General features: G+C 63.5%; 42 protein-coding genes (1 of these 42 cut by a window edge). 37 read left to right on the forward strand and 5 right to left on the reverse strand.

Annotated features, from left to right (window positions below):
• The 19 genes from FEZ63_RS01370 to FEZ63_RS01460 all read left to right on the forward strand — a co-directional run.
• Positions 1-147, forward strand: the final stretch of a protein-coding gene (locus FEZ63_RS01370) for an NADH-quinone oxidoreductase subunit C (protein WP_150941841.1). It extends 456 nt beyond the left edge of the window; only the last 147 of its 603 coding nucleotides appear in the window; its start codon lies off the left edge, out of view; it ends in the stop codon at positions 145-147.
• 20 nt (positions 148-167) lie between these two features.
• Positions 168-1,358 carry an NADH-quinone oxidoreductase subunit D gene (locus FEZ63_RS01375; RefSeq protein ID WP_150941842.1) on the forward strand — a complete coding sequence of 397 codons (1,191 nt, stop codon included), beginning with the start codon at positions 168-170 and terminating at the stop codon, positions 1,356-1,358.
• 96 nt (positions 1,359-1,454) lie between these two features.
• The gene (nuoE, locus tag FEZ63_RS01380; protein ID WP_150941843.1) at positions 1,455-2,519 is read left to right on the forward strand and encodes an NADH-quinone oxidoreductase subunit NuoE; all 1,065 of its coding nucleotides are present in this window, start codon (positions 1,455-1,457) and stop codon (positions 2,517-2,519) included.
• Between the two features lie 13 nt (positions 2,520-2,532).
• Complete coding sequence (nuoF, locus tag FEZ63_RS01385; RefSeq protein WP_150941844.1) at positions 2,533-3,834, forward strand: NADH-quinone oxidoreductase subunit NuoF; 1,302 nt, start codon at positions 2,533-2,535, stop codon at positions 3,832-3,834.
• Positions 3,835-3,843: 9 nt separating this feature from the next.
• A complete protein-coding gene (gene nuoG, locus FEZ63_RS01390) occupies positions 3,844-5,922 on the forward strand; it encodes an NADH-quinone oxidoreductase subunit NuoG (RefSeq protein WP_150941845.1) in 2,079 nt (692 codons plus the stop codon).
• A gap of 13 nt (positions 5,923-5,935) precedes the next feature.
• Positions 5,936-6,961, forward strand: a complete 1,026-nt coding sequence (gene nuoH, locus FEZ63_RS01395; protein ID WP_150941846.1) for an NADH-quinone oxidoreductase subunit NuoH — start codon at positions 5,936-5,938, stop codon at positions 6,959-6,961.
• 11 nt (positions 6,962-6,972) lie between these two features.
• Positions 6,973-7,461: an NADH-quinone oxidoreductase subunit NuoI gene (gene nuoI / locus FEZ63_RS01400; protein WP_150941847.1), complete on the forward strand. Its 489-nt coding sequence runs from the start codon at positions 6,973-6,975 to the stop codon at positions 7,459-7,461.
• Positions 7,462-7,610: 149 nt separating this feature from the next.
• A complete protein-coding gene (locus FEZ63_RS01405; RefSeq protein WP_150941848.1) occupies positions 7,611-8,222 on the forward strand; it encodes an NADH-quinone oxidoreductase subunit J in 612 nt (203 codons plus the stop codon).
• A gap of 10 nt (positions 8,223-8,232) precedes the next feature.
• Positions 8,233-8,541 carry an NADH-quinone oxidoreductase subunit NuoK gene (gene nuoK, locus FEZ63_RS01410; protein WP_150941849.1) on the forward strand — a complete coding sequence of 103 codons (309 nt, stop codon included), beginning with the start codon at positions 8,233-8,235 and terminating at the stop codon, positions 8,539-8,541.
• A gap of 64 nt (positions 8,542-8,605) precedes the next feature.
• On the forward strand, positions 8,606-10,633 hold the full coding sequence (gene nuoL, locus FEZ63_RS01415; RefSeq protein WP_150941850.1) for an NADH-quinone oxidoreductase subunit L: 2,028 nt from the start codon (positions 8,606-8,608) through the stop codon (positions 10,631-10,633).
• Positions 10,633-12,144: an NADH-quinone oxidoreductase subunit M gene (locus FEZ63_RS01420; protein ID WP_150941851.1), complete on the forward strand. Its 1,512-nt coding sequence runs from the start codon at positions 10,633-10,635 to the stop codon at positions 12,142-12,144. Before nuoL ends, FEZ63_RS01420 begins: the two co-directional genes overlap by 1 nt.
• A gap of 7 nt (positions 12,145-12,151) precedes the next feature.
• Positions 12,152-13,591, forward strand: coding sequence for an NADH-quinone oxidoreductase subunit NuoN (gene nuoN, locus FEZ63_RS01425; protein WP_150941852.1), 1,440 nt, complete (start codon positions 12,152-12,154; stop codon positions 13,589-13,591).
• Between the two features lies 1 nt (position 13,592).
• On the forward strand, positions 13,593-14,417 hold the full coding sequence (locus tag FEZ63_RS01430; protein ID WP_150941853.1) for a biotin--[acetyl-CoA-carboxylase] ligase: 825 nt from the start codon (positions 13,593-13,595) through the stop codon (positions 14,415-14,417).
• A gap of 3 nt (positions 14,418-14,420) precedes the next feature.
• Positions 14,421-16,094, forward strand: coding sequence for a ribonuclease J (locus tag FEZ63_RS01435; RefSeq protein ID WP_150941854.1), 1,674 nt, complete (start codon positions 14,421-14,423; stop codon positions 16,092-16,094).
• Positions 16,095-16,124: 30 nt separating this feature from the next.
• A complete protein-coding gene (gene mce / locus FEZ63_RS01440) occupies positions 16,125-16,529 on the forward strand; it encodes a methylmalonyl-CoA epimerase (protein WP_150941855.1) in 405 nt (134 codons plus the stop codon).
• 9 nt (positions 16,530-16,538) lie between these two features.
• Positions 16,539-16,874: a DUF1467 family protein gene (locus FEZ63_RS01445; protein ID WP_150941856.1), complete on the forward strand. Its 336-nt coding sequence runs from the start codon at positions 16,539-16,541 to the stop codon at positions 16,872-16,874.
• 622 nt (positions 16,875-17,496) lie between these two features.
• Positions 17,497-18,825: a proline--tRNA ligase gene (gene proS / locus FEZ63_RS01450; protein ID WP_150941857.1), complete on the forward strand. Its 1,329-nt coding sequence runs from the start codon at positions 17,497-17,499 to the stop codon at positions 18,823-18,825.
• A gap of 244 nt (positions 18,826-19,069) precedes the next feature.
• The gene (locus FEZ63_RS01455) at positions 19,070-20,293 is read left to right on the forward strand and encodes a lipoprotein-releasing ABC transporter permease subunit (RefSeq protein WP_150941892.1); all 1,224 of its coding nucleotides are present in this window, start codon (positions 19,070-19,072) and stop codon (positions 20,291-20,293) included.
• Between the two features lie 3 nt (positions 20,294-20,296).
• Complete coding sequence (locus FEZ63_RS01460; protein ID WP_150941893.1) at positions 20,297-20,992, forward strand: ABC transporter ATP-binding protein; 696 nt, start codon at positions 20,297-20,299, stop codon at positions 20,990-20,992.
• 362 nt (positions 20,993-21,354) lie between these two features.
• Here FEZ63_RS01460 and FEZ63_RS01465 read toward each other — a convergent pair whose 3' ends face one another.
• On the reverse strand, positions 21,355-21,708 hold the full coding sequence (locus FEZ63_RS01465) for a VOC family protein (RefSeq protein WP_150941858.1): 354 nt from the start codon (positions 21,706-21,708) through the stop codon (positions 21,355-21,357).
• Positions 21,709-22,174: 466 nt separating this feature from the next.
• Here FEZ63_RS01465 and dnaE point away from each other — a divergent pair, with 466 nt between their 5' ends.
• The 15 genes from dnaE (at position 22,175) to lpxB (ending at position 41,152) form a co-directional block, all read left to right on the forward strand.
• A complete protein-coding gene (dnaE, locus tag FEZ63_RS01470) occupies positions 22,175-25,648 on the forward strand; it encodes a DNA polymerase III subunit alpha (RefSeq protein ID WP_150941859.1) in 3,474 nt (1,157 codons plus the stop codon).
• Positions 25,649-26,036: 388 nt separating this feature from the next.
• Positions 26,037-27,050: a 30S ribosomal protein S2 gene (locus tag FEZ63_RS01475; protein ID WP_150941860.1), complete on the forward strand. Its 1,014-nt coding sequence runs from the start codon at positions 26,037-26,039 to the stop codon at positions 27,048-27,050.
• Positions 27,051-27,323: 273 nt separating this feature from the next.
• The gene (tsf, locus tag FEZ63_RS01480; protein WP_150941861.1) at positions 27,324-28,253 is read left to right on the forward strand and encodes a translation elongation factor Ts; all 930 of its coding nucleotides are present in this window, start codon (positions 27,324-27,326) and stop codon (positions 28,251-28,253) included.
• A gap of 251 nt (positions 28,254-28,504) precedes the next feature.
• Positions 28,505-29,224: a UMP kinase gene (gene pyrH, locus FEZ63_RS01485; protein WP_150941862.1), complete on the forward strand. Its 720-nt coding sequence runs from the start codon at positions 28,505-28,507 to the stop codon at positions 29,222-29,224.
• Between the two features lie 60 nt (positions 29,225-29,284).
• Positions 29,285-29,845 (forward strand): ribosome recycling factor, encoded by a 561-nt coding sequence (frr, locus tag FEZ63_RS01490; protein ID WP_150941863.1) that lies wholly within the window; start codon positions 29,285-29,287, stop codon positions 29,843-29,845.
• Between the two features lie 139 nt (positions 29,846-29,984).
• Positions 29,985-30,752, forward strand: coding sequence for an isoprenyl transferase (locus FEZ63_RS01495; protein WP_150941864.1), 768 nt, complete (start codon positions 29,985-29,987; stop codon positions 30,750-30,752).
• Between the two features lie 23 nt (positions 30,753-30,775).
• Positions 30,776-31,603 carry a phosphatidate cytidylyltransferase gene (locus FEZ63_RS01500; RefSeq protein WP_244622585.1) on the forward strand — a complete coding sequence of 276 codons (828 nt, stop codon included), beginning with the start codon at positions 30,776-30,778 and terminating at the stop codon, positions 31,601-31,603.
• Positions 31,604-31,610: 7 nt separating this feature from the next.
• Positions 31,611-32,771 carry a 1-deoxy-D-xylulose-5-phosphate reductoisomerase gene (gene dxr, locus FEZ63_RS01505; protein ID WP_150941866.1) on the forward strand — a complete coding sequence of 387 codons (1,161 nt, stop codon included), beginning with the start codon at positions 31,611-31,613 and terminating at the stop codon, positions 32,769-32,771.
• Between the two features lie 41 nt (positions 32,772-32,812).
• Positions 32,813-33,976 (forward strand): RIP metalloprotease RseP, encoded by a 1,164-nt coding sequence (gene rseP, locus FEZ63_RS01510; protein ID WP_150941867.1) that lies wholly within the window; start codon positions 32,813-32,815, stop codon positions 33,974-33,976.
• 164 nt (positions 33,977-34,140) lie between these two features.
• Positions 34,141-36,552, forward strand: a complete 2,412-nt coding sequence (bamA, locus tag FEZ63_RS01515) for an outer membrane protein assembly factor BamA (protein ID WP_150941868.1) — start codon at positions 34,141-34,143, stop codon at positions 36,550-36,552.
• 131 nt (positions 36,553-36,683) lie between these two features.
• Positions 36,684-37,763 (forward strand): UDP-3-O-(3-hydroxymyristoyl)glucosamine N-acyltransferase, encoded by a 1,080-nt coding sequence (lpxD, locus tag FEZ63_RS01520; protein ID WP_150941869.1) that lies wholly within the window; start codon positions 36,684-36,686, stop codon positions 37,761-37,763.
• Positions 37,764-37,793: 30 nt separating this feature from the next.
• A complete protein-coding gene (gene fabZ / locus FEZ63_RS01525; RefSeq protein ID WP_150941870.1) occupies positions 37,794-38,258 on the forward strand; it encodes a 3-hydroxyacyl-ACP dehydratase FabZ in 465 nt (154 codons plus the stop codon).
• Complete coding sequence (lpxA, locus tag FEZ63_RS01530; RefSeq protein WP_150941871.1) at positions 38,258-39,064, forward strand: acyl-ACP--UDP-N-acetylglucosamine O-acyltransferase; 807 nt, start codon at positions 38,258-38,260, stop codon at positions 39,062-39,064. The genes fabZ and lpxA overlap by 1 nt, the downstream gene beginning before the upstream one ends.
• Positions 39,064-39,960 carry an LpxI family protein gene (locus FEZ63_RS01535; protein WP_150941872.1) on the forward strand — a complete coding sequence of 299 codons (897 nt, stop codon included), beginning with the start codon at positions 39,064-39,066 and terminating at the stop codon, positions 39,958-39,960. Before lpxA ends, FEZ63_RS01535 begins: the two co-directional genes overlap by 1 nt.
• Positions 39,950-41,152 (forward strand): lipid-A-disaccharide synthase, encoded by a 1,203-nt coding sequence (gene lpxB / locus FEZ63_RS01540; RefSeq protein ID WP_150941873.1) that lies wholly within the window; start codon positions 39,950-39,952, stop codon positions 41,150-41,152. The genes FEZ63_RS01535 and lpxB overlap by 11 nt, the downstream gene beginning before the upstream one ends.
• Positions 41,153-41,250: 98 nt before the next feature.
• On the opposite strand, the gene FEZ63_RS01545 is transcribed toward lpxB, so the two are convergent.
• The 3 genes from FEZ63_RS01545 to gltX form a co-directional block, all read right to left on the reverse strand.
• The gene (locus tag FEZ63_RS01545; RefSeq protein WP_150941874.1) at positions 41,251-41,538 is read right to left on the reverse strand and encodes a GIY-YIG nuclease family protein; all 288 of its coding nucleotides are present in this window, start codon (positions 41,536-41,538) and stop codon (positions 41,251-41,253) included.
• 189 nt (positions 41,539-41,727) lie between these two features.
• Entirely contained in the window at positions 41,728-43,020 is a 1,293-nt protein-coding gene (gene gltA, locus FEZ63_RS01550) for a citrate synthase (protein WP_150941875.1), read from the reverse strand.
• Between the two features lie 175 nt (positions 43,021-43,195).
• The gene (gltX, locus tag FEZ63_RS01555) at positions 43,196-44,623 is read right to left on the reverse strand and encodes a glutamate--tRNA ligase (RefSeq protein WP_150941876.1); all 1,428 of its coding nucleotides are present in this window, start codon (positions 44,621-44,623) and stop codon (positions 43,196-43,198) included.
• A 127-nt stretch (positions 44,624-44,750) separates the two neighbouring features.
• Here gltX and FEZ63_RS01560 point away from each other — a divergent pair, with 127 nt between their 5' ends.
• Complete coding sequence (locus FEZ63_RS01560; protein ID WP_201274056.1) at positions 44,751-47,063, forward strand: ComEC/Rec2 family competence protein; 2,313 nt, start codon at positions 44,751-44,753, stop codon at positions 47,061-47,063.
• Here FEZ63_RS01560 and lexA read toward each other — a convergent pair.
• Positions 47,041-47,745 (reverse strand): transcriptional repressor LexA, encoded by a 705-nt coding sequence (lexA, locus tag FEZ63_RS01565; protein ID WP_150941877.1) that lies wholly within the window; start codon positions 47,743-47,745, stop codon positions 47,041-47,043. The two genes, FEZ63_RS01560 and lexA, sit on opposite strands and share 23 nt — an antisense overlap.
• 365 nt (positions 47,746-48,110) lie before the next feature.
• On the opposite strand from lexA, the gene FEZ63_RS01570 reads away from it, so the two are divergent.
• Entirely contained in the window at positions 48,111-50,585 is a 2,475-nt protein-coding gene (locus FEZ63_RS01570; RefSeq protein WP_150941878.1) for a hypothetical protein, read from the forward strand.
• A gap of 99 nt (positions 50,586-50,684) precedes the next feature.
• On the forward strand, positions 50,685-51,528 hold an 844-nt coding region (locus tag FEZ63_RS01575), incomplete at its 3' end, for a cadherin repeat domain-containing protein (protein ID WP_150941879.1).

Raw genomic sequence — 51,528 nt, forward strand, 5'->3', positions numbered from 1 at the left:
TACGTCGAGGTTCGCTACGACGAGGCAGAGGGCCGGGTGGTTTACGAGCCCGTCAGGCTCAATCAGGAATTCCGCAATTTCGACTTCCTGTCGCCATGGGAGGGCACGGATTACGTGCTGCCGGGCGACGAGAAGGCGAAGGCGTGAGAGAGCGGAGAGGGTAGCCCATGGGCGAGCATAGTATCCGCAACTTCTCGATCAATTTCGGGCCGCAGCATCCGGCGGCGCACGGTGTGTTGCGCCTTGTGCTGGAACTCGACGGCGAGGTGGTCGAGCGCGTCGATCCGCATATCGGCCTGCTGCATCGCGGCACCGAGAAGCTGATCGAGTACAAGACCTACACGCAGGCGACGCCCTATTTCGACCGGCTCGATTATGTCGCGCCGATGAACCAGGAGCACGCGTTCTGCCTCGCGGTCGAGAAGCTTCTCGGTCTCGCTGTTCCGCGCCGCGCGCAGTTGATCCGGGTGCTGTATTCGGAAATCGGCCGCCTCCTGTCGCATCTGCTCAACGTGACGACGCAGGCGATGGACGTCGGTGCCTTGACGCCTCCTTTGTGGGGGTTCGAGGAGCGCGAGAAGCTGATGATCTTCTACGAGCGCGCCTCGGGCTCGCGCATGCACGCCAACTACATCCGGCCGGGCGGCGTCGCCATGGATCTGCCGCCGGAACTGATCGACGACATCGAAGCCTTCTGCGATCCGTTCCTTAGGGTGCTCGACGATCTCGACACCCTCGTCATCGGCAACCGCATCTTCAAGCAGCGCAACGTCGATATCGGCGTGGTGCCGCTGGAGGATTGCTGGAAATGGGGCTTCTCGGGCGTGATGGTTCGCGGCTCGGGCGCGGCATGGGATCTGCGCAAGGCGCAGCCTTACGAATGCTACGAGGAAATGGATTTCGACATTCCAGTGGGCAAGAACTGCGATAACTACGATCGTCAGGTGATCCGCATGGAAGAGATGCGCCAGAGCGTGCGCATCATGAAACAATGCGTGGCGAAATTGCGCGAGCCTGCCGGGCAGGGGCCTGTGACGACGCTCGACGGCAAGATCGCACCGCCGTCACGGAAAGATATGAAGCGCTCGATGGAAGCGCTGATCCATCATTTCAAGCTCTTCACGGAAGGCTTCCACGTGCCGGCGGGCGAGGTCTATGCGGCCGTCGAGGCGCCGAAAGGCGAGTTCGGCGTCTACCTTGTCGCCGACGGCACCAACAAGCCGTATCGGTGCAAGATTCGTCCGCCGGGTTTCGCCCATCTGCAGGCAATGGACTTCATGTGCCGCGGGCACATGCTGGCCGACGTCGCGGGTATTCTCGGCTCGCTCGACATCGTGTTCGGCGAGGTCGATCGGTGAGGTTTTCGGCCCCGTCCACGGTTTCGTGGCGCGGCGTCAAGTCAAAGTCGTGGATGGCCGGGTCACGCCCGGCCATGACGGTTGAGAGAGGTTAGAATGGCCGTTCGTAGGCTCGCGCCCGAGGAAATACAGCCCAAGAGCTTTGCGTTCTCGCCCGAGAACGAGGTTTTTGCGCAGGAACAGATCGCGAAATATCCGCCCGGACGCCAGGCGTCCGCGGTGATTCCGTTGTTGTGGCGGGCGCAGGAACAGACCGGCGGCTGGCTGCCGCGCAAGGCGATTGAAGCGGTTGCAGTGCGCCTCGACATGCCGGATATCCGCGTGCTGGAGGTCGCGACCTTCTATACGATGTTCAACCTCGACCCGGTCGGCAAATATTTCATCCAGTTCTGCGGCACGACGCCGTGCGCCTTGCGCGGCGCGGGGGACATCAAGAAGGTTCTTGAACGCCGCGTTGGCGAGCAGAGCCACGTCTCGGCCGATGGCAATTTCTCCTGGCTCGAAGTCGAGTGCCTGGGTGCGTGCTGCAATGCGCCGATGGTTCAGATCAACCACGATTACTACGAAGACCTGACGCCGGAGAATTTCGAGAAATTGCTCGACGATCTGGCCGCTGGCCGTCCGGTGAAAGCCGGCCCGCAGAGCAGCCGTCGCTCGTCCGAGCCGGCCGATGCGGTAAAGACCCTCACCGATCCGTCGCTCTATGACGGCTCGATGGTGGGCGCGTGGCGCAAGCGCTTCGAGGAAGAGGCCGTGAAGGCTGTCGATACGGGCGAGGCTGCTGCCGCGACCGCAACGGCGGCGGCAAATCCCAAGCCAGGCAAACCCGATGCCGGCCGCGCCATCGACACCGAAAAGGCCGACACCCCGGCGAAGCGCGTGAAAGAAGGCGAAAAGCCGGTCACCAATAGCGAGCGCAAGGAAGCCGCCGACACGTCGAAGACGACCGTCGCTGAGCAGAAGCCCAAAGGCGATGTGCCGGCGGCCCAGAGCGGCAAGTCGTATGTGGCAACGCCGTCGAAACCCGAAGCCGGGCGCGCCGCCGCCGAGGCGCCGACGACGCCCATCGCCGGAACGCCGCCTTCGGAGACGACGACCCGCCGCGACGGCAGCGAAAGCAAACCCGATGTGGTCCCCGATCCCACCAAGAAATCGTCCTGAAGGAGTGATGTAAATGCTTCAGGATAAAGATCGCATCTTCACCAATCTCTACGGCCTCCATTCGCCGGACCTCGCGGCTGCGAAAATGCGCGGTAACTGGGACGGCACCAAGTTCCTGCTCGAGAAGGGCCGCGACTGGATCATCGACGAGATGAAGAAGTCGGGCCTGCGCGGCCGTGGCGGCGCTGGCTTCCCGACCGGCATGAAGTGGTCCTTCATGCCCAAGCAATCGGATGGTCGTCCGAGCTATCTCGTGGTCAATGCGGACGAGTCGGAGCCCGGCACCTGCAAGGATCGCGAGATCATGCGGCACGATCCGCACCTCCTGATCGAGGGCTGCCTGATCGCCTCCTTCGCCATGAACGCGAACGCGGCCTACATCTACATTCGCGGCGAATACATCGCCGAGCGCTACGCGTTGCAGAGGGCGATCGACGAAGCCTACGAGGCGCGCCTGATCGGCCAGGACAATATCCACGGCTTTCCGTTCGACCTCTACCTGCATCACGGCGCCGGCGCCTATATCTGCGGCGAGGAAACGGCGCTGCTCGAGAGCCTCGAAGGCAAGAAGGGCATGCCGCGCCTGAAGCCGCCATTCCCCGCCAATATGGGCCTCTATGGCTGCCCGACGACGGTCAACAACGTCGAGTCGATTGCGGTTGCGGGCACGATCCTGCGGCGCGGCGCCTCGTGGTTCTCCTCGATCGGCCGCCCGAACAACGTCGGCACCAAGCTGTTCTGCGTCTCCGGCCATGTGGAAAAGCCCTGCAACGTCGAAGAGGCGATGGGCCTCACCTTCCGCGAGCTCATCGACACCCATTGCGGCGGCATTCGCGGCGGCTGGGACAACCTGCTGGCGGTCATTCCCGGCGGCTCATCGGTGCCATGTGTTCCGGCGCACGAAATCATGGATGCCTACATGGATTTCGACACCCTGCGGAACCTGAAATCGGGTCTCGGCACGGCGGCCGTGATCGTCATGGACAAGTCCACCGACATCGTGCGCGCCATCACGCGCATCTCGTATTTCTACAAGCATGAGAGCTGCGGCCAGTGCACGCCTTGCCGCGAAGGCACCGGCTGGATGTGGCGCGTGCTGACGCGCATGTCCGAGGGCCGCGCGCAAAAGCGCGAGATCGACATGCTGCTCGAGGTGTCGACCCAGATCGAGGGCCATACCATCTGCGCGCTCGGCGACGCGGCGGCATGGCCGGTGCAGGGTCTCATCCGGCACTTCCGGCACGAGATCGAAAAACGGATCGACGACTACGCGGCGAACCCGCATTCCGAGCCGGCCATGTTGGCGGCGGAGTAGAGAAGCGAGATGGCAAAAATCATCGTTGACGGCGTCGAAGTCGACGTCCCGCCGGAATACACGCTGCTTCAGGCGGCGGAAGCCGCCGGCGCGGAAATTCCGCGTTTCTGCTTCCACGAACGGCTGTCGATCGCCGGCAATTGTCGCATGTGCCTGGTCGAGGTAAAGGGCGCGCCGAAGCCCGTGGCGTCCTGCGCCTGGGGCGTGCGCGACTGCCGCCCGGGGCCGAACGGCGAACCGCCGGAAATTCTCACCAAATCGAAGACGGTCAAGAAGGCGCGCGAGGGGGTGATGGAGTTTCTCCTCATCAACCACCCGCTCGATTGCCCGATCTGCGACCAGGGCGGCCAGTGCGACCTGCAGGATCAGGCGATGGCCTACGGCGTCGATACCAGCCGCTATCACGAGAACAAGCGCGCGGTGCCCGACAAATATCTCGGGCCGCTGATCAAGACGTCCATGAACCGGTGCATCCACTGCACCCGTTGCGTGCGCTTCACCACGGAAGTGGCGGGCGTCGAGGATCTCGGCGCGATCTGGCGCGGCGAGGACATGGAGATCACGAGCTATCTCGAAAAGGCTCTCGGCTCCGAGCTGCAATCGAACGCCGCCGACCTTTGCCCTGTGGGCGCACTGACCCACAAGCCGGAAGCGTTCCACTATCGTCCGTGGGAACTCAGCAAGACCGATTCCGTCGACGTGATGGATGCGGTCGGCTCGTCGATCCGCGTCGATTCCCGTGGCCGCGAGGTCATGCGCATCCTGCCGCGCGTGAACGAGGCGGTGAACGAGGAATGGATCACCGACAAGGCCCGTCACATCGTCGACGGCCTGCGTCTCCAGCGCCTCGACCGGCCGTTCGTGCGCATCGATGGCCGCCTTCGCGCCGCCACGTGGCAGCAGGCTTTCGCCGTCATCGCCGAGCGCGTGAAGGGCACCGAGCGCAAGCGCATCGGCGCCATTGCGGGCGATCTGGCCTCCGTGGAGGAACTTTTCGCGCTCAAGACCCTGATGCACGGCCTCGGCGTCGCCAATATCGACGCCCGTCAGGATGGCAGCCTGCTGTCGCCGGCTCATGGCCGCGGCTCGTATCTCTTCAACTCGACCATCGCGGGCATCGAAGACGCCGACGCCGTCCTGATCGTGGGCGCGAACCCGCGCATCGAGGCGTCGCTGGTCAACGTGCGCATCCGCAAGCGCTGGCGCATGGCGCCGCCGCCGATTGCGCTCATCGGTGAGCGGGTCGATCTCACCTATCCGTACGATTACATCGGCGCCGGGCCTGAGACGCTGGCCGATGTGGCGGCCGGTCGTCACAGCTTCTTCGAGAAGCTCAAGGCCGCCAAGAACCCACTCATCATCGTCGGACCGGGAGCATTCGCCGGTGAAAGCGGGCTCGCCGTTCTATCGCTCGCGGCGCAGCTCGCCGACAGCATCGGCGCTGTCCGTGAGGGCTGGAACGGCTTCTCGGTCCTGCACAATGCCGCCTCGCGCGTCGGCGCGCTCGATCTCGGCTTCGTGCCGGGCGAGGGCGGCCTGACCGCGCGCCAGATGGCGGATGGTGCGGTCGACGTGCTGTTCAACCTGGGCGCGGACGAGATCGACATCGCACCGGGCACCTTCGTGGTCTATCAGGGCACGCATGGCGATCGTGGCGCTCATCGCGCCGACGTCATCCTGCCGGGCGCGACCTACACCGAAAAGTCCGGCACCTACGTCAACCTGGAAGGCCGGGTGCAGATGGCGAACCGCGCCGCCTTTGCGCCGGGCGATGCGCGCGAGGATTGGGCGATCCTGCGTGCCCTGTCGGACGTGCTCGGCCACCGGCTGCCATTCGACTCGCTCAATGCGCTGCGCACGAAGCTCTATGCGGAGCATCCGCATTTCGCCGAGCTCGACAGCATCGCGACGAGCGACGTGGCGGCGGGCGTCAAGGCGCTGGCAGCCATCGGCGGCAATCCGGGACGCGAGCCGTTCGTCAGCCCGGTCAAGGATTTCTACCTGACGAACCCGATCGCCCGTTCGTCCGGGATCATGGCCGAGTGCTCAGCGCTGGCCCGCGATCTGCGGCTCGAAGCGGCCGAATAAGAGGATCGGAAACATGGAACTCGGAGATATTCTCCTCAACATCGCGATCATGCTGGGCAAGAGCCTGCTGCTGCTCGTCGCGCTGCTCATCTTCATCGCCTACGCGCTGCTGGCGGATCGCAAGATCTGGGCGGCGGTGCAGCTTCGCCGCGGTCCGAACGTCGTCGGGCCGTGGGGCCTGTTCCAGTCCTTTGCCGACCTGCTCAAGTTCGTGTTGAAGGAGCCGGTGATTCCGGCGCCCGCCAACAAGGGCATGTTCCTGCTGGCGCCGCTTCTGTTCTGCGTTCTGTCGCTCGCCGCCTGGGCGGTCATCCCGCTCAATGCCGGATGGGCGATCGCCGACATCAATGTGGGCATCCTCTACATCTTCGCGATCTCGTCGCTTGGCGTCTACGGCGTCATCATGGGCGGTTGGGCCTCGAACTCGAAATATCCGTTCCTCGGCGCGCTGCGCTCGGCGGCGCAGATGGTGTCTTACGAAGTCTCCATCGGCTTCGTCATCGTCACGGTGCTCATGTGCGCCGGCACCCTGAACCTCTCGGGCATCGTCGAAGCGCAGGATACCCGCCTCGGGCTTCTGGGGTGGTACTGGTTGCCGCTGTTTCCGATGTTCGTAGTCTTCTTCGTCTCCGCCATGGCCGAGACCAACCGCCCGCCCTTCGATCTGCCGGAGGCGGAATCGGAGCTGGTGGCCGGTTACATGGTCGAATATTCGTCGACCCCGTACCTGCTGTTCATGCTCGGCGAATACGTGGCCATCATGACCATGTGCTCGATCGGCGCCATCCTGTTCCTCGGCGGCTGGCTGTCCCCGATCCCGTTTGCGCCCTTCACCTGGGTGCCGGGGGTGATCTGGTTCATCCTCAAGGCGAGCTTCCTGTTCTTCCTGATGGCGATGGCGAAAGCCATGGTGCCGCGCTACCGTTACGACCAGCTCATGCGCCTCGGCTGGAAAGTTTTCCTGCCGATCTCGCTTGCCATGGTGGTGATCGTCGCCGGCGTGCTGATGGCAACCGGCCTCGCGCCGGGCATGCAATAAAGGGGATCGAAATGAAACTCGATCAGGTTGCAAGATCGCTGCTGCTGACGGAATTCCTGTCCGGCTTCGTGCTGGCCATGAAGTATTTCTTCAAGCCGAAGGCCACCATCAATTACCCATTCGAGCTAGGCCATCGCAGCCCACGCTTCCGGGGCGAGCATGCCCTGCGCCGCTATCCCAACGGGGAGGAGCGCTGCATCGCCTGCAAGCTGTGCGAGGCGATCTGCCCGGCGCAGGCCATCACCATCGAGGCCGGCCCGCGCCGCAATGACGGCACAAGGCGCACCACGCGCTACGATATCGACATGGTGAAGTGCATCTATTGCGGTCTTTGCCAGGAGGCTTGCCCGGTCGACGCCATCGTGGAAGGCCCGAATCTCGAATTCTCGGTCGAAACCCGCGAGGAGCTCTACTACGACAAGGCAAAGCTGCTTGATAACGGCGACCGCTGGGAGCGCGAGATCGCGCAGAACATCGCCAAGAACGCGCCTTATCGGTAGAGGCGAATGGAGAATGGCGAATGGAGCAGTGTGGGAGTTGGTCATGAATGACATGCCGATTGGTCACCCTCGCGACCTGACCATTCGCCACTCGCCATTCGCCATTCGCTAAACTAAACAACGCCGTTGTCCCGGCACAGGAATTTCGTATGACGGTTACCGCCGCCTTCTTTTATCTCTTCGCGACCATCGCGGTCGCCTCCGGGTTCATGGTGATCGCTTCGCGCAATCCCGTGCAATCGGTGCTGTTCCTCATCCTTGCCTTCGTCAACGCGGCGGGGCTGTTCCTGATGATGGGCGCGGAGTTCCTGGCGATGATCCTGGTCATCGTCTACGTGGGCGCGGTCGCGGTGCTGTTCCTCTTCGTCACCATGATGCTGGACGTGGATTTCGCCGAATTGCGGCAGGGCTTCCTGCAATATCTGCCCTTCGGGGCGCTGATCGGCGTAGTGTTCTTCCTCGAACTCACCCTCGTCATCGGCGCCTATATCATCGATCCCGGCCTGGTGCGGTCTCCTGCGGTACCGATTCCGTCGCCCGATGTGATGACCAATACCGAGGCGCTCGGACAGGTGCTCTATACGCGTTACTTCTATTTCTTCCAGGCGGCAGGCCTCATCCTGCTGGTCGCCATGATCGGCGCCATCGTGCTGACCCTGCGTGAGCGTAAGGGCATCCGCCGCCAGAACATCTCGGTCCAGAACGCCCGGACCGCGCAGGACGTGCAGGTGCGGAAGGTTCCCTTCCGCCAGGGCATATAGGAGACACGTGATGGTCATCGGCCTCAGCCACTATCTCACCGTCGCCGCCCTGCTGTTCACGCTCGGTGTGTTCGGCATCTTCCTGAACCGCAAGAACGTCATCGTCATCCTGATGTCGGTCGAGTTGATCCTGCTCGCCGTGAACATCAACATGGTGGCTTTCTCGACCCATCTGAACGACATCGTCGGCCAGGTCTTCGCACTGCTGATTCTCACGGTCGCGGCGGCGGAGGCCGCCATCGGCCTTGCCATCCTGGTGGTGTTCTACCGCAACCGCGGTTCCATCGCGGTTGAAGACGTCAACATGATGAGGGGCTAGAGCATGATGCCGATGTCGTCATCCTCCAGTTCGTCGTGATCTAGGGCCGAGAAGAAACGCGAAAATGTATCACGCAATCGTCTTCCTGCCGCTCGTCGGCTTCCTCATCGCAGGCTTGTTCGGGCGTATTCTCGGACCGCGCCCGAGCGAGATCATCACGACGGCGTTCCTGTTCATCGCAGCCGCTTTGTCGTGGATCGCGTTCTTCGACGTCGGGTTCGGCTCCGGCGCGACGCGGATTCAGGTCGCGCAGTGGATGTCGGTCGGCGATTTCGTCGCCGATTGGGCGTTCCGCATCGACACGCTGACGGTCGTCATGCTGATCGTGGTCAACACGGTCTCGGCCCTCGTCCACCTCTACTCCATCGGCTACATGAGCGAGGACCCGCACCGGTCGCGCTTCTTCGCGTATCTGTCGCTCTTCACCTTTGCCATGCTGGCGTTGGTGACCGCCGACAACCTGCTGCAGATGTTCTTCGGCTGGGAGGGCGTCGGTCTCGCGTCCTACCTGCTCATCGGCTTCTGGTACCAGAAGGAATCCGCGAACGCGGCCGCCATCAAGGCCTTCGTCGTCAATCGCGTCGGCGATTTCGGCTTTCTGCTCGGCATCTTCACGCTGTTTGTCCTGTTCGACAGCGTCGCCTTCGAGCAGATTTTCCCGCGCGTGGCGGAATTCGCCGATCAGCGCTTCGTCTTCCTCGGCTATGAATGGCACGCGCTGACCATCGCGGCCCTGCTGCTGTTCATGGGCGCCATGGGCAAGTCGGCGCAATTCCTGCTCCACACCTGGCTGCCGGATGCGATGGAGGGCCCGACGCCCGTCTCCGCCCTCATTCACGCCGCCACCATGGTGACGGCGGGCGTGTTCATGGTCGCGCGCATGTCGCCGGTTTTCGAATATGCCCCGACCGCGCTGACGGTCGTGACGGTCATCGGCGCCATCACGGCCTTCTTTGCCGCGACCGTCGGCCTGGTGCAGAACGACATCAAGCGGGTGATCGCCTATTCGACCTGTTCGCAGCTCGGCTACATGTTCGTGGCTTTGGGCGTCGGTGCCTACGGCGTCGGCGTATTCCACCTCTTCACGCACGCTTTCTTCAAGGCCCTGCTGTTCCTCGGCGCAGGCTCCGTCATCCACGCGATGCACCACGAGCAGGATATGCGGAACATGGGAGCGTTGCGCAAATACATCCCGTTCACCACGGCGATGATGGCGATCGGCACGCTCGCGCTCACCGGTTTCCCGTTCACCGCCGGCTATTATTCCAAGGACGCGGTCATCGAGGCGGCCTATGCGGCGCATAATTCGGCCGGCACCTTCGCGTTCGTCGCAACGGTCGTCGCCGCATTCATGACGTCGTTCTATTCGTGGCGCCTGTTCTTCATGACCTTCGAGGGCAAGTCTCACTGGTCGGAGGCGCATCACAACGGCAGCACCCATGAGGGTGTCGAGCACGACGATCACAGCCACGACGTCGAGCCTGCCTCGCACGCGCAGCACGATCATGGCCATCATGCGGAGCACAAGCCGCACGAGAGCCCGCTCGTCATGCTGCTGCCGCTCGCGGTGCTGGCGCTTGGCGCGCTGATTGCCGGCCTCCTGTTCCACGGCGCTTTTATCGGCGAGGGCGCGGCGGACTTCTGGAAGGGCGCCATCTACACGCGGCCGGACAATCACATCCTCGAGGAAATGCACCATCTGCCGGGCTGGGTGCCGCTGCTCCCGACCGCCATGATGATCCTGGGCTTCCTGCTCGCGGTGTACATGTACATCATCGACGCCAAGAAGCCGGCGCAGCTTGCGGCCGACAATCCGGTTCTCTACCGCTTCCTCCTGAACAAGTGGTATTTCGACGAGCTCTACGACGCGATCTTCGTGCGTCCTGCCATCGGCCTCGGCCGCTTCCTGTGGCGCATGGGCGATGGGCGCATCATCGACGGCCTCGGGCCTGACGGGGTCTCGGCGCGCGTCCTCGACGTTACCCGCGGTGTCGTGCGGGTGCAGACGGGCTACCTCTACCATTACGCCTTCGCCATGCTCATCGGCGTCGCGGCGTTCATCACCTTCTATCTGTTCCGGGGGGCACATTAATGCTCGGGTTCGGCATTCTCTCCGGCCTTCTTGTCCTCCCGCTGGTCGGTGCAGCCTTCATCCTCACCCTGCGCGGTGACAGCGAAGCGGCGAAGTCCAACGCGCGCTGGGCCGCGCTCGCCACCACGGTCCTGACCTTCCTGCTGTCGCTTGTCGCCTGGAGCCGGTTCGATACGGGCACGGCGTCGTTCCAGCTTATCGAGAGCCATGTGTGGCTGACCGACACGATCCGGTTCAAGCTCGGCGTCGACGGCTTCTCGATGCCGTTCATCCTGCTCACCACGTTCCTGATGCCGTTCTGCATCCTCGCTTCATGGGATTCGATCCAGCATCGCGTGAAGGAATACTTCGTCGCCTTCCTGGTCCTCGAAATGACGATGATCGGTGTATTCGCGGCGCTCGATCTCGTGCTGTTCTACCTGTTCTTCGAGGCCGGCCTCATTCCGATGTTCCTTATCATCGGCATCTGGGGCGGCAAGCGCCGCATCTATGCGAGCTTCAAGTTCTTCCTCTACACGCTGCTCGGCTCCGTGCTGATGCTGCTGGCCATCATGGCGATGTATTGGGCGGCCGGCACCACCGATATCCCGACGCTCCTGCAATTCAAATTCGCCGAGAACCTGCAGACCTGGCTCTGGCTCGCTTTCTTCGCCTCGTTCGCGGTGAAGATGCCGATGTGGCCGGTTCACACCTGGCTGCCGGACGCGCACGTGGAGGCGCCGACCGGAGGATCGGTCATTCTGGCCGCCATCCTTCTGAAGATGGGCGGCTACGGCTTCATCCGGGTGTCGATCCCCATGTTCCCGGACGCCTCGCATTATTTCGCCCCGATGGTCTTCGCGCTCTCGGTCATCGCCATCGTCTACACCTCGCTCGTCGCTCTGGTGCAGACCGACATGAAGAAGCTCATCGCCTATTCGTCGGTGGCCCATATGGGCTTCGTCACCATGGGTCTCTTCAGCATGAATCCGCAGGGGATTCAGGGCGCGATGTTCCAGATGATCTCGCACGGCCTCGTGTCGGGCGCGCTCTTCCTCTGCGTCGGCGTCGTCTATGATCGCATTCACACGCGCGATATTGCGGCCTATGGCGGATTGGTCGAGCGCATGCCGCTCTATGCGGTCGCCTTCATGATCTTCACGATGGCCAATGTGGGACTGCCCGGCACGTCCGGCTTCGTCGGCGAATTTCTGACCCTTCTCGGCGCGTTCCAGGCCAACACGACGGTGTCGTTCCTGGCAACCACGGGCGTGATCCTGTCGGCGTGCTATGCGCTCTGGCTCTATCGCCGCATCATCTTCGGGGTGCTCGACAAGCCGCAGCTCAAGACCATCATGGATCTCAATCGCCGCGAAATGGTCATCCTCGCGCCCCTCGTCCTGCTCGTCATTTATTACGGTGTGCAGCCGGCCCCGATCCTCGACGCATTCGCCGCGCCGACGGAGGCTCTCCTGAAGAGCTACGAGGCCGCGCTCGCCACGGTCAAAACTGCGGCTCTGGCCGCGCACTGAGGTTTCGATGAACACCGCCCTCGCCATTCCCGCCTTTGGCCCTGTCCTGCCCGAGATCATTCTCGCGGCCGGTGTGCTCGCGCTCGTTCTTTTCGGCGCGATCCGCGGTGAAGGCTCCTCCGGCATCATCAATATCCTGGCGCTCGTCCTCATCGGCGCGGCTTTGGTCGCGGTCCTGATGCTGCCCTCGGAGCGGGTGGAGACGATGGGCGGATCCTTCGTCGTCGATTCCTTTGCCAAGTTCATGAAGGCGCTGACGCTGATCGCGTCGTCCGCCGGCATCATCCTGTCCCTCGACTTCATGCGCCGGGCGGGCATCAACCGCTTCGAATATCCGATCCTGATCGTGCTCTCGACCATCGGCATGCTGATGGTGATCTCGTCGAACGACTTGATCGCGCTCTATCTCGGCCTCGAATTGCTGAGCCTGTCATCCTACGTCATCGCGGCGTTCGACCGTGACAACGTGCGCTCCACCGAAGCAGGTCTGAAATACTTCGTTCTCGGGGCGCTCTCCTCGGGCATGCTGCTCTATGGCGCATCGCTTGTTTATGGTTTCACCGGCAGCGTCTCGTTCCCGACGATCGCCACGACGCTGCAGGGCAGCGCCGGGTTCGGCCTCGTCTTCGGACTGGTCTTCGTCGCCGCCGGCATCGCGTTCAAGATTTCGGCGGTGCCGTTCCACATGTGGACGCCCGACGTCTATGAGGGCGCGCCGACGCCGGTGACCGCCTTCTTTGCGGCGGCGCCCAAGATGGCCGGCATGGCGATGGCGGTGCGCGTCTTCATCGATGCGTTCCCGGGCATTCTCGGCCAGTGGCAGCAGATCATCGTTTTCAGCGCCATTGCGTCGATGGCGCTCGGGTCGTTCGCGGCCATCGGCCAGCGCAACCTCAAGCGCCTGATGGCCTATTCGTCGATCGGCAATGTCGGCTTCGCGCTCGTGGGCCTGGCGACCGGAACGTCGGAGGGCATCCAGGGCGTCGTCATCTACATGGCGATCTATCTCGCGATGACGCTCGGCACCTTCGCGGTCATCCTGAGCATGCGTCGCGGCGACAGGATGTTCGAGACGATCGAGGATCTGTCGGGCCTCTCGCGCACCCATCCGCTGATGGCATTCTGCCTCGCTATGATGATGTTCTCGCTCGCGGGCATTCCGCCGCTTGCCGGTTTCTTTGCCAAGTTCGCGGTCTTCACAGCGGCGATCAACGCCAATCTCGTCACCCTCGCGGTCATCGGCGTCGTGACCAGCGTCATCGGCGCCTATTACTACCTGCGCATCGTCAAGGTGATGTATTTCGATGAGGCGGTCGAGCGCTACGATGCCATGCCGTCCGGCGTGCGCTTCGTGCTCGCTTTGTCCAGCGTGTTTGTGGTGCTTTACGTCCTGTTTCCGGCGCCCCTGACGGCTGCGGCAGGCGCCGCCGCGCGCTCGCTGTTCTAACGTGCGGTTAGGGCCAGAGACAGAAGCTGCCGGATACAGGATCCTCTCGCGCGAAGCGACGGAATCCACGAATGACGATGCCGTCGAAGCCGCAAGGTCGGGCGATCCGGGGCAGCTCTGGATCGTTGCCGCCGAGCAGCGGGCGGGCAGGGGGCGCCATGGCCGGCAATGGTCGTCGCCACCGGGCAATCTCTACGCGAGCCTGCTCCTCGTCGACCCTTGCGAGGTGGCAAGCGCGCCGCAACTCGGCTTCGTGGCCGGTCTTGCCCTGCATGAAGCGGTGGAGACGCTCACGGGAATTGGTGCGCCTCGCCTTGCGTTGAAATGGCCCAACGACCTGCTGCTCGATGGCGCCAAGGCGTCGGGGCTCCTGCTCGAGGGACATCGGATCGCCGCGGGCCAGTCGCTCGCGATCGTCATCGGGTTCGGCGTCAACGTCACCATAGCACCGACGGGAACGCCCTATCCCACGGTGGCGCTAAGCAAGCTTGTCCCCAACCTTCGGGTCGAGGATGTTTTTGCCGCATTGTCCGCAAGTTTTGCCCGCACCTTCGCGGCGTGGCGCAATGCAGCGCGCATGACGCCCTCCGATCCGTTCGCGGCCATTCGCCGTCTGTGGCTCGAACGGGCGGCGGGTATCGGACAACCGGTTACCATTCGTCTTCCCTCCGGTGAGAAGAGCGGCCTCTTCGAGGGGCTCGATTCTTCGGGCCGGCTGCAGCTGAAAAGCGCGTCGGGTGTGGAACTGATCGATGCGGGCGATCTTTATTTTCCCAATTTGCAGTATGATAACGCCGGACTTGTTCCCGGCACGACAAGGTTCTGATCAATGAATTCCCCCAATAACGAACTCGTTTTCGTCCCGCTCGGCGGTCTTGGCGAAATCGGGATGAACGCGGCCCTCTATGGTTTTGGTCCTGAGGACAGCCGGCAATGGATCATGGTCGATTGCGGCATGGGCTTCGGTGGCGAGGAGCATTTGCCAGGCATCGACGTGGTCTATCCCGACCTTCGCTTCATCGAGGAAGACCGCCATAACCTGCTCGGCATCTTCATCACCCATGCGCATGAGGATCACATCGGCGCGCTGGTGGAGATGTGGCCGCGTCTGCGCGCGCCCGTCTACGCGACGAAATTCGCCGTCGGCCTGCTTGAAACCCGCCGCCTGTCGGAAGCCGGTGCGCCGAAGGTCGATCTGCGCGAGATCAACACGCATGACCGCCTGAAGATCGGCCCGTTCGAGGTCGAGTACATTCCGGTCGCCCACTCGATTCCGGAATCGAACGCGCTCGCCATCCGCACGTCGCATGGCCTTGTCGTTCATACCGGTGACTGGAAACTCGACAATACGCCGTATCTTGGCAGCCTGACGTCGGAGGAAACCTTCCGCGGCCTTGGCGACGAGGGTGTGTTGGCGCTGATCTGCGATTCCACCAATGTGGTGCGCGACGGCATCAGCCCGAGCGAGGCTGATGTTGCGCGCCGGCTCGCCGAACTGATCAAGGACGCGCCGCACCGGGTTGCGATCACCACGTTCGCGTCGAATGTCGCTCGTATTCGCTCCGTTGCCGAAGCGGCGCGCGAATGCGGCCGCGAGGTCGTGATGGTCGGCCGCGCGATGGATCGCACGTCGGATGTGGCGGCCGATTGCGGCTATCTCGAAGGCATCCCGGAATTCCGCACGCCGGACACGTTCGGTTATCTGCCGCGCGACAAGGTGGTGGCCTTGCTCACCGGTTCACAGGGTGAACCGCGCGCCGCCTTGGCGCGCATCGCGCAGGACGAGCATCCCGACATCGCACTGTCGAAAGGCGACCGGGTCATCTTTTCGTCGCGCACGATTCCCGGCAACGAGAAGGCGGTCGGCGCGATCATCAACAGCCTGATCGAGCAGGGCGTCGAGGTCATCACCGACCGGACCGAGATGGTCCATGTGTCGGGCCATCCGCGCCGCGGCGAACTTGCCAAAATGTACGAGTGGACGCGCCCGCGCATTTCAATCCCGGCACATGGCGAGGCGCTGCATCTCGCCGAACACGCGAAACTCGCCCAGAGCCTCGGAATTCCGGAAGTCGTGCGCGCGAAGAACGGCAGCCTCGTGCGACTGGCGCCCGGTCCTGCGAAAATCATCGACAGCATTCCGGTCGGGCGTCTCTACAAGGACGGCAACATCGTCATCGAGGCCGGCGAGCGTGCGCTGCCCGAACGCCGCAAGCTCGCCTTCGCGGGCATCGTCAGCGTCGCGATCGCCATCGACGAGCAGGGTGAGATCGCGGGCGATCCCGTGGTCGAAGCCATGGGCCTGCCGGCCAAGAACCGCAAGGGCGAGGACCTCACCGATCTCATCGCGGATGTCGTCGGCGATCTGCTCGATGGCTTGTCGAAAGTGAAACGCCGGGACGCGGACGCGGTCGAGAACGCCGTTCAGCGGGCGGTTCGCGCCGCCGTCAACGAAGCCTGGGGCAAGAAGCCCGCCTGTCATGTGCTCGTGCTTGAGGTATAGGGACGGAATGGAACTTTCGGGAAGCGCAGCATGATCGGGCGTCTCAATCACGTCGCCATTGCGGTTCGCGATATTGGCGCGGCCTCCGCCCTCTATCGGGATACGCTCGGCGCGGAAGTCTCCGCGCCCGAGCCGCTTCCCGAGCACGGCGTGACGGTGGTTTTCATCACACTGCCGAACACCAAGATCGAGTTGCTCGAACCGCTCGGCGCCGATTCGCCGATCGCCAGGTTTCTCGACCGGAACCCGGATGGCGGCATTCACCACATCTGCTACGAGGTCGCGGACATCCTGGCGGCGCGCGAGAAGCTGCTGGAATCCGGCGCGCGAGTGCTGGGTTCCGGCGAGCCGAAAATCGGCGCACACGGGAAGCCGGTTCTTTTCCTGCACCCTAAGGATTTCAACGGCACCCTCGTTGAACTCGAACAAGCCTGAGGAACGCCCATGGTCACGCTCATCAGGTTCGTCGCCCGTTCGTTCTGGAGCACGATTGCGGCGGTCCTCGTGGCGGCCATCATCGCCATCGCCATCGTCGTATCGGCCTTCGGCCTGCGCATCAGCGGCGGCACGGCCTTGTATTTCATCATCTGGTGGACGCTGCTTTTTGCGATCCTGCCGTTCGGCGTGCGCAGTCAGGCCGAAGCCGGTGAGGTCACCCGCGGCACCGAACCCGGCGCCCCCGCGGCCCCGGCCTTGCGCGAAAAAGCGCTCTGGACGACGCTGGTCGCCGCCATCGTGCTGGTCTTCACCGCTTGGGTGCTGCCGCTCGCGGGGTTGTGAGACATCGGCGCTGCCTTAGCGTCATCGCGTGCGCCTCATCCTGAGGAGCCGCGCAGCGGCATCTCGAAGGATCCTCCAGTGCTCTCTGGAGACGCCTCGTGCTTCGAGACAGGCCTTCGGCCTTCCTCAGCATGAGGTTTGGGCAAAGCTGCGCGCTTCCTTTGAGGTTTTGGTAGGAGGCCGCGGCCTCACTCGTTAGACGGGCTCGTTCGACCCGAAGAAATCCCGACACGTGGCACAAAAAGAAAAAGCAAGGCTTTCGCCTTGCCTGAACATGCCTTTTGGCAAATTTTAATCCCTGGCTTTCTGACGCCGTCGCCTGAAATGGCGCGCGGGGATCTTGTTCCTCCCGAAACTCGGACCGTCTCCTCCGACCTTTGAAGGTTCTAGAGGTTAGAGTTCTCTTCATAAACGCCACGGCAGATGATGTCATCTTTTTTGAGCACCCGGTGATGCAATTTTCGGCACAATTGGGATTGATCTTTGGTATTAGTGAGGGCCGCTGGCATCTCCGGCACGATCACAGCTTGTGTTTTGACGAGGGGCTGTGTTGTGTGCTGAGGCGAGTCGTGACCTTTATTGTTTTTATTCCTGCCAACAAACCCGATCCTGAAGGCGTTCCATGCGTTTGAGCCGTTTCTTCCTGCCCATCCTCCGCGAGACTCCCAAGGAAGCGGAGATCATGTCCCATCGTCTCATGCTGCGGGCCGGCATGATCCGTCAGGAATCGGCGGGAATTTACGCCTGGCTGCCGCTGGGTCTGCGGGTGCTGAACAAGATCAGCGCGATCGTCCGTGAGGAACAGAACCGCGCCGGTGCCGTCGAACTTCTGATGCCGACGGTGCAATCGGCCGACCTGTGGCGCGAATCCGGCCGCTATGACGCCTATGGCAAGGAGATGCTGCGCATCCAGGATCGGCACGACCGGGAAATGCTCTACGGCCCGACCAACGAGGAAATGATCACCGAAATCTTCCGCGGCTATGTGCGTTCCTACAAGGACCTGCCGCTCAATCTCTATCACATCCAGTGGAAGTTCCGCGACGAGGTGCGGCCGCGTTTCGGCGTCATGCGCTCGCGCGAATTCCTCATGAAGGATGCATATACGTTCGACATCGATCAGGCCGGCGCGCGACATTCCTACAACCGGATGTTCGTCGCCTATCTTCGCACCTTTGCACGCATGGGCCTGAAGGCGATCCCGATGCGGGCCGATACCGGTCCGATCGGCGGCGATCTCAGCCACGAATTCATCATTCTCGCGGCGACGGGCGAGAGCGAGGTTTTCTGCCACGCGGATTATCTCGACTACGACACGCCCGCGGTCGATACCGATTTCGACAATGCGGAAGGCCTGCAGGGCCTTGTCGACAAATGGACGGCGCTTTACGCGGCGACTTCCGAGATGCACGACGTTTCCGCCTATGAGGCGGTGCCGGCAGACAAGAAGATGTCGGCGCGCGGCATCGAGGTCGGCCACATCTTCTATTTCGGCACCAAATATTCGGCCCCGATGGGCGCCAAGGTGATGGGACCGGACGGCAAGGATCACGATGTCCATATGGGCTCCTATGGCATCGGCCCGAGCCGCCTGATCGCCGCCATCATCGAGGCGAGTCATGACGAGAACGGCATCATCTGGCCGGAATCAGTGGCGCCGTTCGATATCGCGCTGCTGAACCTGAAGGCCGGCGATGCAGCGACCGACGAGGCTTGCAACAGGCTCTATCGCGAACTGAGTGCGGCGGGCCGCGACGTGCTCTACGACGACCGCGACGAACGGCCGGGCGGAAAGTTCGCGACGGCCGATCTCATCGGCATTCCGTGGCAGGTCGTGATCGGCCCCAAGGGTCTCGCCGACGGCAACGTCGAACTGAAGCACCGCGCAACCGGCGACAAGCAGGTTGTGCCGCTCGGCGAAGTGGTTTCGCGCTTTGCAAAGCGCGGTTAGTCGGCGTGATGTCTTTGCCCATATCAAGCGCGCGCCCTTTTAACCTCCCCCTTGTGGGGAGGTCGACGCGCGCAGCGCAGCGGGTGGGGGTGTTGCGCGACCGATCGAGATCCGTGGCACAGACACCCCCACCCCCAACCCCTCCCCACAAGGGGGAGGGGAGTAGGTGAGCGGTACATCCAAAACGATCGCGAACGGCACCGCCACCGCCTCCGGCACGAGGCCATTCTCGCTCTTCGAATGGATGCTCGCCGGGCGCTATCTGCGCACGCGCCGACGTGAGGGTTTCGTCTCGGTCATCGCGGGCTTCTCGTTCCTCGGCATCATGCTCGGCGTCGCGACGCTCATCGTCGTGCTGTCGGTGATGAACGGCTTCCGCAAGGAATTGCTCGACAAGATCGTCGGCATCAACGGCCATATCTTCGTGGCGCCGATCGAGACCCCGCTCACCGATTACGATGCGGTGGCGCAGAGGATTGCGGCCGCGCCGGGCGTGAAGCGCGCGATGCCGCTCGTGGAAGGCCAGGCGTTCGGTTCCTCGCAATATAGCGGCAGCGGCGTTCTGGTGCGCGGCGTGCGCACTGACGACCTGAAGAAGATCGACCATATCGCCGGCAATATCCGGCAGGGCACGCTCGAGGATTTCGACAAGGGGGAGGGCGTTGCCATCGGCCGCCGTCTCGCCGAGTCGCTGTCGCTGCAGGCGGGCGACACCTTCACGCTCATCACGCCGCGCGGCGCCTCGACGCCCTTCGGCACCGCGCCGCGCATCAAGGGGTATCCAGTGAAGGCGGTGTTCGAGATCGGTATGTCCGAATTCGACTCGACTTTCGTGTACATGCCGCTCGCTGAAGCGCAGAGCTACTTCAATCGTCCCGACGACGTGCAGTTGATCGAGGTCTATCTCGACAATGCCGATCGCGTGGATGAAGCCCGCATCGCGATCGAAGAGGCCGCCGGTCGGCCGATCCTGATGACCGATTGGCGGCAGCGCAACCGCACCTTCTTCGGCGCGCTCGAGGTGGAGCGAAACGTCATGTTTCTCATCCTGACGCTGATCGTGCTTGTGGCCGCGCTCAACATCATCTCGGGCCTGATCATGCTGGTGAAGGACAAGTCGAGCGACATCGCGATCCTGCGCACCATGGGGGCGACCAAGGGCGCGATCATGCGCGTGTTCCTGATCACCGGCGCGTCGATCGGCATCGTCGGCACCATTGCGGGGTTTGGGCTCGGTCTGTTGCTGGCGCTCAACGTGGAGAGCATCCGCAGTTTCATCTCGCACCTGACCAACACCAACCTGTTTCCGGCGGAGCTCTATTTCCTCAGCCGTCTTCCGGCGGACGTGAACCCGACGGAAGTCTTGTCGATCCTGCTGATGGCGATGGTGCTGTCGTTGCTGGCAACGCTCTATCCGTCCTGGCGCGCCGCGAAGCTCGACCCGGTCGAAGCCCTTCGTTACGGATAAATGATGTCATCCGGCCAACCGCAACCAGCCCTTTTCCTCTCCAAGGTCGAACGCCGCTACCCGCAAGGCGAGACGTCTCTCGAAGTCCTGCGCGGCGGCGATCTGGCGATTTGGCCCGGTGAGATGGTCGCCCTCGTGGCACCGTCAGGCACCGGCAAATCGACCTTGCTGCATCTCGCAGGGCTGCTCGAAAAGCCCGATGGCGGCGAGATCTATGTGGGCGGCCGGCCGACCGCCGCCATGGACGATTCGGAGCGCACCCGCATCCGCCGCGAGGACCTTGGTTTCGTCTATCAGTTTCACCATCTGCTGCCGGAATTTTCGGCGCTCGAGAACGTTGTCATCCCGCAACTGATCCGCGGCTTGAGCAAGGCGGATGCGCGCAGTCGCGCGAGCCAGCTTCTGACGTTTCTGGGTTTGGGAAAACGGCTCGACCATCGCCCCGGGGAATTATCCGGCGGCGAACAACAGCGCGTCGCCATCGCGCGGGCGGTCGCCAACGCGCCGCGCCTGCTGCTCGCCGACGAGCCCACCGGCAATCTCGATCCGAACACGGCCGACCGGGTGTTCCAGACGCTGGTTGCCATCGTGCGCGCCTCGAAACTCGCCGCGCTCATCGCCACCCACAACCTCGAACTCGCGAGCCGCATGGACCGGCAGGTGACGATCCGCGACGGCTTGATCGTGCCGCTCACGTAGCTTGCTGGCGATCAGGCCGACTGCATCCCACTAGAGCGGAACTGCCTCCCGTCAGCGCGTCTGGGTTCCGGGTTCCGCTGCGCGGCCCCGGAATGACGGGAATGCGTCCCGTTATCACTGACGCCCGTCATTCCGGGGCGAGCAAAGCGAGAACCCGGAACCCATAAACACGACCCACAATCGCGAATTCACCAGCTGCATGGACCGGCAGGTGACGATCCGCGACGGCCTGATCGTGCCGCTCACGTAGAAGCGTTGCGCGAGAGCCGGATTCAGTTTCTTCGAATCTGATCCGGCTCTCTTCTTTTTGTTTTGGCGCATGATCTTTCGGCGAACCGGTATCCACTTCGCCGGATCAGGCTTTAGTTCGACGACCAGACGGCCAGTTCGTAGCCGTCAGGATCGGCGAAATGGAAGCGCCGCCCGCCTGGAAAGCTGAAAACCGGCGTCACGATCCTCGCTCCCAGCGCTTCGAGGCGCGCCTGGGTCTCAGCGAGATCGTCCGCATAAAGAATGACGAGCGGACCGCCGGGACGGATGGGCCCGCCCGTCGTCAATCCGCCGGTGAGCCGGCCATCGGTAAACTCGCAATAGGTCGGGCCATAATCGGTAAAGCGCCAGCCGAAGGCCTTTCCGTAGAATTCCTTCGAACGGGCGATATCGGCGACGTTGAATTCGATATTGTCGATCTGGCGGTCGTTTCCCTTGGCACCCATGGCGCGTCCTCTCGATCCGTTGATGCTGCTTCGGCTTAATCCAGAGCCGGATCACTTTCTTCGAATCTGATCCGGCTCTATCTCTTTGTTTGGCGCATGATCTTTCGGCGAACCGGTCTCCACTTCGCCGGATCAGGCTCTAGCATTTGCGCGCGTTAACCTCCCGTTGACTCCGCCGCCACCCCAGCGTTATCCCCGCTTTACACAGAACAGAACGCGAACAATAATGAACATGTCAGGAACGTGGAGCAAAGACATGGTTCGCACCCTCATCGAAACCGCCGCTGAAATCACCTCGCTCGCCATCTTCGGCAGCATGGTGGCGATCTGGGCGCTCGCCCTCTCGCCGATGGCTTGACCCCGAAGTTCACAGGCAAAGGCCGCATGCGACGATAATTTGCGCCGATCCTGCTGGTGGGGTCGGAGCGCCGCATGCGAAAATGGGGGCCTTCTGAGTCGGGGTTCCATGGCGCGTATTCTTCAAGATATCGGTTTCGTGCATCTGCACGTGCATTCGTCGTATTCGCTGCTCGAGGGCGCGCTGAAGATCGGCAAGATTGCCGATCTGGCGAAAGCCGACAAGCAACCGGCGATCGCCCTGACGGACACCAACAATCTCTTCGGTGCGCTCGAATTCTCCGAGAAGCTCTCGGGCTCCGGCATCCAGCCGATTCCAGGCGTTCAACTGTCGGTCTGTTTCGAGGAGGCCGACCCGGTTGCGCGGATCGCGCCGGTGGCAACCAACATCGTCCTTCTGGCACAGACCGAGGAGGGCTATCGCAACCTCATGCGTCTCGTCAGTCACGCCTATTTCGGCGTGCCGCTGGGCGATGCCCCGCGGGTTGCAGCGACCGCGCTGGCGGCTCATTGCGAAGGCCTTATCGCGCTCACCGGTGGTCTCACCGGTCCCCTCGACACGGCGCTTCGCGACGGCGGGCGGCCCGATGTGGCGCAAGCGCGGCTCGACGTCCTGAAGCACGCTTTCGGTCACCAGCTCTATGTGGAGATCCAGCGTCACGGCCTCGACGAGGAACGGCTGGTCGAGGCCGAACTGATCGCGCTCGCCGATCGCAACGGCCTGCCGCTCGTTGCCGCCAACGAGCCGTTCTTCGCCGCAACGGGAGATTTCGAGGCGCATGACGCGCTGCTGGCGATTTCCAGCGGCCGGGTGGTGTCGGACGGTGCGCGCCGCCGCCTCTCGCCGCAGCACGATTTCAAGACGCGCCAGCAGATGATGGAGCTGTTCAAGGATCTGCCCGACGCACTGCAGGCGACCGTCGAGATCGCCATGCGGTGCTCGACGCGCGTGACCACGCGCAAGCCCATCCTGCCCCGTTTCGGCACCGGTTCGGACGCCACGCCGCTCGACGAGGATGCCGAGCTGAAACGGCAGGCCGAGGAAGGCCTCGTGAAGCGGCTTGCCGCCCATGGCACGGCGCCGGGGCTGACCGAGCAGGATTATCACGACCGGCTCGCCTTCGAGATCAGCGTCATCCAGCGCATGAAGTTTCCCGGCTACTTTCTGATCGTGGCCGACTTCATAAAATGGGCCAAGGACAACGACATTCCGGTCGGACCCGGTCGTGGTTCGGGCGCCGGATCGCTCGTCGCCTATGCACTCACCGTGACCGATCTTGATCCGCTGCGGTTCGGCCTGCTGTTCGAGCGCTTCCTCAATCCGGAACGCGTATCGATGCCTGATTTCGACATCGATTTCTGCGTCGATGGACGCGAGCGCGTCATCGATTACGTGCAAAAGCGCTACGGCGAGGAGCAGGTCGCGCAGATCATCACCTTCGGCACGCTTCTGGCGCGCGGCGTGATCCGCGATGTCGGGCGCGTCCTCGAAATGCCTTACGGCCAGGTGGACAAGCTCACCAAACTTGTGCCGCAGAATCCGGCCAGTCCCGTCACGCTGAAACAGGCGATCGAAGGCGAGCCGAAGCTGCAGGCCGCGATCGACGAGGAGCCCGTCGTCGCGCGCATGCTCACCATCGCGCAGAAGCTCGAAGGCCTGCACCGCCACGCCTCCACGCACGCCGCCGGCGTGGTGATCGGCGATCGTCCCTTGCAGGAACTGGTGCCGCTCTATCGCGATCCCAAGACCGGTATGCGCGTGACCCAGTACAACATGAAATGGGTCGAGCAGGCGGGCCTCGTGAAGTTCGACTTCCTCGGCCTCAAAACCCTGACCGTTTTGCGCGCCGCCGTCGATCTGATCCGGCGCAGGGGCGTGGAGATCGACCTGTCGGCGCTTCCGCTCGACGACCGCCAATCCTATGAGGCGCTCTGCCGGGGCGAGACGGTCGGCGTGTTCCAGGTGGAAAGCGCGGGCATGCGCAAGGCCCTGGTGGAGATGGAGGCCGACCGGTTCGAGGACCTGATCGCCCTGGTGGCGCTCTATCGGCCGGGCCCGATGGCGAATATCCCGGTCTATTGCGCGCGCAAACTCGGCAAGGACGAGCATAACAAGAAGCACTGGTATCCCCATCCCAAGCTCGAGCCGGTGTTGCGCGAAACCTTCGGCATCATCGTCTATCAGGAGCAGGTGATGGAGGTGGCCAAGGTGCTCGCCGGCTATTCGCTCGGCGATGCCGACCTGCTGCGCCGCGCCATGGGCAAGAAGATCAAGAAGGAGATGGACGACCAGCGCGAGCGCTTCGTCTCCGGGGCGGTCGCGGGCGGGCTCGACAAGAGCAATGCCAACGAGATCTTCGACCTCCTGGCGAAGTTCGCCGATTACGGCTTCAACAAGAGCCACGCCGCCGCCTATGCGCTGGTGGCCTTCCAGACCGCTTATCTCAAGGCCAATCACCCGGTCGAGTTTCTCGCCGCCTCGATGACGCTCGATCTCGACAATACCGACAAGCTCTCCGAATTCCGGCGCGAGGCGCAGCGCCTCGGCATCAAGGTCGAGCCGCCCTCCGTCAACCGCTCAGGCGTGGTGTTCGACGTGCGATACGACGCGGAAGGGCAGGGCGCGATCCTCTATGCGCTCGCCGCCATCAAGGGCGTCGGACGCCAGGCCATCGAAGCGCTCATGGAAGCGCGCGGCGAGGAGCCGTTCCGCGATCTCGCCGATTTTGCCCGCCGCATCAATCCGCGCTCGCTCAACAAGCGCACGCTCGAAAACTTGATCGCGGCCGGCGCCCTCGACGAACTCGAGCCGGACCGGGCGAAGGCCGCGGCTTCCATCGACGCGGTGATGAGCCTCGCGCAGCAATCCCACGATGCGGCCAACGGCGGCATGGCGGATATGTTCGGCGGCGTCGCTTCAGGCGATGTGCAGTTGCGCATCCCGCCCTTCGAGCCGTGGCCCGCCTCGGAGCGCCTGCAGCGCGAATACGACGCGGTCGGCTTCTTCCTGTCCGGCCATCCCCTCGATGAATATGGCGACCTGCTGAAGAAGCTGCGTGTGCAGACATGGGTCGAATTCTGCCGCTCGGTGAAGGCCGGCAACTCGGTCGGCCGTATCGCCGCGACGGTCCTCGACCGGCAGGAGCGCCGCACCAAGACCGGCAACAAGATGGGCATCCTCACCCTGTCCGACCAGACCGGGCACTTCGAGGCCATCCTGTTCTCCGAAGGGCTTCAGCGCTACCGCGAAATCCTCGAGCCTGGCAGCGCCGTGGTGCTGATGGTGGCGGCGGGGCTCGAAGGCGACGAGGTGAGGGCGCGCATCGGCACGGCCGAGCCGCTCGAAGAGGCCATTTCCAAGCACCAAAAGGGCATGCGCATCTTCCTGCGCGACGAGCGTCCGATCGGCAGCGTCTTCGAGCGGCTGAAAGCCAAGGGCGAGGGCGAGGTTTCGCTGGTCCTGATCCTCGATGACGGCGACCGGGAGGTGGAGGTCAAGCTTCCCGGCAAGTACATGGCCTCGCCGCAGATCGCCGGCGCGCTGAGGGCGGTGCCGGGGGTGGTGGACGTGCATATGAATTAGGCGAATGGTGAGTGGCGAATGGCGAATTCGGCGGTGCGATCGAGAGCTATCTGCCGCTCACCACCACACCCTCGTCATGCCCGGGCTGATCCGGGCCCCCACGCCTTTTTCCGGCGCCCTCGCGAGAAAGTCTGGATGGCCGGGTCGAGCCCGGCCATGACGGGCCGGGTTTGACAGTGGGAGTGTTTGGCCAGCCATTGGCGCCGTCGAGACTACCCCACTCGCCATTCGCCACTCCCCATTCGCCACCACCCTTGCTTTCGCCCCGATTCTCCCCTATAGGCGCGCTCATCCCACACGCGGAGCTTGCTCGATGATTTAATCGGGCTGCCACCGGTGGCCGGTTTTCCGGTCCACTGCTCCGCGGAGGCCTAACCGGAGAGATACCATGGCACTACCTGAATTTTCTATGCGTTCGCTGCTCGAAGCCGGCGCCCACTTTGGTCACCAGTCGCACCGCTGGAACCCGAAGATGGGGCAATACATCTTTGGCACCCGCAACAACATCCACATCATCGACCTGGCCCAGACCGTCCCGATGCTGCACCGCGCCCTTCAGGCCGTCAGTGACACGGTCGCCAAGGGCGGCCGCGTGCTGTTCGTCGGCACCAAGCGTCAGGCTGCGGATTCCGTCGCCGATGCGGCCAAGCGTTCGGCGCAGTATTATGTGAACTCCCGCTGGCTCGGCGGCATGCTGACCAACTGGAAGACGATTTCGGGCTCGATCTCGCGTCTGCGCAAGGTCGACGAGATCCTCGGCGGCGGCGGCACCGGCCTCACCAAGAAAGAGCGCCTGATGCTGTCCCGCGAGAAGGACAAGCTCGAGCGCGCTCTCGGCGGCATCAAGGACATGGGCGGTACGCCGGACCTGATCTTCGTCATCGACACCAACAAGGAACAGCTGGCGATCCAGGAGGCCAAGCGCCTCGGCATCCCGGTGGCGGCCATCGTCGACACCAACTGCGATCCGGATGGCATCACCTTCCCGGTTCCGGCCAACGATGACGCCGGTCGTGCGATCACGCTCTATTGCGACCTCATCGCCCGCGCGGCGCTTGACGGCATCTCCCGCGGCGCTGGCGCCATGGGCATCGATATCGGCGCTTCGGAGAACCCGATGGCCGAAGAGATCCCGGCCAACGACGCCGTGGCTCCCGAGCAGGGCGAGCAGTTCGAGCGTCTGGCGGCTCCCCGCGGCGCGCCCGACGATCTGACCAAGCTCACGGGTGTTGGCCCGCAGCTCGAGAAGAAGCTGAACGAAGCCGGCATCTTCCATTACTGGCAGTTTGTCGCCATGACGCCCGCCGATGTCGAGCAGCTTGACAAGGACGCCAAGCTGAACGGCCGCGTCGAGCGCGACGGCTGGATCGGTCAGGCCCGGGCGATGCTCGAGGCGGCGTAACGCCAGCCGGATCGTGCTTCGCCCGTGCCGGCGACAATAGGACAGCGGATGCTGTCTTGAATTGTCCCGAGGGCGGGGCGACTTGAGCGAAGTGATCAAGCCCGGCGTTCCCTGAGCGCCGGGCTCCCTGTAGATCACGATGAGTCGGGACCGGATCGGTTCAAACTCATAAAGCGTGATCGATTCCAATAACCTGGAGCATGATGTCGTCCGAAAACCGCTTCACACTTTTCGGCATCATGCTCTATCTGTGAACCTGTGAAAGGACGAGCCATGGCGAACATTACCGCTGCGATGGTGAAGGAGCTGCGCGAGACGACCAGCGCCGGCATGATGGATTGCAAGAACGCCCTCAACGAGACGGGCGGCGACATCGAGGCCGCGATCGACTGGCTGCGCAAGAAGGGCCTCTCGAAGGCCGCCAAGAAGGCTGGCCGCGTTGCCGCCGAAGGCCTCGTGGCCGTCGAGTCTTCCGGCCACACCGCGACCATCCTCGAGGTGAACTCCGAAACCGATTTCGTGGCGCGTAACGACCAGTTCCAGGCCTTCGCCCGCGAAGCCGCGAAAATTGCGCTTATGGGCAACGGCACTGTCGAGGCCCTCGAAGTCGCTCACTTCCCGGGCTCGCAGACCACGATCAAGGATCGTCTGCAGGAACTGATCGCCACGATCGGCGAGAACATGAGCCTGCGCCGCGTCGCCAAGCTCGAAGTCTCCAAGGGCGTCATCGCCACCTACATCCATAATGCGGTGGGCGACGGCCTCGGCAAGATCGGCGTTCTCGTGGCGCTCGAATCCGAGGGCGACGTGACGGCCCTGTCGACGCTCGGCCGCCAGATCGCCATGCATGTGGCTGCGACCAACCCGGTCGCCGTCGATGCATCCGGCGTCGATGCGGCGACCCTGGAGCGCGAGAGCGCCATCCTGCGCGACAAGAACGCCGGCAAGCCGGAAAACGTCATGCAGAAGATCATCGAGAGCGGCCTCAAGAGCTACTACAAGGAGGTCACCCTCCTCGAGCAGTCCTTCGTGCATGACCCGTCCAAGACGGTGGCACAGGTGCTCAAGGAGGCCGAGTCGAAGGCTGGCAAGCCGGTCGTCCTGAAGGCCTTCGTGCGCTACGCTCTCGGTGAGGGCATCGAGAAGGAGGAGGCACCCGACTTTGCCTCCGAAGTGGCAGCGGCGGCCGGGCTGAAAGCCTGACACGTTCCAAACAGAAAACGGCGGCGCCTCAGCCGCCGTTTTCATGAGAGACCGGCGCACGAGCCGGCCGGTTGCGGTTCGCCGCGCGATGATGCGACGCGCCACCTCGCGAGCGCCTGGTTTCGTGAGTAACCGGACGATAGAGCATTGGGAGAAAGCCCGGTAGGCTCTCCCACCGACATGCTCGAGGGCTTGAAGCGGGACGATCGCCTGACCGGGCTCAGCGCGCCGTCACCCAACCGACAAGGGGTCTGCCAGTGAAACAATTCCGGCGCATTCTGGTGAAGCTCTCCGGCGAGGCCCTCATGGCCTCCGACGGCTATTGGCTCGATCCGCAAACCCTCTCGGGTCTTGCCGAGGATCTGGGCGCCGCCACCAGGGCCGGGTTCGAGATCGCCGTCGTCATCGGCGGCGGCAACATCATCCGCGGTGCCCGCATGAGCGCCGCTGGATGGATCGATCGACCCACCGCCGATTCCATGGGCATGCTCGGCACCGCCATGAACTCGCTCGCCATCGAAACCGCGCTGAACGCGGCTGGCGTTTCCGCCCGCACCATGTCGGCGGTCTCGATGCCGTCGATCTGCGAAACCTATGCGCGCCAGCCGGCTCTTCACCACCTGCAAAAGGGCCAGGTGCTCGTTCTTGCCGGCGGCACCGGCAACCCGTTTTTTACCACCGACACGGCGGCGGTCTTGCGCGCGGCGGAATTGCGCTGCGACGCGGTGCTCAAGGCCACCCAGGTCGATGGCGTCTATTCGGCGGACCCGAAGACGAACCCGGACGCGGTTCGCTACGAGAAGCTCACCCATGACGAAGCCATCGCCAAGGATCTGAAGGTGATGGATACGGCGGCCTTCGCACTTGCGCGGGAGAGCCGCATCCCGATCATCGTCGGCTCGATCCATGCTCCGAGCTCGGTGACGGCGATCCTCAATGGGACCGTTCCGTCGACCATTGTCGCCCCTTGATGCAAAGCCGACGGAGGCGTAAGCCCCTTTTTGTGCAGTTCGAGTAAGGATTCAATCACGATGGCCACCTCTTTTGACCTCGATGACGTGAAGCGCCGCATGACGGGCGCCATCAATGCCTTCAAACATGACCTTGGCAGCCTGCGCACCGGACGTGCGTCGCCGACGCTGCTCGATCCGATTCAGGTCGACGCCTATGGCGCCGCGATGCCGATTGCGCAGGTTGCGACCGTCAGCGTGCCGGAGCCGCGCCTGCTCAGCGTGCAGGTCTGGGACCGCAGCATGGTGGCGGCTGTCGAGAAGGCGATCCGCGAGTCCGATCTCGGCCTCAATCCGCAGACCGAAGGTCAGGTCATCCGCCTGCGCATCCCCGAGATGAACGAGCAGCGCCGCAAGGAAATGGTCAAGGTCGCGCATAAATACGCCGAGGAGGCGAAAGTGGCCGTGCGCCATGTGCGCCGCGATGGCCTCGACCTGCTCAAGAAGCTCGAGAAGGATAGCTCCATCAGCGAGGACGACAGCAAGCGCCACGCCGATCAGGTGCAAAAGGCCACCGATCAATTCGTCGCCGATGTGGACTCTCTGCTTGTGGCAAAGGAAAAGGAAATCATGCAGGTCTAGAGCGTGATGCCGAAAAGTGTGTAACGGTTTTCGGACGACATATGCTCCAACTTACTGAAATCGATCACGTCTTATGCCATTGGACGATTCCGTCCAAAGGCATCGTGATCTAGTCGGGCCGGCATTTGGAAAAGCGATCATGAGTGGTGAAGCGAAGCTGTCGGCTCCGGAATTCGCCTGCCCGTCAGCAGGCGAGGGCGTCCCGACCCATGTCGCGATCATCATGGACGGTAATGGCCGCTGGGCTGCGAAGCGCGGATTGCCGCGCTTCGAGGGGCACCGGCGCGGCGTGGAAGCGATCCGGCGCGCCGTGCGGTCGGCCGGTGAACTCGGCATCCGCTACCTGACGGTCTACAGCTTCTCGGCCGAGAACTGGCGGCGCCCGGCGCAGGAGGTCTCCGATCTCATGGGCCTCCTGAAACGCTTCGTCCGCCACGATCTGGCGGAGCTTCACGCCAACAACATCCGGGTCCGCATCATCGGCGAACGGCAGGGATTGACCAGCGATATCGTGCTTCTGCTGGACGAAGCCGAAAACCTGACGCGCCACAATACCGGCCTCACGCTGGTGATCGCCTTCAATTATGGCGGGCGCCAGGAAATCGTCGGTGCCGTGCGCGCGCTTGCCGAGAAGGTGAGGGCGGGGACCCTCGATCCCGCCAGCATCGATTGCGACCTGCTGGAGCAGCATCTCGACACCCATGGCATTCCCGACCCGGATCTCGTGATCCGCACCTCCGGCGAGCAGCGGGTGTCGAATTTTCTCACCTGGCAGACCGCCTATTCGGAATTCCTGTTCATCCCGGATTTCTGGCCGGATTTCGACGACGCGATCTTTCGCGCGGCCATCGACGAATATTGTCGCCGCGAGCGCCGCTTCGGCGGTCTCAGCGCGCGAGCGGGTTGAGCATGGCCTTGGAGAAGGGCTCCGTGCCGCAAGCCGTCCCGGCCTCCAGCGAGTTGAAGAAGCGCGTTCTCTCCGCGCTGGTCCTGGTCCCGCTCGCCCTGATGACGGCGATTCTCGGCGGCTGGCCGTTCGCCCTGTTCTGGCTCGCGGCGGGAATCGCCATGGTGGTCGAGTGGACGGGCATGACGAAGGTCGAGCCCTCGCGCCTTTTGAAAGCTGTCTTGGCCGTCGGTCTTGCGGGCGCGACGCTTCTGTTGCTGCTGCGGGCCGATTTCGTGACGTTCGTCGCCCTTGCGGCGATCGCGCTGCTCGCCGCCGCGATCCTGGGGCGCACCTCGGGCGACAAGCTCTGGGCGGCCTCGGGTTTTCTTTACGGCCTGGTGATCGTCCTTGTGCCGCCTCTCGTGCGGGCGCACCCGAACCTTGGGCTGGTCGGTCTGCTATGGATGTTCGCGGTCGTGTGGTCGACCGATATCGCCGGCTATTTCACCGGACGGGCGCTCGGCGGGCCGAAACTCTGGCCCCGCGTCAGCCCCAAGAAAACCTGGTCAGGCTTCCTCGGCGGATTGCTGGCGGCTGCGATCGCGGGCTTCCTCGTCGCATGGGTCGCCCAGCGCTCCGGGTGGATCCAGCCTTTCAGCCTGCGCAACACCGTGATTCTGTCGATCATCGCGGCGGTCGCCAGCCAATTGGGTGACCTGGGCGAATCCGCCCTCAAGCGCCATTGCGACGTGAAGGATTCGAGCCACCTCATTCCCGGGCATGGCGGCGTGATGGACCGCCTCGACGGCTTCTGGGCCGTCTCGCTCATTCTCGGCATCGTCCTTTTCATCACCTGGATGGCGGGCTGATCGTTCGATGGCACGCACCCTCACGATTCTTGGCGCAACCGGCTCGGTCGGCCGGTCCACACTCGAGGTGGTGCTTGCCCACCCGCACGAGTTCCGGGTCGTGTCCGTGGTCGGCGGTCAGGATGCACAGGCCCTCGCCAATGTGGCGCGCCTGGTTGGTGCCCAGTTCGCGGCCCTGGCTGACGAGCGCGGTGGCGCAGAGCTGAAAGTCGCCCTGTCCGGGTCCGGGATTGAGAGCGGGGCCGGCCCCTCGGCGATCCTCGAGTCTGTCGAGCGCGAAGCCGAGATCGTGCTCGCCGCCATCAGCGGGACAGCCGGCCTCGGTCCCACCGCGGCCGCCCTCAAGCCGGGTCGAACCCTGGCGCTCGCCAACAAGGAAAGCCTCGTCTGCGCGGGTGCCGCATTCATGAGCGAGGCGCGCCGTCTCGGCGTGCGGATCATGCCGGTCGATTCGGAGCACAACGCGCTCGACCAGGCTCTCGCGGCCGGACGCAACGGCGATGTCGAGAAGGCGATCATCACGGCGACCGGTGGCCCCTTCCGTACCTGGACGCGCGAGCAGATCGCGAGGGCGACCCCCGCCGAGGCGGCAGCTCATCCGGTCTGGTCGATGGGATCCAAGATCAACATCGACTCCGCCACGCTCATGAACAAAGGGCTCGAACTGATCGAGGCGCATCACCTGTTCGACCTCGAAGCCGAGCGCCTCGACGTGGTGGTGCACCCGGAGGCGATCTTCCACGGCCTCGTGCAATGGCGCGACGGCGCGCTCACCGCCGGGCTGGCCTTGCCGGACATGAAAGTGCCGATTGCGAACGCCCTGCGTCATCATGAACGCCTGCGGATGGACCTGCCTCGTCTCGATCTTGCCGCGATTGGCCGCTTAACGTTCGAGAACGCCGATGAGGCGCGGTTTCCGTGCCTGGCCCTGGCCAGGGCCGCCTTGCGGGCCGGTGGGGCGATGCCAACGATCCTGAACGCCGCCAATGAAATCGCCGTTGCAGCATTCATGGGGACGGAGATCGGATTTTACGCGATTCCGGAAACGGTTGAACGTGTTTGCTCGACTTTTGCAGGACGTTCCCTGCCGGCACCCGCTACCGTATCGGACGCGCTGATACTAGATAGGGAAGCTCGGGACACGGCACGGCGGTTTCTGTCGGCCTGACGATATTTGGCGCGGCCCGCGGGGACGCGAAAGGGAAGACCATGGATTGGCTTGCAGCGGCGACCGGGGCGACAGGTTCGGTTTTTCTCACTCTCATTGCGTTCGTTGTCGTCCTCAGCGTCGTCGTCTTCATCCATGAGTTCGGGCATTTCTGGGTCGGACGCCTTTGCGGCGTCGGCGTGACGGCGTTCTCGATCGGGTTCGGCAAGGAATTGGTCGGCTGGACCGACCGGCACGGCACCCGCTGGAAACTCTCGGCGATTCCCCTCGGCGGCTACGTGAAGTTCGTGGGCGACCTGAATGCCGCCAGCGTGCCGGATCAAAGCCAGCTTCCCCGGATGACGGCTGCCGAGCGCGCCGTCAGTTTTCCCCATCAAAGTGTCGCCAAGCGCGCCGCCATCGTGGCGGCGGGGCCCATCGCCAATTTCATCCTGGCGATCGCGATCTTCGCCGGGTTCAACTATTTCAGCGGTCGTCAGGTGATCGAGGCGCGCATCGAGGCGGTCCAGCCCGGCAGCGCCGCCGAGAAGGCCGGCTTCCTGCCCAGGGACCTGATCATTGAAATCGACGGCAGGCGGATCGAGACTTTCGCCGACATGCAGCTGCTCGTGAGTTCGAGCGCGGGCGAGTCGCTTGCCTTCACGGTGGACCGGGCCGGGCAGACCGTCACCTTGAACGCGACGCCGAACTTCACCGAGCGGACCACGCCCTTTGGGAAGCAGCGGATCGGCTTGCTCGGCGTGGAAGCCTCACGCGATCCCGCGGCGGTCAAGCGGCTGTCCTACACACCGTGGGGCGCCCTGAAGGCGGGCGCGGTCGAAACCTGGAACCTCGTCGACCGGACCATGAACTTCCTGCGCCGGCTGGTGGTGGGCAAGGAATCGGCCGATCAACTGTCCGGACCGATCGGCATTGCGCGTGCTTCCGGAACGGCATTTGACGTGGGCGGCGTCTACAGCCTCGTCGGATTGATAGGATTCATGTCGGTTTCGATTGGTCTTATTAACCTTTTTCCCATTCCGTTGCTCGATGGCGGCCACCTGCTTTTCTATGCGGTGGAAGCCCTCCGCGGCCGTCCTTTGAGCGAAAAAGCCCAGGAAATAGGGTTTCGAATCGGCTTCGCCCTGGTGGCGATGCTCATGCTGTTTGCCACCTGGAATGACATTGTTCACCTTGGTGCGAGTTTTATGGCCAAGGGTACGTGACACAGACGCAACGCCCGTTAAAATTGCTACTCTGTTGAGTAATCCGCCGTTTGCAATGACGGCGAAAGTTTGTACAAGCGGACCGCACCGATAGGATTGGCTTCAGTCATCGCCGATCCGTCGGGCGCCCCGCTTAGGCAAATATAAAAGAGACGGGCCAGTTGATGATGTCGACGACCACGAAACGCCGGAAAAAGCCGGCCACCACCGCCATTGTCGCCATCAGCGCGATGATCGCCGGAGTGACTGCCGCAGAGACGGCTTTCGCGCAGCAGACGACCCAGGGCAGCCGCAGGGCCTCGGTTTCGCAGGGGCCCATCATCAATCGCGTTGTGGTCGAGGGCAACAAGCGCGTCGAGAAGGCGATGATCGAGGGCAGCCTCGAGATGCAGGCCCGCCGTCCTTACAACCAGGCCACAGTGGACGCGGACGTTCAGCGCATTCTCGAAATCTATCGCCGCCAGGGTCGTGGTCTCGCGACCGTGACTCCCCGCATCGTCGACCTGCCGAACGGCCGGGTGGACGTGGTCTACAGCGTCAACGAGGGCGACAAGACCGGCGTCAAGGAAATTCGCTTCGTCGGCAACAATCAGATTTCGGCCAGCCGCCTGCGCGGCGTCATGGGAACCACCGAGACCAATATTCTCAGCTTCCTCAAGAGCACCGACGTTTACGACCCGAACCGGATTGCCGCCGATCTCGAGCTGGTCCGCCGCTATTACCTGAAGAACGGCTATGCCGATTTCCGCATCGTTTCCAACGATGTGCAGTTCGATCCTAATGCCGGCGGCTACGTCATCACCATCGTGGTCGAAGAGGGCCCGCAATATCGCGTCGGCGCCGTCACGGTGGATTCCCGCATTCCCGAATTGGGCGAGGACGTGGTTCGCCGGAACATCTCGACTTCCGCCGGTTCGGTCTACAGTGCCGACAAGGTTCAGAAGTCGCTGCAGGACGTGACGGCCGATGCGGCGCGCAAGGGGTACGCCTTCGCACAGGTTCGCCCGGTCGGAACCCGCGATCCCGCGACCCAGACCATCAACCTCGGCTACGTGGTGGAAGACGGTCCGCGCGTCTACATCGAGCGGATCAACGTCCGCGGCAACAGCCGTACCCGCGATTACGTCATCCGTCGTGAGTTCGATCTCGGCGAAGGGGACCCCTACAACCGGGTGCTCATCGACCGCGCCGAGCGACGCCTCAACAACCTCGGTTACTTCAAGAACGTCCGCGTCTCCAACGAGCCGGGCTCGGCGCCCGACCGCGTGGTGGTCAATGTGGATGTCGAGGATCAATCGACGGGCGCGTTCTCGATCTCGGGCGGCTATTCGACGTCGGACGGCTTCATCGGCGAGGTCGCGGTCAGCGAATCGAACTTCCTCGGTCGTGGCCAGTTCGTCCGCGTTGCCGGCCAGCTCGGCCAGCGCTCGAACGGCGTCGATTTCTCGTTCACCGAGCCGTATTTCCTCGGCTATCGGATGGCGGCCGGTATCGACCTGTTCTCGAAGTTCAGCGACCAGACCCAGTACGCGCGCTATGAGAACCGGATGACCGGTGGTCAGTTGCGTCTCGGCCTGCCGTTCACCGAAGAATTCACGCTGACGCTGCGTTACTCGCTGTATCAGCAGGATCTCGAGATCCCGAACGATTTCAAGCAGCCCTATAACGACTGCTCGATACCGCTCCCGGGCTACACCGTGCTCAACCCGCCCGGCAGCCCCGGCGCCGGCTTGCCGAACCGCCTCTTCTGCGAAGGCAACGGCGAGGCGTCGCTGGCGATCAAGGAATCGCAGGGCGACACCCTGACCTCGCTCGCGGGCCTGACCTTCAACTATAACACGCTCGACAGCACCAAGGACCCGCGCAACGGCTTCTATGCCGACGTGAAGACGGACTTTGCCGGCCTCGGCGGCGATTCCCGCTACTTCCGCGCCACCGGCGACGCGCGTTATTACCGCGAGCTTTGGGACGATATCGTCGGTATCGCCCGCGTTCAGGGCGGTCAGATCTACGGGCTCGACGGCGGCGACAAGGGAACGGCGGGGAGCGGTGGCGATCTGCGCATCGTCGACCAGTTCTTCCTCGGCCCGTCGCTCGTTCGCGGCTTTGCCACCAACGGCATCGGCCCGCGCGACATCTCGAGCTACGACACCAATGCCAACGCCATCGGTGGCACGACCTATTTCGGTGGATCGCTCGAAGTTCAGTTCCCGATCTGGGGTCTCCCCCGGGAGCTGGGGCTGAAGGGTGCCGTCTTCGCCGATGCCGGTACGTTGTTCGGCTATGAGGGCCCGACCCGGTTCGATACGAACAACAATGGCATTATCGAAGGCTTCGCTCCGACGGGCTGCACGGCAAACGCGATCGTGTCGCAGGAATGTATCCTCGTCCGCGACAGCAAGACGATCCGCTCGGCGGTCGGCGCCTCGATCCTGTGGACCTCGCCGCTGGGCCCGATCCGCTTCGATTACGCATTCGCTCTCTCGAAGGATGAAGGCGTCATGACGCCGCTCGGTGTGAAGATCGGCGGCGACCGGACGCAGGCTTTCCGCTTCACCGGCGGTTCGCGCTTCTAAGGCATGGTGCGAAACCGGGTTCGCGGAAAGCGCCAGCAGGGGGAATTCGGAGCGCAATGTCTCCGGCTTCCACTGAACCGAAACCTTCCAGCACGGAGAGGGCGCCCCAGCGGCGCCCTCGCTTTTTCGTCATGACTGAGACAAGTTTCTTCCCCCAGGCCCAAACGCTCACACTGCGTCAGGTGGCCGAAATGGCGAATGCGGCGCTTCCCGAGGGCGCTGACGGGGAGTTTTTGCTCAAAGGCGTCGGCCCCCTTGAAAGCGCAGGTCCCAACGATCTCGCCTATATGGACAATGCCGCCTACGGGCGCGCACTCGGCGCCACTCAGGCCGGCGCCGTCCTCGTCACGCCGCGTTTTGCCGCAAAGGTCCCGCCGGGCAGCATCGCGCTCGTCACGCCGTTAGCCTATCGCGTTTTCGCACAGGTTCTGGCCCTTCTGTTCCCCTCCGCCATGCGGCCTGAATCGTCCTTTGCCTCGACCGGGACGTCACCGGGCTCCTTCGTCCACCCGACCGCCCGGCTCGAGCACGGCGTGAAGGTCGATCCCGGGGCTGTCATCGGACCCGGGGCCGAAATCGGCGCCGGCACGCTGGTCGGTTCGCATGCGGTGATCGGCGCGAAGGTCAAGATCGGCCGCGATTGCTCGATCGGCCCCAACGTCACCGTGTCTCACGCATTCCTCGGCAACCGCGTGATCCTTCATCCCGGCGTGCGCATCGGGCAGGACGGTTTCGGCTTCGCCATGGGGCCGCAAGGGCACCTCAAGGTGCCGCAGGTGGGGCGGGTGATCATTCAGGACGACGTGGAGATCGGCGCCAACAGCACAGTCGATCGCGGCGCGAGCCGTGATACGGTGATCGGCGAGGGCACCAAGATCGACAACCTCGTCCAGATTGCCCACAATGTCGTGATCGGTCGCCATTGCGTGATCGTCGCGCAAGTCGGCATCGCCGGTTCCACGACGGTCGAGGATTATGTGGCGATCGGCGGACAGGTGGCGGTCAACGGACACTTACGCATCGGCATGGGCGCCCAGATCGCCGCCACCAGCGGCGTCAACGGCGATGTGCCGGCGGGCGCCAAATGGGGCGGTATTCCTGCCCGGCCCATGCGGGAATGGTTCCGCGAGATGAACGCGCTGAAAAAACTTGCATCGAAAGCCGATTCCGGCGATGCCGCCAGCCATGACGGCATGTCTTCGGATCCGTGAAGACATCTTGCACTATCCGGAGACGATGACATGAGCGAAGCGCCAACCACGCTTCAGACCGCCGATATCATGCAGATTCTTGAGCTGCTGCCCCATCGGTATCCGTTTCTTCTCGTCGACAGGATCATCGAGATCGACGGCGACCGGTCCTGCATCGGCATCAAGAACGTCACCTATAACGAGCCGCAATTCACCGGCCACTTTCCGACGCGGCCGATCTTTCCGGGCGTCTACCTCATAGAGGGCATGGCGCAGACGGCCGGCGCCATCTGCGTCGCGTCGAAGATCGCCGAGCAGGCCAAGCCCAAGCAGGTCTTCTTCATGACCATCGATAAGGTGAAGTTCCGCAAGCCCGTGGAGCCGGGCGATCGGGTGGAATATCACATGCGCAAGCTCAACAACCGCCGCAACATGTGGTGGTACAAGGGCGAAGCGAAGGTTGACGGCGTGCTGGTCTGCGAAGCGGAAGTTAGCGCCATGCTGGTAATGGATTGATGGACACATTCATTCACAAGACCGCCATCGTCGAAGACGGCGCGAAAATCGGCGCGGGCTCGAAGATCGGCCCGTTCTGCATGGTCGGCCCCGAGGTCGAACTCGGCGAGGGCTGCGAGCTGGTCAGTCATGTGGCCGTCGCGGGGAAAACCACGATCGGCGCCCGCACGCGCATCTTTCCCTTCGCGTCCATCGGGCATATCCCGCAGGACCTGAAATATCGCGGCGAGCCATCCACGCTCACCATCGGGGCCGATTGCACCTTGCGTGAAGGCGTCACCATGAATCCGGGCACGGAGGGCGGCGGCCTGAAGACCGTGATCGGGGATCGCTGCGCATTCCTTGCCAATTCCCATGTGGGCCACGACACGCGCGTTGGAAACGACGTGATCCTGTCGAACAACGTGATGCTGGCGGGCCACGTGACGGTCGGCGATTTCGTGATCTTCGGCGGCGGTGCCGCCGTGATCCAGTTTGCCCGCGTCGGCTCCCACGCGTTCGTCGGCGGCCTCACCGGACTGGAGAACGATCTCATCCCCTACGGCATGGCCATGGGCAACCGAGCCCATCTGGCGGGCCTCAACATCATCGGCTTGCGCCGCCGCGGCTTCACCAGAGAGCAGATCCACGAGATCCGCCGCGCCTATCGCCTGCTTTTTGCCGATGAAGGCACATTGTCGGAGCGGGTCGAGGATGTGGCGGGAGAGTTCTCCATGCATCCCTTCGTGCACGAGATCCTCGATTTCATTCGCGAGGGCAAGGACCGGGCGATTTGCACGCCGCGAGATCCTGTCGCCTCGAACTGATGTCGCCTGACTCCGCGCAAGGGCGCGGCCGCAACGCCGGCCCGGTCGCGATTCTCGCCGGTTCCGGCCAATTGCCGATCCAGCTCGTGCATCATCTCGAGCGGACAGGGCAGGATTGCCGCGTGCTGGCGTTTCGCGGATTCGTGTCGGCGGAGCTGCGCCGGCGCGCGGACGCCAAGGTCGATCTGCTCGACCTCAAATCCATCATGCAACGCCTCGAGGAATGGCAGCCGCGCGCAGTCGCGCTGGTGGGGGCCGTGCGCCGCCCGGGCTTCTCCGCGCTGCTCGGGGCCTATTCGCTCCTGCGCAATCGGCAGGAGGTCCGCGACGTCATCGCACGGGGCGACGATCAGGTCCTGCGCGGGGCCGTGATGCTGCTCGAAGAGCGTGGCTACAAGGTGGTGGGCGCGCACGAACTCGCGCCCGGCCTCGTCGTGCCCGTTTCCATGACGGGGGCGCATGCGCCAAGTCCCGAGGATCAGCAGGCGGTCGCCGTTGGGCTCGATCTGCTTGGATCACTGTCGGCTTTCGATATCGGGCAGGCGGCCATTGTCGCGCGCGAGCATGTGCTGGCGGTGGAGGGGCCGGAGGGGACCGACCGGATGCTCGGCCGGGTCTCGGCGATGCGGCAATCGCTTTTCGGGTTCCGCAAGCACAAGGAGGGCGGCGTTCTCATCAAGGCGGCCAAACGCGGGCAGGATCTGCGCGTCGACATGCCGGCGATCGGCCCGCGGACGGTTCGGGAGGCGGCGCGCGCCGGCCTCTCCGGCATCGCGGTGGGTGCCGGCTCGACTTTGGTGCTCGACCAAGACAAGACCCTCGCGCTCGCCGACCGGCTCGGGCTGTTTCTGATCGCGGTCGAATTGCCGTGGATGGACCGGACCGATGGCGAGTGACGCGGCGCTGACGATCTGGATTGTCGCAGGCGAGGAATCCGGCGACCAACTCGGCGCGAAGCTGATGCGCGCGCTGAAGGCGCAACAGAACGGGGCGCGCTTGCGCTTCGGCGGGGTCGGCGGTCACGCCATGGCGCAGGAAGGCCTCGACAGCCTGTTTCCGCTCGAAGATATCGCCGTCATGGGTTTCTCGGCCGTTATCAATCGGTTGCCGACGATTCTTCGCCGGATCCGGCAGAGCGTCGACGCGGTGGTAGCGGCCAAACCCGACATGCTGATCATCATCGACAGCCCCGATTTCACCCATCGCGTGGCGAAGGCTGTGCGCAAGCGCGCCCCGGACATTCCCATCGTCGATTACGTCAGCCCGTCGGTCTGGGCCTGGCGTCCGGGACGGGCGCGGACGATGCGCGCCTATGTGGATCACCTGCTCGCGCTGCTGCCGTTCGAGCCGGAGGCGCATAAGCGGCTTGGCGGTCCGTCGACCACCTATGTGGGGCACCCGCTGATTGAGCGGCTTGGCGAGATCAGGCCCGCAAAGGGCGAGCGGGGAACGTCCGACGGCGAACCTCTCCGGCTCCTCGTTCTCCCCGGCAGTCGTCGCTCCGAGGTGAGCCGGCTGATGGCGCCGTTCGGCGAGGCTCTGGCGTTGCTGCAGCAGGCTTCAGCACGCGCCTTCGACGTCACGATCCCGGCCGTGCCGCATCTTGCCGACGAGATCGCGCGCCGCGCCGAGAGCTGGAGCTTAAAGCCGACGATCGTCCAGGACGAGGCGGCGAAATGGGCGGCTTTTCGCAGGGCCGATGCGGCGCTCGCCGCATCCGGGACGGTGACGCTGGAGCTTGGCCTGTCCGGCGTTCCGATGATCGTCGCCTACCGGGTCTCGAAGATCGAAGAGATCCTGAAATATCTGATCAAGGCCCATTCCATCGTCCTGACCAACCTCGTGCTGGGCGAGAACGTCATTCCCGAATTCATCCAGTGGGATTGCACCCCCGACAAACTCGCAGAGGCGCTGCTGCCGCTGCTTTCCGACACTCCGGAGCGGCGACGACAGGAAGAGGCTTTCCGCAGGCTCGACGATCTGATGCGGCTCGGTGACGAACAACCGAGCGAGCGCGCGGCGCGGACCGTCATCGAAACCCTCCACCGTCATTCCGGGGCGAGCGCAGCGAGAGCCCGGAACCTATAAGCATTGCGGCGTCCGGACGAGCTTCACGGCCTTCAGCGCTTCACTCGGCCTTGTCAGCGCGTCTGGGTTCCGGGCTCCGCTTTCGCGGACCCGGATATTCAGCGGTTCAGGGTCAGATAAAGGTCCGACCAATCGGGATTGATGTCTTCGATGAGACGAATTTTCCAATCGCGGCGCCATTTCTTGAGGCTCTTCTCGCGTGTGATCGCCTCGTCAATTCTCTCATAGGTCTCGTACCAGACGAGCCGATGCACGTCGTATCGAGCGGAGAAGCCGGGTATGATCTTCGCTTTGTGTTCGCCGACACGACGGGACAGATCATTCGTCACGCCAAGATAGAGCGTGCCGTGGCGGCGGCTGGCGAGCAGATAAACACAATAAACCATGCGGTATAGTGTTTCATAGCCCTATCGCACGCAAGCCCTCTGTCGTTCCGGGGCGAGCGCCGCGAGAGCCCGGAATCCATCAACACCGAAGGGATCAAGAGGAGCGCCAACCCTTGCGTTCACTCGACCTTGTCAGCGCGTCTGGGTTCCGGGCTCCGCTTTCGCGGACCCGGAATGACGGACATTCAGTTATCCGCGCGATGCGACCGTCGCGTAGTCGCGGGGGGGCGAGCCCACATAGAGCTGGCGCGGACGACCGATGCGCTGCGACGGGTCCTCGATCATCTCGCTCCACTGGGCGATCCAGCCGACCGTGCGGGCGAGCGCGAACAGCACCGTGAACATCGAGGTCGGGAAGCCCATGGCCTTCAGCGTGATGCCCGAATAGAAATCGATGTTCGGATAGAGCTTCTTCTCGAGGAAATACTCGTCCTTGAGAGCGATCTGTTCGAGTTCGATCGCGACGTCGAGCAGCGGATCGTCCTTGATGCCGAGTTCGTTCAGTACTTCATGCGTGGTCTTCTGCATGATGCGCGCGCGCGGATCGTAGTTCTTGTAGACCCGGTGGCCGAATCCCATGAGGCGGAACGGATCGTTCTTGTCCTTCGCCTTGGCGATGTATTGCGGGATGCGGTCGGGCGTGCCGATTTCCTCCAGCATCTTCAGCGCCGCCTCGTTGGCGCCGCCATGAGCAGGGCCCCACAGGCAGGCGATGCCGGCAGCGATGCACGCGAACGGATTGGCGCCCGAGGAGCCGGCCAGACGCACGGTCGAGGTCGAGGCGTTCTGCTCGTGATCCGCATGCAGGATGAAGATGCGATCAAGCGCGCGGGAAAGCACCGGATTGACCTTGTATTCCTCGCACGGGACGGCAAAGCACATGCGCAGGAAGTTCGACGTGTAGTCGAGGTCGTTCTGCGGATACACGAAAGGCTGGCCGACCGAATACTTGTAGGCCATGGCGGCCAGCGTCGGCATCTTGGCGATCATGCGCATGGAAGCGATCATGCGCTGCTGCGGATCCGAGATGTCGGTCGAGTCGTGATAGAAGGCCGACAGCGCCCCCACCGACGCCACCATGATGGCCATCGGGTGTGCGTCGCGGCGGAAGCCCTGGAAGAAGCGGTTCATCTGGTCATGCACCATGGTGTGGCGCGTGACGCGGTAATCGAAATCGGCCTTCTGGGCTGCGGTCGGCAGCTCGCCGTAGAGCAGCAGATAGCAGGTCTCGAGGAAATCGCCGTGTTCGGCGAGCTGCTCGATCGGGTAGCCGCGATAGAGCAGCACACCCTTGTCGCCGTCGATATAGGTGATCTTCGACTCGCAACTCGCGGTCGAGGTGAAACCCGGATCGTACGTGAAGGAACCCGTCTGGGCGTAGAGCTTGGAGATGTCGATGACACTCGGGCCGATGGTGCCGTTTTTCACCGCCAGTTCGACGTTCTTGTCCTCGACATTCAGCGTTACAGAATTCGCGCTCATGCGTCTTCGCCCTTTCAACAGGAGGCCGGGCATTACCTAGTGCAGCCGCGTGTCTGGAGAAGGTGTCTCCGTGCCGAGGTCCGTACCGAGGTTGGCCGGTCGGGGGAACTTTATGGTCGTGTGGGTAGCTTATCCGTCCGGACGGAGCAAGCACGTCTGAGGGCGCTGCGCCGGGCTATGCAGCCGGTGCAGCGCTCAGTTGATCGCGAAGCCGTGACAGGGTTTCGTCACGACCGAGAACAGCCATGACATCGAAGAGGCCGGGCGAGGTCGCACGTCCGGTGAGGGCCGCCCGCAAGGGCTGCGCCACCTGTCCAAGCTTCGCCCCGAGCGCCTCCGCGTGCTGGCGCACGACGGCCTCGACGTTCTCAGGCTTCCAGTCCGACACCGCCTCCAGCTTCTCGACGATTCCGGCAAGCCGGGCGCGGCCCTCACCGAGCAGGCTGGCGGCCTTTTCGTCGAGCTTCAGCGGGCGCTGGGCGTAGAGGTAATAGGCACTGTCGAGCAGTTCCACGAGGTTCTTGGCGCGCTCCTTCAGACCCGGCATGGCGGCGACGAGCTTTGCGCGCAGGGCAGGGGTGAAAGCGTCGCCCAATCCGCGCTCGGCGCCGATTTCCGGCAGCAGGCCCTCGATCGCACCGACGAGTTCATCATCGCCGGTCTGACGCATGTAATGGCCATTGATGTTCTCGAGCTTCACGAAGTCGAAACGCGCCGGGGAGCGGCCGATGCTGCCGAGATCGAACGCCTCGATCATCTCCTCGGTCGTGAAGAATTCCTGATCGCCGTGGCTCCAGCCGAGACGCACGAGATAGTTCCGCAACGCCACCGGCAGATAGCCCATGCTGCGATAGGCCTCGACCCCCAGCGCCCCATGGCGCTTGGAAAGCTTCGAGCCGTCCGGACCATGGATGAGCGGAATGTGCGACATGCTCGGCACCGGCCAATCAAGGGCCTGATAGATCTGGGTCTGCCGCGCGCCGTTGGTCAGGTGGTCGTCGCCGCGGATGATGTGGGTGATGTCCATGTCATGATCGTCGACGACGACGGCGAGCATGTAGGTCGGCGTGCCGTCCGAGCGCAGAAGCACCAGATCGTCGAGATCCTTGTTCTGCCAGACGACACGGCCCTGCACCGCATCCTCAACGACGGTCTCGCCTTCCTGCGGCGCCTTCAGGCGGATGACCGGCTTCACGCCCGCAGGCGCCTCGGACGGGTCGCGATCGCGCCAGCGGCCGTCGTAGCGCATGGCCTTGCCGTCCCGGCGGGCTTCCGCCCGCATGGCCTCAAGCTCGTCCTGGCTCGCATAGCAATAATAGGCGCGGCCGTTGGCGAGCAGGGATTCGGCGACCTCCTTGTGGCGGGCGGCGCGGGAGAACTGGTAGACGACGTCGCCATCCCAATCGAGGCCAAGCCAGGTCAGGCCTTCGAGGATCGCCTTGATGGCCGGTTCGGTCGAGCGCTCACGATCGGTATCCTCGATCCGCAGCAGCATCTTGCCGCCATGCCGCTTGGTGTAGAGCCAATTGAACAGAGCCGTGCGCGCGCCGCCGATATGCAGGAAACCGGTGGGAGACGGGGCGAAGCGGGTGATGACACTCATCGGACAGAACCTTGGCAGGAAAGAACGGGGGCGACGGAACTCGTTCGATTCGAGACCTCCATATGGAGGGTTCGCCGCAATCGACCGTCGTCTACCATGTAAACCCGCCGGACGTTAAGCCGAACCGATGCATCTGCCTGACAATCGCCAGAATGGGCCGAAGCCGCGTCTGATTGCGCGGGCTGTCGCCTTGCCGCGACGGTGGCAACCGGCCATCGAATTCGGTCTCGCCGATTGGCAAGGCTGGCTGTCGCGGGGGGCCTCGCGCGAGATCGATCAGCGGCGGCTTTTCCCCTGGCTTGCGGTCTGTTTCGGCGCCGGAATCCTGCTGTTCTTCCAGGCTGAAGGCAGGCCGGCGCTCTGGGCGCCCTTGTCGGGCCTCGCGCTCTTCGCGGGTTTCGCCGCGGCCTTTCGGAGCCGCCCTGCGGCCCTTGCCGTTTGCGTCGGAGCGGCCATGGTGTTCGCAGGCTTTGCCGCAGGGGCGCTTCGATCCCGCGCGGTCGAGGCACCGGTCCTGAGCCGGATCGTCATCGCGCCGATGTCAGGGTTCATCGAGGCGGTCGAGGATCGGCCTGCGGGCAAGCGTCTCCTCCTGCGGCTGGTGGACCTGAAAGGGACGAGCGAAGTCGACCGGCCGCGGCGCGTGCGGGTGACGCTGCGAAAAGGCGAGGGGCTGGTCGCAGGCCAGTTCATCAGCGCCCAGGCGCGCCTGCTGCCGCCGCCGCAGCCGGCCTGGCCCGGCGGCTACGATTTTGGCCGCGATGCCTATTACCGGGGGGTCGGGGCGGTCGGCTCGATCCTGGGACCGGTCAAGACGCTCGATCCGCCTGCACCGCCGCCATGGCGGCTGCGCCTTGCGGCCGCTGTGGACGAGGCGCGCAACATCCTGACCCAACGCATTGCCGCCGCCATCGAAGGGCCCGCGGGCGGGGTCGGCGCTGCGCTCGTGACCGGCAAGCGCGGTCTCATTCCAGAGGCGACGAACGACGTGCTGCGCGCGGCCGGCATCTACCACATCGTGTCGATTTCCGGTCTCCACATGGTTTTGGCCGCAGGCACTTTCTTCTGGCTGGCGCGCGCCCTGTTGAGCCTCGTGCCGACGCTCGCCCTGATGTGGCCGGTGAAGAAAATGGCGGCCGTCACGGCGATGGCCGGCGCGACGGGCTATTGCGTCTTTTCCGGCGCCGATGTGGCGACCATTCGATCGCTGATCATGACGCTGGTGATGTTCGGCGCGGTGCTGGTGGACCGGCCCGCGCTAAGCGTCCGGAACCTTGCCATCGCCGCCATCGTCGTGCTCGCCCGCGAGCCGGAGGCGCTGCTTGGTCCCAGTTTCCAGATGTCGTTTGGGGCCGTGGCGGCGCTCGCGGCTTTCGTGCCGCTTCTGCAATGGGGCCGGTTCGAGGGGCGCTCGAACGGCCGGCTGGAAACCGCCCTGCGCTGGCTGGGGCGGCATGCGGTGGGGCTCGTGACCACGACCCTGGTCGCCAGCATCGCGACGGCGCCCTTCGCCGCCTATCACTTCCAGACGCTCAATCCCTACGGCCTCGTCGGCAACGCTCTGGCGCTGCCGCTCGTCTCGCTGGTCGTCATGCCGTCGGCGGTGCTCGGGGTGCTGACATATCCCTTCGGCCTCGATCGACCGGTCTGGCAGATGATGGGCGCCGCCGTCTCGCAGGTGCTCGACGTCTCGGGATGGGTCGGCGGTTTTGGCGGATCGAGCGTGGTGATCCCGGCCTTGGGCCTGGGGGCGTTGGCCTTGTTCAGCCTCGCCCTTCTGGTGGCGGCCATTTTCGCCTCCGCGCTGCGATGGCTCGCGGTGGTGCCGGCATTGGCGGGCCTCGCATTGGCCGCTGCGCCGGCCCGCCCGGACATCTATGTCGACCGGGACGGGCAGGGCGCTGCAATCAGGAACGCCGCCGGCCGGCTGACATTCGTTGGAAAGACATCAGCTTTCGTCGCCGAGCAATGGCTGCGCGCCGATGGCGACGGGCGCGATGCGGCAGATGTGAATTCCGCCGCTGCGTCTGCGAAGGACGGCGCCCGTTGCGACCCGGAGGGCTGCGTGGTCGAGAGCGTCGATCGCCGCAACATCGCCTTCGTGCAGAAAGCCTCAGCCTTCGAGGAGGATTGCCGGCGCGCCGAGATCATCATCACGCGTTTGAAGGCGCCGACGCTGCCCTGCGCGGCGCTTCTTGTCCTTGATCGGGAGGCACTCGCGGTGCGCGGCGCGACCACGATCCGTTTGGGCGCGGACAGCATCGAAATCCGCTCCGTGCGCAAAGGCGACGAGACCGTCGCGCGCACAACTGCTGCGACGCGTCCGCCCGTTCCCGCGGCAAGACCCGCAAGAGCCGTTCCCGAACAGGATATCCCGGAGGACGACCGGCCCGAGCCAGACCCGTCGCATGACGATTTCAGTAGCGACGGACCAGGCTGACGAGCTTGCCTTGAATCTTGACCCGGTCAGGCCCCAGAACGCGGGTCTCGTAGGCCTGGTTTGCGGCCTCGAGGGCGATCGAGGAGCCGCGGCGGCGGAAGCGCTTCAAGGTTGCCTCCTCCTCGTCGATCAAAGCCACAATGATGTCCCCCGTATTGGCGTTGTCCTGCCGGCGGATGACCACGAGATCGCCATCGAGGATCCCCGCCTCGACCATTGAATCCCCGCGGACCTCCAGGGCGTAATGCTCGCCCTGGCTCAGGAAATCGTTCGACAGGGTGATCGAATGAGAGCGGTTCTGAATCGCCGAGATCGGCGTGCCGGCGGCGATCCGGCCCATGACGGGGATCGCGGTCTCGCGGCTGCCGCGTTCCTCGGCCGGCGGCGGCGCGGCCTTCGTCCGGTTGGCAAGGCCACCTTCGACCACGCTCGGCGTGAAGCGCTTTTGTCCGGCTGCGCCACCGACGGTTTCGGGCAGCCGAATGACCTCCAGCGCCCGCGCCCGATTGGGCAGGCGACGAATGAAGCCGCGCTCTTCCAGCGCTGTGATCAACCGATGGATGCCGGATTTCGATTTGAGATCCAGCGCATCCTTCATCTCGTCGAACGACGGCGGCACGCCGGATTCGCGCAGGCGTTCATGGATGAAACGGAGCAGTTCGTGCTGTTTTCGCGTCAGCATGGCTGGCCTTTACTGCCCCTGGTGGAGCGATTCTGAAACAAAGCAGGAACAAGGTAACTGTTCTTGCTGTGTTCCGCAAGCCCATGGCCAAGCTCGGCAGCAGGCAAGTGACGGCGATCATCAGCCCGGCACTTCCCTAGGTAAACGCAGGGTGTTGTGCTGAAAAACTGGAGTTAAAACCGGAATGTTCGCTCAGTTTAATGCAATTCGGCAGTTCATTCCAAGTCGTTCTGCTCGAAATTTCATGGAATTGATCGGACCGGCCCTGCAGATAACGACGTTGGCGACGGACATGTCTCTCAATACGAAATCAGACGGGTCGGTGATCTCGAGAGCTGCGGGGAACTAGTCCTTGCGAGGCAGATATGACGAATAATACGACGACGCAGAGCGAAAACAACGGTGCTATTACGGTACTGGCCCGTCCATCTCTTGAATCCTTCAAGCTTACGGAGATTTCGACCGACTATTCGTTCGGAACGGTCAGTCCAGGTGGGATCCTGCGGGCGTTCGAAAGTGTGAGCGTGAGGTTCGCCGAGGCGCCGCCCGCGGACGCATTCGCCTCGCCCGTCGTCGAAAGCGGCTCCTCGACGGCCATGCGGCAAGAGGGCATCGCTGACCTTGCACCGGGAAACACATTCCTTCTCTCGTCCGGGATCGACCTTTGCTACGGCTCCATCAGGGACGACACCTTCATCGCGGGCGAGATCGACCTTTCCAAGCTCAGCGAGGGTGACGAACTCGTCGGGGGACTCGGCATCGACACATTGCTGGTCAAGGGCGGCTATGGCCACGTAAATCTTGCGGCCGCGGCAAAGTTCGAGGGAATCGAGCGGATCGTTTTCGAACTCGGAACCGGCCAGGGCAACAGCCTTGCGGTCGACGTCCCGACATTGCGCGACGTCGAATATATCGACCTCGGCAGCGGCCAGTCGGACTACCTTCTATTTGTGGACGGCGTCTTCAACCTCGCAGGAAAGACATTCCTGGGCGCCGAGCGATTTTATCTAAGGAACAGCATCGTCCAGACGACAGACAAAAGTCTCGCGATGCTGCTGGAGGCGGATTCGCGCGATGAATTTCACAACGGCGTGGTCCTGACGGGGCAGAGTTTCACCGCTGAAGAACGCCATATCCTTTTCAGCAAGGGGATCAGCTCGATTTCCGACGACAGCGGGGTTCATACCAATCGCGCGCCGGTCCTCGCGTCTTTCGGCGCGCAAGCCGTGGCCGCAAAGCGAGGCGAGAGCACGTTCATCGACCCGACCGGAAGCGCAATCCTGTCGGACGACAGTCTCCTGGGCTCGCTCGCGTTTCGACTTGTCGGGCCCTACGAGGGCCGGTTCGGCATTTCGGCGGAGTACGCAGGCATCGGGCTTCCCGACGGGGTCGTGGTTGGCGGCGTTATCCGGGTGGGCGGAATCGAGATCGGCACCATCACGCATGATGGCACGACCGAAGACGGCCTCGCCATCGACTTCAACGGGAACGCGACCGCTGAGCGGGTCCAGACGCTGTTCCATGCGATAACCTTCACCGGTGCCGACCTGCCGGACTTCGCCCGAGATCTGATGTTCACCATCAGCCTCGCGGATATCTACGATGTCGAGTCAGGCGGAGCCTATGCGATCAAGGTATCCGACCCCGCCAACGATCCTGTGCTCAACGTCACGGCGAGCCACTACACGATCCTGGACACCGAAACCGTTCGCCTGTTTCCCGACGCTACTGTCAGCGAACCGAATGGAGAGAGCGTTTCACTCCTGGTGAAACTCGACAACCCGGCGCACGGACATCTGGAGGGCGCTCTGGGAGGAAGCTACAGCCGGACCGGTGGATACTACCGTCTCGAAGGCACGGTTGCGGAAGTTCAGACGGCTTTGCAAAGCCTGATCTTCGTCCCGACCGATCGCAGCGGTGCGCCGGGCGCGGTCGAGAGGACCGGTTTCACGATCACGATCCGCGATGCGGTCGGCGTCGTCAGCAACGCATCCGTCACGGTCAGCGCGCGCGATGGCATCGGCAGCAATGCGCCGACAGATATCCTGCTCTCCGAGAGGACGGTGAAAGAGTTCGCGGCAAATACGTCCGGCGTCGGCGTCCTGAGCGCCGTGGACAGCGATGCCGGCGAGACGTTCACTTACGCGTTCGTGACCGAGAACGGTATAGTGCAAGATGGCGGCGGGCGCTTCGGTATCGCACAGGTCAACGGCCAATGGCTCGTGACCGTCAAGGACGGCGTCCGGATCGATTTCGAGCAGCAGCGCACGTTCGACCTCAAAGTGAGGGCCGTGGATCTGGGCGGTGCGAGTGTCGAGAAGACCATCATCGTCGATGTCCGGAACGTGGGTGTGGAAATCGTCAACGGCACGAGCGGCGCCGACACCATCAAGGCGGGATCGGGCAACGATCAACTGAAGGGCAATGGGGGCAACGACCGGCTCCATGGCGGTGGCGGCAAGGATATCCTTACCGGCGGGGGAGGAGACGACATCTTCGTTTTCGACACGGCGGCCAACGCGCGCACGAACATCGACACGATCACGGATTTCAGCGTGCCCGACGACAAGATCTACCTCGACAACGCGGTGTTCATTCGACTTGGAAGTGGCGGAACGCCGGCAAATCCTCTTGCGCTGACTCAAGCTGCGTTCCACGCGGGCGCCGACGTGCAGGCGGGCAGCACCGCCGATCACCGTATCATCTACAACACGACCACGGGCGCGCTCTACTACGATCTCGATGGTGCCGGTAATGGCACCACGAACCATGCCGCGGTTCAGATCGCTATCCTGAACACCAAACCGGCGCTGAGCGCGGCGCAGTTTTTCATCATCTAACCGAACGAGCAGAGCAGGGCGGCAATCGCCTGCTTCTTACTCTAAAGGCTGCCGCCGCGCGGCGCAGCAAACCTATTCAGTTATAATCTGGGGGCCAGAATGGCAGTTCCTTTTACACTCGAAATCGTCGCCGGCTCCACCGGAACGCAGTACCAGGAAGATCCGCGATTCAACGTGGTGTTCGACGAGAATGTGGCAAAAGACGTTCTGATCGGGACGATTTCCAACGCCCAGCCAGGGTGGTCTTATGCATTCAACTACGCTCCCGGATTCGACGGCGACGGCGATGGCCGGTTTTATATCGTCGGCAACCAGATCTTCGTGAAGGCTGCGAAGGCGGATGACGGCTCGAGCCTGTTCAATTTCGAGACGTCCGGCATCTACTCGATGTCGATCATCGGCACGCCGCCCACGGGCACGACCGGATCGCAATCGGGTCAGTTCGGCGTCTATGTCAACGACGTCAACGACGCACCGACCGATCTCGCGCTAAAAAATGCGACCGGCGGAACCGCTCTGTCGGTCGCCGAAAATTTGGCCGCGAACACCCTCGTGGGCAATCTGACCGCGACGGACGAGGATGCCGAGCTCGGTTATGGCGACACCCTGACCTATTCGATTACGGGCAATCCCGGCAACCGGTTCAAGCTCGACGCCACCGGCACGAAAGTCGTCCTCGCGACTCCCCTCAACTACAACGCGTCCGACTTGCTGTCCGACGGCGGCGGCAAGTACTACGAAGTCAAGGTGCGGGTGACCGATGCCGGCGGTCCCACACCCGGGGTTCTCCTGCTTGAAGAAAAAATCTTCAAAGTTTATGTCACGCCCGGCGCAGCACCGACAAACCAGGCGCCGACGGATATTGGCCTGTCTGCGAGCGCGATCAACGAGAACACCGCGAATGATGTTGCGGTCGGCAACCTGAGCGCGACCGATCCGAACA

The sequence above is a fragment of the Microvirga brassicacearum genome, assembly GCF_008757455.1.
Taxonomy (GTDB): domain Bacteria; phylum Pseudomonadota; class Alphaproteobacteria; order Rhizobiales; family Beijerinckiaceae; genus Microvirga; species Microvirga brassicacearum.

Bases quoted from the DNA above. Each gene is read 5' to 3' on its own strand.
- FEZ63_RS01375 (WP_150941842.1), top strand. From the start codon at position 168: ATGGGCGAGCATAGTATCCGCAACTTCTCGATCAATTTCGGGCCGCAG.
- nuoE (WP_150941843.1), top strand. From the start codon at position 1,455: ATGGCCGTTCGTAGGCTCGCGCCCGAGGAAATACAGCCCAAGAGCTTT.
- nuoF (WP_150941844.1), top strand. From the start codon at position 2,533: ATGCTTCAGGATAAAGATCGCATCTTCACCAATCTCTACGGCCTCCAT.
- nuoG (WP_150941845.1), top strand. From the start codon at position 3,844: ATGGCAAAAATCATCGTTGACGGCGTCGAAGTCGACGTCCCGCCGGAA.
- nuoH (WP_150941846.1), top strand. From the start codon at position 5,936: ATGGAACTCGGAGATATTCTCCTCAACATCGCGATCATGCTGGGCAAG.
- nuoI (WP_150941847.1), top strand. From the start codon at position 6,973: ATGAAACTCGATCAGGTTGCAAGATCGCTGCTGCTGACGGAATTCCTG.
- FEZ63_RS01405 (WP_150941848.1), top strand. From the start codon at position 7,611: ATGACGGTTACCGCCGCCTTCTTTTATCTCTTCGCGACCATCGCGGTC.
- nuoK (WP_150941849.1), top strand. From the start codon at position 8,233: ATGGTCATCGGCCTCAGCCACTATCTCACCGTCGCCGCCCTGCTGTTC.
- nuoL (WP_150941850.1), top strand. From the start codon at position 8,606: ATGTATCACGCAATCGTCTTCCTGCCGCTCGTCGGCTTCCTCATCGCA.
- FEZ63_RS01420 (WP_150941851.1), top strand. From the start codon at position 10,633: ATGCTCGGGTTCGGCATTCTCTCCGGCCTTCTTGTCCTCCCGCTGGTC.
- nuoN (WP_150941852.1), top strand. From the start codon at position 12,152: ATGAACACCGCCCTCGCCATTCCCGCCTTTGGCCCTGTCCTGCCCGAG.
- FEZ63_RS01435 (WP_150941854.1), top strand. From the start codon at position 14,421: ATGAATTCCCCCAATAACGAACTCGTTTTCGTCCCGCTCGGCGGTCTT.
- mce (WP_150941855.1), top strand. From the start codon at position 16,125: ATGATCGGGCGTCTCAATCACGTCGCCATTGCGGTTCGCGATATTGGC.
- FEZ63_RS01445 (WP_150941856.1), top strand. From the start codon at position 16,539: ATGGTCACGCTCATCAGGTTCGTCGCCCGTTCGTTCTGGAGCACGATT.
- proS (WP_150941857.1), top strand. From the start codon at position 17,497: ATGCGTTTGAGCCGTTTCTTCCTGCCCATCCTCCGCGAGACTCCCAAG.
- FEZ63_RS01455 (WP_150941892.1), top strand. From the start codon at position 19,070: ATGCTCGCCGGGCGCTATCTGCGCACGCGCCGACGTGAGGGTTTCGTC.
- FEZ63_RS01460 (WP_150941893.1), top strand. From the start codon at position 20,297: ATGTCATCCGGCCAACCGCAACCAGCCCTTTTCCTCTCCAAGGTCGAA.
- FEZ63_RS01465 (WP_150941858.1), bottom strand. From the start codon at position 21,708: ATGGGTGCCAAGGGAAACGACCGCCAGATCGACAATATCGAATTCAAC.
- dnaE (WP_150941859.1), top strand. From the start codon at position 22,175: ATGGCGCGTATTCTTCAAGATATCGGTTTCGTGCATCTGCACGTGCAT.
- FEZ63_RS01475 (WP_150941860.1), top strand. From the start codon at position 26,037: ATGGCACTACCTGAATTTTCTATGCGTTCGCTGCTCGAAGCCGGCGCC.
- tsf (WP_150941861.1), top strand. From the start codon at position 27,324: ATGGCGAACATTACCGCTGCGATGGTGAAGGAGCTGCGCGAGACGACC.
- frr (WP_150941863.1), top strand. From the start codon at position 29,285: ATGGCCACCTCTTTTGACCTCGATGACGTGAAGCGCCGCATGACGGGC.
- FEZ63_RS01495 (WP_150941864.1), top strand. From the start codon at position 29,985: ATGAGTGGTGAAGCGAAGCTGTCGGCTCCGGAATTCGCCTGCCCGTCA.
- dxr (WP_150941866.1), top strand. From the start codon at position 31,611: ATGGCACGCACCCTCACGATTCTTGGCGCAACCGGCTCGGTCGGCCGG.
- rseP (WP_150941867.1), top strand. From the start codon at position 32,813: ATGGATTGGCTTGCAGCGGCGACCGGGGCGACAGGTTCGGTTTTTCTC.
- bamA (WP_150941868.1), top strand. From the start codon at position 34,141: ATGATGTCGACGACCACGAAACGCCGGAAAAAGCCGGCCACCACCGCC.
- lpxD (WP_150941869.1), top strand. From the start codon at position 36,684: ATGACTGAGACAAGTTTCTTCCCCCAGGCCCAAACGCTCACACTGCGT.
- fabZ (WP_150941870.1), top strand. From the start codon at position 37,794: ATGAGCGAAGCGCCAACCACGCTTCAGACCGCCGATATCATGCAGATT.
- lpxA (WP_150941871.1), top strand. From the start codon at position 38,258: ATGGACACATTCATTCACAAGACCGCCATCGTCGAAGACGGCGCGAAA.
- FEZ63_RS01535 (WP_150941872.1), top strand. From the start codon at position 39,064: ATGTCGCCTGACTCCGCGCAAGGGCGCGGCCGCAACGCCGGCCCGGTC.
- lpxB (WP_150941873.1), top strand. From the start codon at position 39,950: ATGGCGAGTGACGCGGCGCTGACGATCTGGATTGTCGCAGGCGAGGAA.
- FEZ63_RS01545 (WP_150941874.1), bottom strand. From the start codon at position 41,538: ATGGTTTATTGTGTTTATCTGCTCGCCAGCCGCCGCCACGGCACGCTC.
- gltA (WP_150941875.1), bottom strand. From the start codon at position 43,020: ATGAGCGCGAATTCTGTAACGCTGAATGTCGAGGACAAGAACGTCGAA.
- gltX (WP_150941876.1), bottom strand. From the start codon at position 44,623: ATGAGTGTCATCACCCGCTTCGCCCCGTCTCCCACCGGTTTCCTGCAT.
- FEZ63_RS01560 (WP_201274056.1), top strand. From the start codon at position 44,751: ATGCATCTGCCTGACAATCGCCAGAATGGGCCGAAGCCGCGTCTGATT.
- lexA (WP_150941877.1), bottom strand. From the start codon at position 47,745: ATGCTGACGCGAAAACAGCACGAACTGCTCCGTTTCATCCATGAACGC.
- FEZ63_RS01570 (WP_150941878.1), top strand. From the start codon at position 48,111: ATGACGAATAATACGACGACGCAGAGCGAAAACAACGGTGCTATTACG.